We start from the raw sequence: 47,148 nt of genomic DNA, 5'->3' as shown, positions 1-47,148 counted from the left end.
CGAGCGGGTCGCGCGCGCCGCGGGCCACAGCCTCGCCGCCGGGGCCGGGGACCGCACGGACGACCTCGCCGCCCGCGCGGCGCTGAAAGAAACCGACCTGGCCGCCGAGGACGCCCGCAAGGCCGTCGCCCTGGCCGGTCTGGACCTGGAGGCGGCGCTCCGGCGTCCCGCCGATCCGGCGGAGGCCGAGCTGATCCGCGCCGCCGTCGTCAAGCTGGAGACCGCCCCATGAGCCGCGTCCGCCTCGCCCTGGCCTTGCTTCTGCTGATGACCGCAGGGCGGGCCCAGGCCGCCAATCCCTTGATCGAGATGTCGACCGACATCCAGCGCAAGCTGGGTCTGGCCACCCAGCCCCTGGCGGCCGCGCATCACGCCGCGGCCCTGTCCGGTTTCGCGCGGGTCCTCGATCCCGGCCCGCTCGCGATCCTCGATTCCGACATCGCCCAGGCCGCCGCCATGGCCCAGGCCTCCCAGGCGGAGGCCGCGCGGTCGCGGGGCCTGGCCGCCGAGGACGCTACGGTCTCCACCCGCGCCGCGGAGGCCGCCACGGCCCAGGCCCGCGCCGACGCCTCCAAGCTCGCCCTGCTGCGTCGGCGGCTGGGGCTGGAATGGGGGCCGGCCTTCATGTCGCTGAGCGACGCGCGGCGCGGCGACCTGGTCGGCCAACTCGCCGCCGGCGTCGCCGCCCTGGTGCGCGTCGATGCCGGCGCGGGCCTCGGAGGCGCCAAGTCCGTACGGCTCGACCTCGGCGGCGGGCGGAGCGCGGCGGTCCGGGTGCTGGGCCCCGCGCGGGCCGCCGATCCGCGGCTGCTGTCCTCCGGCCTGATCGGCCTGGTGACCGGGCCCCAGGCGAGCGAACTCGGCGTGGGCCTGACCGTGCCGGCCTTGATCGCCACGGGCGGAGGCGGGGAGGGCGTGCTGATCCCGCGCGCTGCTCTGATCCGTTCCGGCGGAGCGACCTTCGCCTATGTCCGCAAGGACGCCACCCATTTCGAACGCCGGACCATCACCGGAACCGCGACTGATCCGGCCGGGCTGTTCGCCGCCGGCGGATTGAAGCCCGGTGAGGCGGTGGTGGTCGCCGGCGCCGCGGCCCTGCATGCGGCCGAGACGCCCCGCGCCGCGGCCGCCGACACTGACGAGGACAAATAGGCCCGTGCTCGCCGCCCTTGTTCGCTGGTCGCTCAATCGTCCCCGCCTGGTCGCAGCCGCGGCCCTGTTGCTGCTGATCTATGGCGGGGTGGTGCTGGCGCACGCCAAGTTCGACGTCTTCCCGGATTTCGTCCCCGCCCAGGCGGAGGTGCAGACCGAGGCGCCGGGCCTCGCCGCCGAACAGGTGGAGCAGCTGGTCACCCGGCCTGTGGAGCAGGCGATCAGCGGCGCGGCCGGGGTCGCCGCCGTCCGTTCCGACTCCATCCAGGGCCTGTCGATCGTCACCGTGGTGTTCAAGGAGGGCTCCGATCCCTACCGCGCCCGCCAGGTGGTGGCCGAGGCGCTCGGCGAGGTGGCGACCAGCCTGCCCACGGGCGTGAAGAGCCCCAAGGTCGCGCCGCTCACCTCCTCGACCATGGACCTGCTCAAGGTCGGCTTCACCTCCGACAAGCTGACCCCCATGCAGCTGCGCGACCTGGTCCAATGGACCGTGCGGCCCAAGCTGCTGTCCGCCGCCGGAGTGGCGCGGGCCACGGTCTATGGGGGCGAGGTGCGCCGCCTGGAGGTCCAGGCCCGGCCCGACGCCCTGGCCGCCCGCGAGATCACGCTCTCCGACCTGCTGGCGGCCGTGCGGGCCTCGACCGGCGTGAGCGGCGGCGGCTTCATCGACACCCCGCAACAGCGGATCCTGATCGAACCGCGTGGCCAGGCCCTGACCGCCGCGGACATCGCCGCGGTCCCCATTGCCGGGACGGGCGCCCCCGTGCGCATCGGCGATGTCGCCCTGGTCCGGGAGGCCGCGGCCCCGGACGTGGGCGACGCCGTGATCATGGGCCGACCCGGCGTGCTGATCAGCCTGTCCAGCCAGTACGGGGCCAATACCCTCGACGCGACCCATGCGGTGGAGGCGGCGCTCGAGGAGCTTCGGCCCGCGATCGAGGCCCAGGGGGTGACGATCACCACCGGCCTGCACCGGCCCGCCAATTTCATCGGCTCGGCCCTGGGCGGCATCGGCGAGGACCTGCTGATCGGCGCGGCCCTGATCGCCCTGGTGCTGTTCCTGTTCATGCGCAACCTGCGCACGGTCGCCATCTCCTTCATCTCGATCCCGCTGTCCTTGCTGACCGCGGTGATCGTGCTCGACCGACTGGGCTCGACCATCAACACCATGACCCTCGGCGGCCTGGCCGTGGCCCTGGGTGTGGTCGTCGATGACGCGGTGATCGACGTGGAGAACATCGTGCGCCGTCTGCGCACCCGCGGGGATACGCCGGCCGCCCAGGTGGTCCTGGCGGCCTCCCTGGAGGTCCGCGCCCCGGTCATCTATGCCACCCTGGTCGTGGCCCTGGTGCTCGTGCCGGTGCTGATGCTGCACGGCCTGCAGGGCGCCTTCTTCGCCCCCCTGGCCGCGGCCTTCATCGTGGCGACCGCGGCGTCCCTGGCCGTGGCCATCCTAATCACCCCGCCTCTGGCCCTGCTGTTGCTGCAGAACGCTCGCCTGGACGAGGAGCCCGGCTTCCTGGTGCGCGCCAAGGCCTGGCACGAGGGGCTGCTGGCCCGCGCCTGCGGCCGGCCACGCGGCGCCGTCATCTCCACGGCGGCGGCGGCCGTCCTGACCGTCGCGGGCCTGACCCTGTTCAACTCCGAGCTGCTGCCCAGTTTCCGCGAAGGCCATTTCGTTCTGGCGGTGGCTGCGCCGCCCGGGACCTCCCTGCCAGTGATGCGCCGCTATGGCGAAGCGATCAGCCATGACCTGCTGGCCATTCCCGGCGTCCAGAGCGCCGAGCAGCAGATCGGCCGCGCCGAGGGCGGCGAGGACACCTGGGGCACGGAGAAGAGCGAGTTCCACGTCGAGCTGAAGCCCGGCCTGTCGGGCGCCGACCAGGACCGGATCCAGGCCCGCATCCACGACGTCCTCGACGCCTATCCCGGCCTCGAGACGGAGGTCCTGACCTTTCTGGGCGACCGGATCGGGGAGTCCTTGACCGGCGAGACCGCCTCCCTGGCGGTCGGGGTCTATGGCGCCGATCTCGACACCCTGGACAAGGTCGCGGCCGATATCGCCGAGACGCTCGGCAAGGTGTCGGGCGCCGTGGACGTCAAGGTCCAGACACCGCCCCAGACGCCGGTGGTGCGGGTCGATCTGCGCTTCGCCGATCTCGCGCGCTATGGCCTGACCCCGGCCGATGCGCTGGAAGCGGTCCAGACCGCCTATCAGGGCGTCGACGCCGCCCAGGTCTATGACGCCAGCCGATCCATCGACATCGCCGTGACCGCCGCCCCGGAGGTGCGCCAGGATCCGGAGGCGGTGGGTGATCTGCTGGTTCGCTCGCCGGGCGGCTCGGCCGTCGCCCTGAAGCAGGTGGCGAAAGTCTATCTCACCGACGGCCGGACCCTCATCTCCCACGAGGGCGGCCGACCGCGTCAGGTGGTGACGACCAATCCGCCGCCGTCACAGGTTCAGAAGGTCACCGCCGCCGCCAAGGCCGCCATCGCCAAATCGGTGAAGCTGCCGCCGGGCGTCTATCTCGACTATTCGGGAACCGCCGAGGGGACGATCGCCGCCCAGCGGGAGCTGCTGTTCAATGTGGCCCTGGCCGGGGCGGCGGTGGTGGCCCTGCTGCTGATCGCCTTCCGGGACGGCCGCGCGGTCAGCCTGATCCTGGCGTCCGCGCCCTTCGCCCTGGTCGGCGGCGTGGCGGCCGTGGCGGTGACGGGCGCGAGCCTGTCCCTGGGCTCTCTGGTCGGCTTCGTGACCCTGTTCGGAGTCGCCGCCCGCAACGCCATCCTGCTGGTCTCACACCTCGATCACCTGATCGCGGAGGAGGGGCGTGACTGGTCCCTGGCGACCCTGGCCCTGGCGACGCGGGAACGGGTGACGCCGATCCTGATGACCGCTTTGGTCACCGCGCTGGGCGTCGCGCCGCTCGCCATCCAGACCGGTCAGGCGGGCCGTGAGATCCAGGGACCGATGGCGATCGTCATCCTCGGCGGGCTGATCACCTCGACGATCGCCAGCCTGGTCCTGCTGCCAGCCCTGATCTGGCGCTTCGGCCGGCCCTCGACCCGCTGATCAGTCCGCGCGGCCATCAATCCGCGCCAGCGGGTTCGGCGTCGGCTGGGCGACGCGGGTCAGGGTGTTCCGGTCGGTGTGGTGGAACGGCTCGTCCTGACCGCGGACCTTCAGCACCGTGTCCTCGAAATAGGACCAGCTGTCGTCCGAGTTGATCGTCACGCTCATCTTGAAGGAATCGGTGCGGAAGGCGGCCTCCAGGAAGGGCGTCGAGCAGATGCCGTTCTCGGTGGAGCCGCGCACCGCCTCGACCTCGAACTTGGTGGCGTCGGCGGCGGCCGAGCCCATGGCCAGCACGACCTGGCCGCGGGGGATGGTCAGGGAATGCATGATCAGGCCGGTCGCCGGCTCCCAGAGCCAATAGCCCACCTGGTCATGGTAGGTCTCGGTCTCGTCCGGCTTCACCACATGCACGTGATAGCGCAGACCATAGAGAGTCTGCGGCCCGTTCGACTGAGGGTCGATGGGCTGAGCCTCAATGCGCTCGATGTAGGCCTGCCGGCGGGGGGTGTCGAAGTACGGATTGACGTCCAATCCCTTAGTCCCCTCCCAGACGCCCGCCAGGCCGCGCAGCGGGCCGAGATTGGCCAGGGTGTCGATGTCCTTGGGGTCCTGTTCGGTGAAGATGTCGGCGGGGATCTCGGACATGGGGGCTCCACAAGCTTAGGCTTGGTACAGGTTCACAGGGTTTGCCGGGGCGGAGCCTGCGCCGTCAAGCGAGACGTCCTTGGTTGACGCCGCCCCCGCCGGGCGCCATGGCCGAGGGCAGAAGTCGGGGGCGGGAACACGCATGTCTGAAGTTCTGGAGCCGCGCTTGCGCGACCGCATGATCGCCTTGCCCGGTCGTGGCGGCGAGATGGCCGCCTATGAGCTGGGCCCGGCCGACCGGCCGATCGACCTGGTCTTCAGCCACGCCAACGGCTTCAACGCCCGCACCTATCACAGCCTGCTCGCGCCGCTCGCCGACCGCTACCGGGTGCTGATGGTCGACATGCGCGGACACGGCCGCTCGCGGCTGCCCGCCGATCCGGAGGGCCGCACCTCCTGGAGCGATCTCGCCGATGATCTCCTGGCCTTGCTGGCGGTCGAGGATCTGACGGGCGTCGTGTTGTCCGGTCACTCCATGGGCGGCTGCGTCAGCCTGCTGGCCGCCGCCGAGGCGCCCGAGCGCGTGCGCAGCCTGGTGCTGTTCGATCCCGTGGTGATGTCCATCGATACGCCCCAGCCGCCCCGCGAGGAGATGGCGCGCTCGCCCCTGGCGCTGGGCGCCCGCAACCGGCGTGCGGTGTTCCCCAGCAAGGCGGCGGTGGTCGAGGCCTATCGCGGTCGCGGGGCCTTCAAGACCTGGCCTGAGGCGGCCCTGGTCGACTATGTGACCGACGGCTTCGTGGCCCGCCCCGACGGCGAGGTCGAACTGGCCTGCGCCGGGGCGTGGGAAGCCTCGAACTTCACCACGGCCGACACGGCCGGCTTCCGGGCCTTCGGCGCCTCGCGCTGTCCGATCCGGGTGCTGCGCGCCGAGCACGGCTCCACCTGCCGGGTGGACGGCCACATAGAGGCCCTGACCGCCGACGGCCGGATCCGCATCGAGACCGTGCCGGGCAGTTCTCACTTCCTGCCGATGGAGCGCCCCGACATCGTCCGGGACGCCCTTGGATCCGCCCTGGCCGACTAGAGCATTTCCGAAAAGTGTGACGCACTTTTCGGATTCGAAATGCTCTATCTCTTTGAATTAGAGCCCTTTTCATCCGATCTGGTTGATTCAACCAGATCGGAAAGGGCTCTACGCCTTGGGCGGCGCTTCGCCTTCGGGCTTGGCGGACTTGGCCGCCTCGTCCAGCGACTGGGCGATGCGCTGGCCGGCCTCCAGATAGGCCTTGGCGCGGGTCGACAGCCAGGCCTGCTCGACGGACAGCATCTCCAGCGGCGACTTGCAGCGGGACAGGTCACGCCAGGCCTGCGCGCCGTCGGCGGACATCTGCTCCAGGAAGCCGCCGGCCTCCTTCTCCCAGGTCTTCACGCCGGTCTCGAACAGGGTGCGGACCTGTTTCATGCCCTCGGCCATGGCGGTGTTCATGGACTCCAGGCCGGCCAGGGTCGCGGCCATGGGGTCAGACTGAAGCGGGGGCGGCGCTTGCTTGGTTCCCATCACGAACCTCCTTCACATCCGCTCTGAATGGCGGACGGCGCTCATTTTCGCCCCTTTGGCGAGCCATGTCTTGCTCTGGATCAACTGGACGGCGTCGGCCGAAGGGGCGCAACTTGACGGGGGTCAAGGCGCTTCGCGCCAGTCCTGCGAAGAGCCGCGCGGGCCTTGGCCCCGAGGAGGCGCGAGATGCGGGCGATGGTCTTGGCGAGGGCGGGGGCGGCCTTGCAACTCATGGATCTGCCCGCCCCCGTCGCGGGGCCCGGCCAGGTGGTTCTGAGCGTGCTCGCCTGCGGGGTCTGCCGCACGGACCTGCATGTGGTCGATGGCGAACTCGCCGAGCCCGTCCTGCCGCTCGTGCCGGGCCATGAGATCGTCGGCGTGGTCGAGGCCCTTGGCGCGGGCGTCGATCATCTGAAGGTCGGCCAGCGTGTCGGCGTCGGCTGGCTGGGCGAGGCCTGCCAGACCTGCCCCTATTGTCGCGCGGCCCGCGAGAACCTCTGCGACGCCCCGGTCTTCACCGGCTACACGCGCCATGGCGGCTACGCGACCCGCACGGTCGCCGACGCCCGCTACGCCTATCCCTTGGCCGATGACGCCGATCCGGCCGAACAGGCGCCGCTGCTCTGCGCCGGTTTGATCGGCTGGCGCTCCCTGGTCATGGCGGGGGAGGGCAAGGCCCTCGGCCTCTATGGGTTCGGCGCCGCGGCCCACCTGGTCGCCCAGGCCGCGCTCTATCAGGGGCGGGACATCTACGCCTTCACCGGCCGGGCGACCTCAAAAGCCAGGCCTTCGCCCGCGAGATCGGGGCGGTCTGGGCGGGCGGTTCGGATGAGACCCCGCCGGTCGCTCTGGACGCGGCGATCCTCTACGCCCCGGTCGGCGCCCTGGTCCCCGCCGCCCTGGCCGCGGTGCGCAAGGGCGGGACGGTGGTCTGCGCCGGGATCCACATGAGCGACATCCCGAGCTTTCCCTACGCCCTGTTGTGGGGGGAGCGGCGGCTGGTCTCGGTGGCCAACCTGACCCGCCAGGACGCGGTCGACTTCCTCGCCGTGGCGGCCCTGGCGGGGATCAAACCCCACGTCACGACCTATCCGCTCACCGAGGCCAACCGGGCGCTCGACGATCTTCGGGCCGGACGGCTCGACGGCGCGGCGGTCCTGATCCCGTGACCGGGCCCGCCGCCCCCTTCTGGACCCAGCCGATCGCGGCGCTCTATGTGCAGCTGGGCGCCCGCGCCGAGGGGCTGACCTCCGCCGAGGCGGCTCAGATCCTGGCGCGCAGCGGCCCCAATCTCGACGCGCCTCCGGCCAGGTTCGGCGGACTGAAGGCCATCCGCCGACGGCTGCTCGAGCCCCTGTCCCTGATCCTGATCGGCGCCGCGATCGTCTCGGCCATGACCGGAGACGCGGCCGGCGCCAGCATCATCCTGACCATCGTGCTGATCTCGGTCGGCCTCGACACGGTGCAGGAGGGCCGCGCGCTCAGGGCGGCCGAGAGCCTGCGCCAGGCCGTGGCCCTGAAGGCCGAGGTGCTGCGGGACGGCGCCTTCAAGGCCATCGACGTCGCCGGCGTCGTGCCGGGCGACGTGGTGCGGGTGCGCACCGGCGACATCGTCCCCGCCGACATCCGGCTGATCTCCAGCTTCGCGCTGTCGACCAGCGAGGCGGCCCTGACCGGCGAACCCTATCCCGTCCCCAAGGCGCCCGGCGACAGCGCGGCGCGCAGCGCGGCCGAGGCCGCCAACGCCCTGTTCCGGGGCTCGGTGGTCCAGGTGGGGGAGGGCTCCGGCCTGGTGGTCGGGACCGGGCGGCAGACGGTGTTCGGCGAGGCCGCCGCCATCCTGACCAGCGCCGAGGCGCCGTCGGCCTTTGAACGCGACCTGCACGGCCTGGGCCTGCTGATCGCGCGGATGACCGTGGCGCTGGCCCTGGTGATCCTCGCGGCCCATGTGCTGGCGGGCCGGCCGCCCTGCAGTCTTTGATGTTCGCCGTGGCCCTGGCGGTCGGGCTGACCCCCGAACTGCTGCCCATGATCACCACGGTCACCCTGTCGCGCGGGGCCATGCGGCTCGCCGCCCGCAAGGTGATCGTCAAGCGCCTGGCCTCGATCCACGACCTGGGGGCGATGACGGTGTTGTGCACCGACAAGACCGGCACCCTGACCGAGGCGCGGATCCAGCTCGACCGGTCCGTCGATCCCGAGGGCGTGGAGGATCGCGGCCCCGCGCGCTTCGCGGCCATCGCGGCCACGCTGGGCGGGGATCGCGGCGGGCTGGACGCCGCCTTGGCCCAGGGCGAACCCACGGCCGCCGAGGGCTGGAGCCTGATCGCCCAGCAGCCCTTCGACTATCAAGCGCGGCTTGGCGCCGTGCGGGTCAAGGGGCCGGACGGCGACCTCACCCTGGTCAAGGGGGCCCCCGAGGCGGTGATGGCCAGGTGCGTCATGGTACGGACCGCGGGCGGCCTCAGGCCGATGGACGCGGCCATGCAGGCCTCGGTGGTCGAGCGCGTGAAGGCCCGCGCCGCCGAGGGCTTGCGCGCCGTGGCGATCGCCTCGGGCGCCACATGGGTCGGGGCGACCGGGGCGGAGACCGATCTCACCCTCGAAGGCTTCTGCCTGGTCTCCGATCCCATGAAGCCCACCGCCAAGGCGGCGGTGGCGCGGCTGGCCGACGCTGGCGTGAAGCTCAAGATTCTGTCCGGCGACGATCCCATCGTCGTGCGGCGTCTGGCGGGGATGGTCGGCCTGCGGGCCGAGCGGGTGCTGTCGGGGCCCGACATCGCCGACATGCCCAATGACGCGCTGGCCGTGCAACTCGACCAGGTCGACGCCTTCGCGCGCCTGTCGCCGGACCAGAAGGCCCGCATCGTGCGGCTGTTCCGCGAGCGGGGCGAGGTGGTGGGCTATCTGGGCGACGGGGTGAACGACGCGCCTGGCCTGAAGACCGCGGATGTCGGCCTGTCGGTCGAAGGCGCGACGGGCGTGGCCCGCGCCGCCGCCGACATGATCCTGCTGGACTCCGACCTAGCGGTGGTGGCCGACGGGGTGGAGGAGGGCCGCCGGACCTTCATCAACATCATGAAATACGTGCGCATGGGGGCCAGTTCGAACATCGGCAACATGCTCTCGATGGGCGCGGCCTCGCTGTTCCTGCCCTTCCTGCCGATGTTGCCGACCCAGATCCTGCTCAACAATCTGCTCTACGACATCTCCGAGATCGGCATTCCGCTGGACCATGTCGCCGACGGCGCGCTCAAGCGGCCTCAGGTCTGGAGCCTGAAGGCCATCGCCCGGTTCTCGGCGGTGATGGGCCCGCTGTCCTCAGTGTTCGACCTCCTGACCTTCGCGGCCCTGCTGATGGTCTTCCACGCCGCCCCGGCCGAGTTCCGCACCGGCTGGTTCCTGGAATCCATGGCCACCCAGATTCTGGTGATCTTCGTGATCCGCACTCGCGGACTGCCGTGGAAGGCCCTGCCGCATCCGGCGCTCACGGCGACATCCCTGGGCGCCCTGGCCGTGGCCCTGGCGCTGCCCTTCACCCCGCTGGGCGGGCTGATGGGCTTCGTGGCGCCCCGCGCGTCGGTCCTGGCGACCATCGCCCTGTTCGTCCTGGTCTATCTGGTCGTGGCCCAGGGGCTGAAGCGCTTCGCCTTTCCGCCCATCGCCAACGGTTGACCTGACGCAAGGCGCTGCGGCGCGCGGCGCGCCAAACAGGGTCCTCATCGAGGAGCCGGCCATGAGCCTGATCGACACGCCGCGACGCCGGGACGGCCTCAGTCTCTTCGGGGTCGAGATCCGCATCAATCTCAGCTGGCTGGTCGCCGCCCTGCTGATCGGCAGCTCGCTCGCCTCGGGGGCCTTCCCGGAGCTCTATGGCGGCCTGCCGGCCAACGACTATCTGTCCATGGCGGTGATCGCCGTCCTGGGGCTCGCGGTCTCGATCCTGCTCCACGAGATGTCCCACACCCTGGTGGGGCGGGCGCTGGGCATGCGCATCGACTGCATCACCCTGTTCTTCTTCGGCGGGGTCGCCGAACTCCGGGAGGAGCCGCACACCGCCTTGAGCGAGCTGGCCATGGCGATCGCCGGCCCGGCCTTCAGCCTGGGGTTCGGCCTGGTCCTGGCGGTGGTCGCCGGGGCCGCCCAGGCCCTGGGCGCCAATGCGGTGTGGGTCAACGCCCTGACCTATCTGGCGGGCCTGAATGTCGTGCTGGCGGTGTTCAACCTCGCCCCGGCTTTTCCGCTGGACGGCGGCCGGGTGCTGCGGGCGCTGCTCTGGCTGGTGCTGCGGCGGGCGGACCGGGCCACGCGCGTCGCCCTGTTCATCAGCGAGGGTTTGGCCATCGCCCTGATGGTCGCGGGCGTGGTGGTGATGTTCCGCGGCGAGCCGGCGGGCGGCCTGTGGTGGATCATCATGGGCTGGTTCCTGAGGGCCTCCGGCCGCGCCGAGCGCGCATCCCTCGACCGCCCTGTCGCCAATGAGGGTTGAGCCCGCCCGCGAGGGTTGATCGGGGTCAAGGCGGTGGTCCGGGCGTTGCGTTCAGATGGGAACACAGAAGGAGCACGCCATGACCTATCGCGACATCCTCGTTCAGATCGATGAGACCCCGACCTCCCGCGGTCGCGCCCGGTTCGCCGCCGGACTGGCCGGCCGGTTCGAGGCCCACCTGACCGGGGTCTTCCTCAAGAGCCAGTTCCTGCATCAGTACATGGCCGCCGAGTCGATGAGCGGCATGTCGCCGGACATGATCGACGCCCTGCTGACCGAGCACCTCAAGGCGGTCGACAAGGCCGGGGAGGCGGCGCGGATGGTGTTCGAGGCCGCCGCCGCCGAGACCGGCGCGACCTCGGAATGGCTGACCATCGAGGGCGACGCGCCCACCGATCTGGTGGACTGCGCCCGCCGGTCCGACCTGACCGTGTTCCCGGTCTCGGCCACGGCCAGCATGGGCCAGAACCGCCATTCCGCCGCCAGCCTGGCGCTCGCCAATGGCGGACCGGTGCTGGTGGCGCCTGCGGATCCGCCGTCGGGATCGGTCGGCCGCAACATCCTGATCGGCTGGAACGGCAGCCGCGAAGCCTCCCGCGCCCTGCATGACGCCTGGCCCTTCATCCGCGAGGCCGACGAGGTGCATGTGCTGATCGTCTCCCACGGCGGGCTGGGCGGACCCGAGGGCCTGCTGCAACGCCACCTGGAACGCCACGGCGTCACCCCCAACATCATCCGCGACTCCAGCGACGACGCCTCGGCCGCCGATGTCCTGCGCCATCAGGTCAAGACGCTCGGCGCCGACTTGGTGGTGATGGGCCTGTTCGGCCGGCCGCGACTCGCCGAACTGATCCTGGGCGGGGTGAGCAACGACCTTCTCGCCGAGCCGCCCTGTCCGCTGTTCCTGTCCCACTGACGGGGGCGTTCCGTCGCACTTGGTCGATTTCGGGCGGCGCGGTCTTGTTTGGAGTTGATTGATCTGCGCCCTTCCGCTTGGAGGGCGTCTGAATGGCGCTTGACCGCGCCGCCCGCAACCAGCCCAGTTAGGCCATGACGACCGAGCCACCCCGCCGCCGGATCCTGACCCTGAAGTCCGGCATCGCGCCGAAGACGGCGGAAGAGCTGTTCGGCAAGAAGCGCACGCCGCCGGTCAAGGCTCCGCCGCCTCCGCCGCCGGCCCCGAGCTTCGGCTGGAAGTGCAAACCCTGCGGCAAGGGGTTCGACCCGCCGGCCGAGGGCCCGGACGACGAGGTGGTCCGCTGCCCGAACTGCAACGCCCGCGTCGGCGTAGCCGGGGACTTCCGCGCCGACCCGCCGCCTGCGCGGCTGCGGGCCCGCTCGGTGAAGAAGCCGGGCTAGGCCGACCGCTTCGGCGGCCAGGGGATGAAGCCCGAGGTCTGGGCCACATAGGCCTCATAGTCCGGACGCCGCTTGGCGATGGTGCCTTCGACGGTCGGCACCCCGCTGCCCTTGGTCAGCAAGAGCGTAATCAGCACCGGGCCCGGCAGGCTGGCGATCCCGAGCCAGCCGGTCTCCGCCGCGATCAGCCACAGGCCCCACCAGACGCAGGCGTCGCCGAAATAGTTCGGATGGCGGGTGTAGCGCCACAGGCCGGTGTTCAGCACCTTGCCCGCATTGGCCGGGTCGGCCTTGAACCGCACCAGCTGGGCGTCGCCGACGGACTCGAACACCAGACCGATCCCGGCCAGGAGGACGCCGGCCCAGGCGACCGCGCCCAGCGGTCCCGGATCGGCGATCTGGCCCAGCTGGACGGGCAGGCAGACCACGAACTGCAGCGGCATTTGCAGGGCGAACACCAGCAGCAGGGAGGCCAGGCCATAGCCCCAGCCGCGTTCAGCCTGGGCTGCGGCCATCATGGTCGCATAGCGGCGGTCGGGGCCGTGCTGGCGCCAGCGCCAGAGCAGATAACCGCCGAGCCTCACGCCCCAGGCGACGCACAGGAGGGTGAGGGCCAGGCGGTGGGCGCCCTGGGCGCCAGTCGCGACGAAGCTGGTCGCCGCCATCACCGCCATGCCGATCCCCCACCAGCCGTCGATGAAGCTGGGGTCGCGGGTGCGCAGATTGATCGCCCAAAGGCCCAGGAACAGGGCTAGGGCGAGGGCGGCGTTGAGGGCGAGCAGGGACAGGACGGCCATGGGAACTCCAAGCGTTCCCTGTCTATACGGGGGCGGCGCCCTCAAGGATGAGGGGCGCCTTGCGCCGGCCGGTCGTCAGGAGGCGGCCTTCAGGGCCGCCGCCAGGTCCGCCTCGCGGGCCGCCTTCAGGTCGCCGCAGTGCCGGATGGTCTCGACCGTGCGCTCGAAGTCCAGGACGGCCTTGTTGGCGGCGCGGATCTTGGGGCCGAGGACCTTGTCGACCTGCGCCGCCCGGTCCGCCGAGCACTGGTAGCGCAGGGCGCTGGTGAGGCGCGAGGAGACGAAGATGCCGTTCCCGCCGCCGGCGAGGCGGTCATAATTGGCGAGGATCCAGGCGCCGGCCATGTCCTTGGTCTCGGCGGTGGAGGCCATGGCCCCTACCAGGCCCAGACGCTCCAGCGGGCGCAGGCGCGGATCCTCGAGACCGAGCAGCCAGGTCCCGACCTCCGGCAGGCCGGAGCCGCCGATCGCGCCCAGGGCGGCGCCGCGGAACACGGCGTCCTCGCTGGTCAGCGCCTTGTCGAGCAGGGCCTGGGCGGCGGGCAGGCCGCCGGCCTTCAGATGGGCGGCGAAGGCGGCGCCCATATAGCCCTGGTCGAGGGCCTTTGCGTCGCCGGCCAGATAGGCCTTGGCGGCGGCGACCAGCTTGGCGCTGGCGGCCGGATCGCGGGCCTCGCTGACCACCAGGGCCACGAGGTCCTGGCGCAGCTTCTGGCGGTCCGGATCCTCGGCGGCATAGGCGCCGACGGCCGGGTCAAGGCCCATGGCGTCGAGCTTGGGGCCATAGAGCCCGTCCATCAGCCGGCTGTAGTCGGCCAGCGCCGGGCCCTCGATCAGGCCGCGCAGCCGCAGGCCCGCCAGCCTCTGGCCGGCGATCAGGCTGGCGTTGGAATCGGGGTGGCCAAGCGCGGCGCGGGCTTCGGCGACCAGGCTGGCGGCCGGCGCCCGCCCGGCCCGGAACGAGGCCCAGAGGCTGTCATCGACCGACAGCGCCTCGCCGGCCGGCAGTGTGGGAAGGGCGGCGATCAGGGCCCGCCAGTCGGCGGCCGGCAGATCGAACCGGTAATAGCCGGCGCCGCCAGCGTTGGGGACGGCGACCGTTCCCGCCGGCGCCCGGAACTTGAGGCTGGCCGCGCCCAGGAGCTGGCAGTCGCGGGCCTGGCCGGCGCGGACGCACATCGGGATCGTCCAGGTCTCGGGCTTGGGCTTGCTGCCCAGGAAGGCGTAGCGCGACTGGCTGGCCACCAGGCTGTCGCCGGCGCGGGCGAAGGTGACGAGCGGCACCCCCGGCTGGTCCACGAAGCTGCGCATGGCCGCCAGGATGCGGGGGTCATGGGCGGAATCGGCGAGCGCGCCGAAGAACTGGTCGGTGGTGGCGTTGCCATACATGTGCCGCGACAGGTGCAGGCGCACCCCGGCCTTGAAGGCGTCGTCGCCCATATAGGCCGCGATCATAGCGACGACCTGGCCGCCCTTGCCATAGGTGATGCTGTCGAAGGCGCTGTCGATCTCGCCATTGGTGAGGATCGGCTGGTGGATCGGGCGGCCGACCTCCAGGGCGTCGGTGTTCATGGCGTTCAGGCCCTCGGCCAGGGCGCCGACGCCGATATTGAGCTCCGGCCGCCATTCCTGGCCGATGCGGTAGCCCATCCAGTTGGCGAAGCTCTCGTTCAGCCAGATGTCGTCCCACCAGGCGGGCGTCACGAGGTCGCCGAACCACTGGTGCGACAGCTCGTGGGCGACGACCATGCCGAATTCCTGCTTCTGGCGGGTCGTGGCCCCGCTATCCAGCACGATGATCTCGTCGGCATAGGTGTCGGCGCCGGCGTTCTCCATGGCGCCCGGCATTTCCGGGGTCGCGATCTGGTCGAGCTTGGGGAACGGGAAGGGCTGGTCGAAATAGCGCTCCAGCAGTTGGACGATGCGCGGGCTCTCGGCCATCACATAGTCAAGCTTGCCGGCCTGGGCCTGGGTGGCGACCGCGCCCAGGGGCAGGGGGGCGGCCCGCTGGGGCGTCGGGGGCACGACCCCGGTCTGGTGCAGGAAGGGCCCGGTGTCGATCGCCACCAGATAGGTGGGCAGGGGCTTGGTGGTCTGGAATCGGTGGACCTCCAACTCGCCGGCCTTTTCCACGGCGATCTCGGGGCTGTTGCTCACCGCCTTGAAGCCGGGGCGCGTGGTGACCGAGATCGTGAAGGGGGTCTTGAACCCCGGCTCATCGAAACCGGGATAGGCGGCCCGAGCGTCGGTCGATTCAAACTGCGTCCAGCTGTACCAGGCGTCCCCGACCTTGATGTGATAGAGGCCCGCCGCCGTGTCGCCGAAGGCGCCGTCATAGTCGAAGGCGAGCGTGGCCGGACCTGCCGGGACCGGTGTCGCGAAGTCCAGGCGGACCACGCCGGTCGGGTCGACCTGGGTCCAGGTCGCGGCCACGGGTTTTCCACCCACTCGGATCTCGGCCTTGCTCACCTTCAGGTCGCGGCCGTGGAGATAGAGGCTGCGCGTCGCGGCCTTCACCTTCACGTCGATCTCGGCGTGGCCGGAGAACCGGGGCTGGTCCGGCAGGATGGTCAGGTCCAGCCGATAGGCGGTGGGGATCGCGGCGTCGGTAAGCTTGCCCTTGGGCGCGGCGGGGTCGCTCTGGGCCATGGCGGCGGTGGCCATGGCGGACAGGCATACGCCCAGGAGAAGTTTGCGCATCGGACGGGGCCCCCGTTATGGAATGGTCGCCCGCCCGAACAGCTCTCAGCCGGGGCGAGCCGGGGCATGATCCCCGGAACGCGCGCGGCCTCAAGTGAATTGCCCGTAATTTCAGGCCTTTGGCGGCGGGGCCTGCAGCAGCTCGATCACATAGCCGTCGAGGTCCTTGCCGAGGCCGACGATCGCGCCGCCCAGGCTGGCGTGCGGGGCCGGCTCCACATGAATCGATCCCCCCGCCGCGCGGATGGCGGCGGCGCTGGCGACCGGATCGGTGACATAGAAGACCAGCTTGATCGGCAGGTTCCGGTAAGTCTGCTCGGAGCCGTCCGTCCAGTGCATCAGGACCACCGCGTTGCGGCCCTCATGGCTCATGACGATCTCGTCCATATAGGGCAGCTTGAAGGTCTGGACCGGCTTCATGCCCAGGGCGGCCTCGTAGAAGGCGGCCGAGGCGGCCAGGTCGCTGACCCCGATGCCGGTGGCGCCGAGATAGTCGGGGGAACGGGGCATGTCGGGACCTTTCCTGAGCGTGTCTGACGGCGATCTATACCGATGTTTCGAAACGCCGCCGCCTCCTTTCCGCAATGAACCGGCAAGGCTGGGCCGTATTTCCGACCGCGCGGCCGGCCAGGGTGCGGAAGGGGGCGATGGAGCACGACATGACCTTTCCGAACCCCCGCCGCGCCGCCCCCCTGGCGCTCGCGCTTGTCCTGACGTCCGGGTTCGCCGGCGTCGCCGCCGCCCAGACCGGCGAGGTCGGCGCCCCGATGGGCTTCGCCATGACCACCGAGCAGGTGCAGAGGATGGTGGTCGACCAGGTGGCCCAGGCCTCCGTCGCCCAGGCGCTGCAGCAATTGCAGGCCGACCTGGCGCTCAATCCGGCCCAGACCCGACGCTGGCGGGATTTCGTCGACGCGGCCATGAGCCCGCCGCCGCCCTCGGTCGCATTGGTCGCGGCGGCCGAGGCGGACGATCCCCTGTCTCGGGCCCAGGCCAGGCTGGACGCCAGCCAGCGGACCTATGAGCGCCAGAAGCATGCGGTGAGGGCGATGCGGGCGCTTTATGACTGCCTGAGCCCCGCGCAGATCGCCCGCCTGAACCAGGGCCTGGACACGGTCTCGTCGCCGATGGTGGTGACCCTCGCGCACTGATGACGGCCGCCGCCGCCAAGATGTGTCGAAATGTCGCACAACCTGTGATCGGGATCGCGTGCGGAGGTCAAGGCGGTCTTAGCAGGATCGGCGCAAGCTTGTTCCATGAGCAGGAACTCCGCCTTCGCGGTCTTCAAGCGGACCATGGCCCTCATCGGATCCGGCGCGGACCTCTCCGGGGTGCTGGACGCGATCGTGCGGGTGGTCGAGGCCGAGGACCCCTCCATCCTGTGCAGCATATTGCTGCTCGACGAGACCGGGCGGCGTCTCGCGCCGGGCGCCGCGCCCAGCCTGCCCGACTTCTACAATGAGGCGATCTACGGCCTGGAGATCGGTCCCGACGTCGGCAGCTGCGGCACGGCGATCCATACCGGACGGCGGGTCGTGGTCGAAGACATCCAGACCGATCCCCTGTGGGCGCCCTACCGCGACCTCGCCGGCCAGGCGGGCCTGGCCGCCTGCTGGTCGGAACCCATCCGCCTGGCCTCGGGCGAGGTGGTCGGCAGCTTCGCCATCTATCATCGCAAGATCAGCGCCCCCTCCAGCGACGACATCGCCTTCATCGAAGCCGCGGCGGAGCTGGGCGCCCTGGCGATCGACCGCGAGCGGGTGAACGCCGCCGCCCGACAGAGCGAACTGCGCGCCCGCGAGGCGGCGTTCCGCGAGGTCGAGGCCGCCCGCGAGCTCTCGACCTTTTTCGACATGTCCGCGGACCTGTTGTGCATCACCGACATGAGGGGCCGCTTCGTGCGGGTGAATCAGGCCTGGGAGCGGGTGCTGGGCCGGCCGTTGGAGACCTTGAAGGGGCGCTCCTACTTCCCGTTGATCCACCCCGACGATCGCGCTGCGACCTCGGGGCGGGGCAATGCCTTCCTCACCGACGAGGAGGTGGTCAATTTCCGCAATCGCTACCAGCACATCGACGGCGAATACCGGGTGCTGGAATGGCAGGCCCGCAAGTCCGGCGATCTGGTCTACGCCGTCGCCCGCGATGTCACCGAGCAGTCCCGGGCCGAGGCCGAGATGGCGGCGGCGCGGGAGGCGGCGGAGCGGGCCAACCAGGCCAAGAGCGACTTCCTGGCCAATATGAGCCACGAGATCCGCACGCCCCTGAACGGGGTGATCGGGGTGGTCGACGCCCTGTCGCGGACCCATCTGACGACCGAACAGCGCGAAATGGTCGACCTGGTGCGCGGCTCCGGCGAGACCCTCGGGCGGCTGGTGTCGGACATCCTGGACCTGTCGAAGATCGAGGCCGGCGGCCTGGAGCTCGAACCGGGCGTGTTCGACCTGGGCGAAACCCTCAGCGGCGGCCTCGCGGTGGCGCGCCTGAACGCCGAGGCCAAGGGCCTGTCCTTCTCGGTCCGCTTCGGCCCCACGGCGCGGGGCATGTTCCACGGCGACAGCGTCCGCCTGCGCCAGGTGGTCGGCAACCTCCTGTCCAATGCGATGAAGTTCACCAGCGCCGGCGAGGTGATGGTCGAGGTCGATCTGACCGAAGGCGACACGGCGCACGCCCCGGCCTTGCTGAGCTGCTCGGTGCGCGACACCGGGGTCGGCTTCGACGCCGATCTGGCCGATCACCTGTTCGAGCGGTTCAATCAGGCCGACAGCACCATGACCCGCCGGTTCGGCGGGTCGGGCCTGGGCCTGGCGATCTGCAAGTCGCTGGTCGAGATGATGGGCGGCTCGATCCACGCCGAGTCCCAGCCCGGCATGGGGAGCACCTTCCATTTCACCGCCCCCCTGACGCGCGAACGGCCGCTCGCCGACTATGACGCCGCCCGGGCCAGGGCCGCGGCGGGAGACCGCAGCCCGGAGGCGCCGGCGCCGGAAACGGCTCAGGGCGGCCGGGCCCTTCACGTGCTGCTGGCGGAGGACAACCCGGCCAATCAGAAGGTCGTGGAGCTGCTGCTCTCGCCCTTCGACATCGTGCTGACCACGGTCGATAACGGCGCCCTGGCGGTCGACGCCCTGCGCGCCGAACCCTTCGACCTGGTGCTGATGGACCTGCAGATGCCGGTGATGGACGGGCTTACGGCGACCCGCGCCATCCGCAGCTGGGAGGCGGAGCAGGCCTGGCCGGCCCATGTGCCGATCGTGGTGCTGAGCGCCAACGCCATGGCGCACCATTGCGCCGAGGCCCTGGAGGCCGGCGCGGACCTACACGTGGCCAAGCCCCTGACCGGCGAGGCCCTGTTGGCCGGAATCGGCAAGGCCCTGGACAGCCGCGCCGCCTGACGGCGCGGCCTCCTGTGCTAGGCTCCGTCCGCGGACGAGTCAGGGGGCGCGGCATGAAGCGATCGGTGGTTTTGAGCGGTGTGGCGGCGAGCCTCGTCCTGGCCGGCTGCGGCAAGCCCGCGCCGCCGCCGACCGACGCGGCCCTGATCTCCGCCTTCGCCAGCCATCGTGGAGAGTTCCAGGCCGCCGTGGAGGTGTTCGAGCATGCGCCGGGCCTGCAGTCCGTCGCCCTGCGCGACCAGGGCGGCAAGGCCGGGGCGCCGAAGATCGAACCCGAGGGGGCCGATCCGGCGGCGGCCGGGCGTCTGGCGGCTATTCTGCGCGCGGTGGGCGCACGCTCGGTCGCGGCGGGCAACACCAGCGCTGATCCCGGCGCGAGCCTGGCCGTGCGCTTCGCCTATCTGGCGCCCCAGCGCTGGGCTCGAAGGCGGTGAAGGGGATTGTCTATGACCGGACGGCCAGCCCCCAGGACCGCGTACCGGACACCGACGCCTTTGCCCGCCGCGGGGAGAAGGCCAAATATCTCTATGTGGAGCGTCAGATCGAAGGCGACTGGTACATCTACCAGTGGCTGGACTAGGCGGTCTCAGGGATAAGCGCCCCTGACCAACCCTTCCAGTGCCGCTTCGATCCGGGTCCAGGTCTCGGGCAGGGTGAGGTCCAGACCGGCGAAGCCGCCGCCGCTGTCCTCGCGCAGGGCCAGATGATGGACGCCGGCCAGCAGGATGGCGTTGACCGCCGGCGCGTCCGTTTCGGCAGGCGCCTGACCCGCCCGCTCGCGGACGCTGACAAACCAGCGGCGGATCGCCTCGGACTTCGCGGCGCCCAGCCTGCGGGTCAGCTCATCGTCCTGGACCAACTCCCAGGCCAGGATGCGTTTGACCAGGAGGTTGGCGCGCAGGGCCCGCAGGTAGTCGAGCAGCACCGCCCCCATGACCGGGCCGTAGCCGGCTGCGGTGTCGAGGGGCGGGGGCGACGGCCGGATCCACAGATCCAGGCGTGCCCCCAAGGCGTCCATCAGCCCCTCAAGGCCGCCGAAATACCGATAGATCAGCACCTTGTCGCAGCCGGCCCGACGGGCCAGAGCATTGACCGTCAGCCCCACAAACCCTTCCTGCGCCAGAAGGTCGGCGGCGGCGTCGAGCAGCCGGGTCGCTGTGGCGTCCCGGTCTCGCGCGGCGGTTTTCACAGTCCTGGCCAAGGCGAATCCCAGTTGAGGCGGCGAGCTTAACCCATGCGCGGCCCGGCGCGTCAGGCGCGCTGCATGAGGCGGACGCCCAGGGCGACCAGCCACGCGGAGAGCAGGACATAGCCCAGCGGTGCGCAGAGGCTGAGCGGGCCAGGATCAAAGGCGATGACGGTGGCGTATCCCTCCGCCGTGCCGGCCAGGATCAGCCCGCCGGCCAGAGCCGCGAGGCCGCCGGTCACCCAGCGCCCGCGGACCAGGCTCGGCAGGCCGATCGCCAGGGCCCAAAGCGCCGTGAACGACTGGCCGAGGTTCTCGCCGATCCCCGCGCCGGCGAACTGATGCAGGGCTTGGAAGACAACCAGAGCTGCGGCCTGATGCGCCGCGCCGGCGTGCGGATCCAGCGCGGTCGCCGCGAGGCCCGGTACGGCGAACACCCAGCGCGAAAGCCCGATGGCCTGGGTCATCGCGGCGGCGCAGGCCAGGGCGGTGGCGGCGTCGTAACGCTCTCCATAGCGGGCCTCCATGGCGTTGCGCAGGGCGAAGGCGAGCGGGAGCATGGCGACACAGACTAGCACATAGAGCTGCCAGGTCAGGATCAGGGGCGCGCCCCCGGCGGCGAACCGGCTGAGGATCTCAAGCGGGGGACGGCGCAGGATGTCCGGATAGTCGAAGCTCGCGCCCAGCAGGGCGAAGGGGACGTTCATGAGCACGGCGAAGCCGATCAGGCCGGCCCCCGTGCGGATCTGGTTGTGGGGCATGGGGGAGCTCTCGCTGCAAAGTCACCAATTAGTGACATTGCAATAAGTCACCGGTCGGTGACAGTCAAGCCCAACGCAAGACGCCCGGCGGTGAGGCCGGGCGTGCGGGTCGAATGAAAGGGGCTTGGCCCCTGAAATCAGGCGGCTTCGGCGACCCGGGGCAGGACGCCGTCGAGGGTCAGCAGGGTGACGATCCCGGCGTCGGTGGTGATGACGCCCTGGACGAATTCTTCCGAGCGATCCGCGCCGACCTGCGGGGCCGGCTGCAGCATGTTCTCGGCGAGCACCACGATGTCGCAGACTTCATCGACCAACAGGCCGACTTGGCGACCGTCGATATGGGCGACGATGACGACGGACGAGGAGGTGCGCGCGCAGCCGGTCAGGCCAAGCCGCGAGCCGAGGTCCACCACCGGCAGAACCGCGCCGCGCAGATTGATCATGCCCAGCACGTAGGACGGCGCATGGGGCAGGGGAGTGGAAGCGGTCCACCCCCGGATTTCGCGGACCATCATGATGTCGATAGCGAACTGTTGGCCGCCGATCGCGACGGTGACCAGTTCAGCGCCGACCGCGGGCAGGCCGCGTTCATCGAGAGCCATCAGAAATCCTTCCGGAGACAGGGTTAGCCGCGATTGGAGGCCATACTCGACGCGAGGAAACTACTGAGCTTCAGTTGGGCCAGCGTTGGTAAATTAACCCCTAATGGTCGCGGGCCATGGCGCCGGTTCCGGGCGCCTGACGGCCACGCGGCCAATAGGTCGCAGGTCAGAAGCTCTCCCAGTCGTCCGGCTCGGCCTCGACCTTGCGGGCGGCCGCCGCGCCGCCGCGGGCGGCGTGGGCGACCGGACGGGCGGACGGGGCGGATCGCCGGGCGGGGGGCAGGCGCGCGCCGCTTCCCCGAAATTGAACTCGCCCATCAGCCGCTCCAGCTCGGCGGCTTCCTTGGCCAGGGCGTGGCTGGCGGCGGTCGACTCCTCGACCATGGCCGCGTTCTGCTGGGTCATCTGGTCCATTTGGGTGACGGCGGTGTTGACCTCGTGCAGGCCGGCGGCCTGTTCCTGGGCGCTGGCCGCGATGCCGGTGATCAGGTCGGTGATCTGGGCGACCTGGCCCACGATCCGGCGCAGGGCCTCGCCGGTCTTGCCGACCAGCTCGACCCCGGTCGCCACCTGCTGGTTCGAGGCGTTGATCAGGCCCTTGATCTCCTTGGCCGCCTCCGCGGACCGCTGGGCGAGCGCGCGCACCTCCGACGCCACGACCGCGAAGCCCTTGCCCGCCTCGCCGGCCCGGGCGGCCTCGACCCCGGCGTTCAGGGCCAGAAGATTGGTTTGGAAGGCGATCTCGTCGATCACCCCGATGATCGAGCCGATCTGGCCCGCGGAGCCCTCGATGGCCCCCATGGCGGTGACGGCGCTTTCGACGACCTTGCCCGAGGCGTCGGCGTCGCTGCGGGCGGAGGTGACGGCGGTCTGGGCCTGGCGGGCGTTCTCGGCGGTCTGGCGGACCGTGGTGGTGATCTCCTCCAGTGCGGCCGCGGTCTGTTCCAGGCTGGCAGCCTGCTGCTCGGTGCGGCGCGACATCTCGTCGGCCGCCTGGCTGATTTCACCGGTGCCATTGCGGATGCCGTCCGCCGCCCCGACGATCGTTCCCATGACGTCTTTCAGGTGGGCGATGGCGTTGTTGAAGTCCGTCTGTAGCTGAACGTACTCGTCCGCCAGGCGCGCGGTGATCTGGTAGGTCAGGTCGCCCGCGGCGAGACGCGACAGACCCTGGGCGACCTCGGTCACGGCCTGGGTCTGGCGGGCTTGGGTCGCCTGCCGCTCCTGCTCGTTGCGGGCGCGCTCGAGCTCGATCGCGGTCACGTCGGTCGCGAACTTGATCACCCGGAAGGGCTTCCCGGCGGCGTCGAACATCGGGTTGTAGGAGGCCTGGATCCAGACCTCGCGCCCGCCCTTGCCGATGCGGCGGAATTTCTCGGCGACATATTCGCCATTGTTCAGGGCGCGCCAGAAGGCCTGGTAGGCGGCGCTGCCGGCCTCCTCGGGCGGTACGAATATGCTGTGCTTGCGGCCCACGACCTCGTCGGCGCGATAGCCCAAGGTGTCGAGGAAGTTCTGGTTGGCCTCCCGGATCGTTCCGTCGAGGTCGAAGGTGATCACGGCCTGGGACCGGTGGATCGCCGCGACGGTCGCCTCCAGCGCAATCTGCTTTTCGGCTTCCGCCTTGCTGGGCTTGGCCCCGAACCAACTCGCCATACTCGTCACCCTTCGTCCTCAAAGCTGAAGGGGCGCGCCTGATGATCCAGGCATAGCCCCGCACGCCAGGGAGCCGCCGCGCGGAGAGGCTCCGCTGCGCCAGACACCTAGATTTTGACCAGTTTAGTGGTGGGTCAGAATGCCGCGCAGGGTTGTGGCGGGAAGGTAAATGAGGCCTTAACGAATTCGGCGGGTCGCACCGTTTTGAGTATAAATGTCCGCCTCGCCCAGGCTTTCACCAGTTCCACATCGTCCCATCTTCAAGTCTCGCAACCGGAAGCTGCCGAGCGTCGTATGGGTACTTGGCGGCGAGCGCCTCATCAATGTCCACGCCATGTCCCGGCGCGTCCCCCGGGAACAGGAGTCCGTCCGCGAAGCTATAGGCGCGCGGGAATACGGCGTCGGTCTCAGGCGTGTGGCGCATGTATTCCTGGACGCCGATGTTGGGGACCCAGGTGTCGAAATGCAGCGCGGCGCCCATGGTCACCGGCGACAGGTCGGTCGCGCCATGGCAGCCGGTGCGCACCTGCCAGAGCGCCGCGAAGTCGGCGATCCGCCGCAGATGGGTGACCCCGCCCGCGCCGACGATCGTGGCCCGGATGTAGTCGATCAGCTGTTCCTGGATCAGGTCCTTGCAATCCCAAATGGTGTTGAACACCTCGCCTACCGCCAGCGGCGTAGTAGTGTGGCGCCGGATCAGGCGGAAGGCCTCTTGGTTCTCGGCCGGGGTCACGTCCTCCAGCCAGAACAGCCGGAAGGGCTCCAGCGACTTGCCGAGCTGGGCGGCCTCCAGCGGGGTCAGGCGGTGATGGGCGTCGTGCAGCAGGTGCGGCTCCATGCCGAACCGCTCGCGCAAGGCCTCGAACAGCTTGGGGGTATGGTCGAGGTATTTCGGGGTCGACCAGACCGTCTCGGTGGGCAGGGCCGCGTCGGCCGGCTCATAGAACATGTCGCCGCGCCCGACGCCGTAGGCCTTGTCGATGCCGGGAATGCCGGACTGGGCGCGGATGGCCTTGTAGCCCATCTCGATATAGCGCCCGACCTCGTCGCAGGTGTGGGCGATGTCGGCGCCGTTGGCGTGGCCATAGACCATGACGCCCTCACGGCTCTTTCCTCCCAGGAGGTCATAGAGCGGCGCGCCGAGCGCCTTGCCCTTGATGTCCCACAGGGCGACGTCCACGGCGGCGATGGCCCGCATGGTGACGGGGCCCCTGCGCCAATAGGCCCCGCGATAGAGATATTGCCAGATGTCCTCGATGCGGCGGGCGTCGCGGCCGATCAGGACCGGGATCACATGGTCCTCGAGATAGGCGACCACCGCCTTTTCCCGCCCGTTGAGGGTCGCGTCGCCGATGCCATAGATCCCCTGGTCGGTGACGATCTTCAGGGTGACGAAGTTGCGTCCAGGGCTGGTGACGATGACGCGGGCGTCGGTGATCTTCATAGGCGGCCTCGGTCGGGACTCGGAGGTCCCGACCGTGCCTGATCACGGGAGTGCTTTGAAGAGGGGCCTCAGGCCGCGTGGCGCAGGGCGCGGATCTGGTCGATCTGGGCGAAGATGCAGGCCATGGCGTCGCTGGGCAGGGTGGCGTCGTCCTCGTAGTCGCCTTCGAGCAGCAGCAGGGCCAGACGGTCGCGGGCGCGGCTGACGCGGCTCTTGATGGTGCCGACGGCGGCGCCGCAGATCTCGGCGGCTTCCTCATAGGAGAGGCCGCCGGCGCCGATCAGGATCAGAGCCTCGCGCTGGTCTTCCGGCAGGCGCAACAGGGCGCGGCGGACTTCGTCCAGCTCCAGCGTGGCGATGGGGTTCGAGGTGGCGACCAGGGTCCGCTCGGCCACTTCCGGATCCAGCGGCTGGCTGCGCCACGAGCGGCGTTTGTCGGAGAAGAACTGGTTGCGGACGATCATGAAGACCCAGGCCTTCAGATTGGTGCCCGGCTCGAAGCTGGAGCGCTTGTCCCAGGCCTTGGCCAGGGCCTCCTGGGCCAGGTCGTCGGCCTGGGCCGCGTCGCCGGTCAGCGAACGGGCAAAGGCTCTCATGTGGGGGATCAGGCCGACCAGGTCGTCGCGAAAGGTGTCTTCGGCGGTCTTGGCTTGCATGGCGGGGAACCCTCTCATAGGCGCATTCACCCTAACGGAGCGAACTGCGGCGCTTTAGGTTCCCGACCCTCGAAGATTTTTCCGGCCTGTCGGCGCCGGATCAACCCCTGAGCCCGACGGGCGTTCCATCCGGCCGGGCGGGGCGGCTTGCGGGGCCCGGGTCGCCGACCTAGGAAGGCGCATGGCTTGGACCCGAACCTATGACGAAGCCGAGCCCCAGCGAATCAATCGTTGGCTGGCCCAGAGCGGCGTGTGCTCGCGGCGCGAGGCCGACGCCCTGATCGCCCAGGGCCTGGTCGCCATCGACGGCGAGACGGTCCTGGACGCCGGCCGCAAGATCCAGACCGGCCAGACCCTCAGTTTGAGCGACAGCGCCCAGGCCAAGATCGAGAGCGGCTTCACCGTGGTGCTGCACAAGCCGACCGGCGTGGTCTCGGCCCAGCCGGAGGGCAAGCAGATCCCGGCGGTCCGGCTGCTGACCCGTTCGGCCCTGGTCGGCGAGAGCCCGACCATTCCTGACCGCGACACGCGGCTCGCCCCCGTCGGCCGCCTCGATCAGGACAGCCGCGGCCTGCTGATCCTGTCCGACGACGGGGTGGTCGCCAAGGCGGTGATCGGTCCCAATTCCGAGCTCGACAAGGAATATGTGGTCAAGGTGTCCGGCGCGATCACCGAGGGCAAGCTGGCCAAGCTGCACCACGGCCTGTCCCTGGACGGCCGCCAGCTGAAGCCCGCCAAGGTCTGGGTCAGCGGCGAGCAGACGATCCGCTTCGTGCTGACCGAGGGGCGCAATCGCCAGATCCGCCGGATGTGCGACCTGGTCGATCTGGGCGTGCTCGACCTGTTCCGGGTGCGGATCGGGCCACTTCGGCTGGGCAATCTGCCCCAGGGCAAGTGGCGGGTGCTGACCGCCCAGGAGAAGGCGGCCCTGATCGCGGCCTCGGTGAGCGCCGCCTAGACCGACTGGCCGGCGCTCCAGCCGCTGGCCCAGGCCCACTGGAAGTTATAGCCGCCCAGCCAGCCGGTGACGTCGACCACCTCGCCGATGAAATAGAGGCCGGGGACCGCCTTGACCTGCAGGGTGCGGCTGTCGAGCGCCGTGGTGTCGACGCCGCCCAGGGTGACCTCGGCCGTGCGATAGCCTTCCGAGCCCACCGGCTTCACCCGCCAGGCGTTCACCGCGTCGGCGAGGGGGCGCAGGACCTTGTCGGAGGCGTCGGCCAGATTGCCGACGAAGCCGGACTGATCGACCAGCAACTGAGCCAGGCGCTTGGGCACATGGCGCGCCAGGGCCGTGACCACGCTCTGGCGGCCGTTCTCGGCCCGGGCGGCGCGCAGCTCGGCGTAGACGTCCGTCCCTGGCGCCATGTCCAGCGCGATCTCGTCGCCCTCGCGCCAGTAGGACGAGATCTGCAGGACGGCGGGGCCGCTCAGCCCCCGGTGGGTGAACAGCATGGCCTCGGAGAAGCGGGTCTTGCCGTGGGCGATCCTGGCGTCCAGCCCGACCCCGGCCAGGGGCTTGAGGCGCTCCAGGAGGCCGATCTCGAAGGTGAGGGGGACGAGGGCCGGACGGGTGGCGATGACCGGCACACCGAACTGGGCGGCGACCTCATAGCCGAAGCCGGTGGCGCCCATCTTAGGGATCGACTTGCCGCCGGTGGCGACGACCAGGCTGGCGCAGCCGATCTGGCGGCCGCCGGCCGAAAGGCTGAAGCCGGTCTCGGTCCGGTCGATGCGGTCGACGGCGGTTTCGAGACGAAGGTCCGCGCCGACCTCGGCCATCTCCTGCAGCAGCATGTCGATGATCTGGCGGGCGCTGTCGTCGCAGAACAGCTGGCCCAGGGTCTTCTCATGCCAGGCGATGTGGTGGCGATCGACCAGGGCGATGAAGTCCCGCGGCCGGAACCGGCGCAGGGCCGAGATCTGGAAGCCCGGATTGGCGGTCAGGAAGTTCTGCGGATTGGTGTTGATGTTGGTGAAGTTGCAGCGCCCGCCGCCGGAGATGCGGATCTTCTCGCCCGCCGCCTTGGCGTGGTCGAGGACCAGCACGCTGCGCCCGCGCTTGCCCGCCTCGATGGCGCACATCATGCCCGCCGCGCCGGCGCCGATGATGATGACGTCGAAGGTTTCCATGCGCGGCCTATGGCATGGGGGAGGGGGCTTTGGGAAATCGCGCCGCGTGTCGCGATGACGATGAGAAAGACCACGGGCATTCTAACCCGAAGGCCCGGAAATCGCCGACCTGAATCGCCCTCGCCGGTTTGACGTCAACATGGACGAGGGGGGTTTGACGGGGTGGGAGGTTAGTGAAGGTATTGATATATATTATAAATTAATTCCTAAAGCGCTCTCCCTCCCTCCGCTCATCCCGGCGAATGCCGGGACCCAGATCCTAAAGCGCTGAGCTTGATCGTTCTGTCCTGTTGAGCCCTAGCCACACACGCTGAGCCATATGATCTGGGTCCCGGCATTCGCCGGGATGAGCGGATTTTGGGGGACTTGCGGGAGGGCTTGATGGGGGCGAGCGAGCGGAACATAATGGCAACATGTTCTATGCCTACATCATGGCGAGCCAGCGAAATGGAACCATCTATGTGGGTTCCACGGACTGTTTGCCCAGGCGCGTGGAGCAGCACCGCACGGGGACCTTTCCGGGGTTCACCAAGACGCACGGCGTGAAGCTGCTGGTGTGGTTCGAAAATTTCGAGACCCGATCCGGCGCTTTTCGGCGGGAACGGCAGATCAAGGAGTGGCGGCGGTCATGGAAGCTGCTGCTGATCGAGGAGGCCAATCCGACCTGGCGGGATCTGGGGGAGGAGCTGAACAATTTGCTGGCGTTTTGAGGGAGGCTGAACCCCCTCAAATACCGCTCATCCCGGCGAAGGCCGGGATCCAGATCCTAAAGCGCTGAGCGTGATCGTTCTGTCGTGTTGAGCCCTGGCCACATACGCTGAGCCATATGATCTGGGTCCCGGCATTCGCCGGGATGAGCGGAGGGGGAGTTGCTTCGCTCGCGTCCTCTCCGCCATATCGGATCACCACCTCACGAGGCCCGCATGAATCTCTATGACCTGCTTGCGTCCCGGTTTCCGGCGGATCGGACCAGGGCCTGTTTCATCCTGAGTGATGGGACGGAGATTTCTTACGGGGCGTTGGAGGCGGGCGTCGGGCGGATCGCGGCGTTGCTGAAGGACAAGGGCGTCGCGGTTGGCGACCGGGTGGCGCTGCAGGCGGCCAAGTCGGCGGAAGGGGTGATGGTCTATCTGGCGGCGCTGAAGATCGGCGCGGTCTTCCTGCCCCTGAACCAGGCCTATACGCCGAGCGAGGTCGACTATTTCCTGAAGGACGCCGAGCCCAAGGTGTTCATCACCGACCCTGTGGCCTTCGCGGCGGAGGCCGCGGAATGGGCGCCGGTCACCGAGACCACGGCGCGGGAGGACGGCGACCTCGCCGCGATCATCTACACCTCGGGGACCACCGGGCGGTCCAAGGGGGCGATGCTCAGCCACGGCAATCTGGCGGCCAATGCTCTGGCCCTGCACCAGGCCTGGGGATTTTCGCCGGACGACGTGCTGCTGCACGCCCTGCCGATCTTCCATGTGCACGGGCTGTTCGTGGCCCTGCACTGCGCCTTCCTGTCGGGCTGTCCCATGGTCTGGCTGGCGAAGTTCGATGACGCCGAGGTTCTGGCCGGGTTGAAGCGATCGAGCGTGATGATGGGGGTGCCGACCTTCTACACGCGCCTCCTGGCCGCGCCGGGCTTCACCCGCGAGGCCGCCGCCCACATGCGCCTGTTCGTCTGCGGCTCGGCGCCCCTGCTGGAATCCACCTTCGCCGAGTTCGAGGCGCGCACGGGTCAGCGCATCCTGGAGCGCTACGGCATGAGCGAGGCGGTGATCATCACCTCAAATCCCCTGGGCGGCGACCGCATCGCCGGCAGCGTCGGCTTCCCCCTGCCGGGCGTCGAGCTGCGGATCAGGGGCGGGGAGGCGACCGGGGTCATCGAGATCCGCGGGCCGTCGGTGTTCGGCGGCTATTGGCGGATGCCGGAAAAGACCGCCGAGGAATTCACCGCCGACGGCTTCTTCATCACCGGAGACGTGGGCCGCCAGGATGCGGACGGACGGGTGTGGATCTCCGGCCGGGCCAAGGACCTGATCATCTCGGGCGGCTACAACGTCTATCCGAAGGAGGTCGAGCTGGTGCTGGACGAGATGGCCGGGGTCACCGAGAGCGCGGTGGTCGGCGTCCCGCATCCGGACTTCGGCGAGGCGGTGGTGGCGGTGGTGATCGGCCAGGGCGACGAGGCGGCGATGATCGCCGCGGCGCGCGAACAGCTGGCGGCGTTCAAGACGCCGAAGCGGGTGTTCTTCGTCGACGACCTGCCGCGCAACGCCATGGGCAAGGTGCAGAAGAACCTGCTGCGGGAGCGGTTTGGCGGGACGTTCGTCTAGCCGCGGATTGCCTTCCCGACACGCATCACGCGGTTTTGGCAGGGTCGGCGCCATTGAGGGTTTAGGTTAGGGCGCGCCCTGCGTTAGAACGCCGCAGATGCTCGAGACCCCGATCCTTCGCGGCGCTCCGCGCGCCCACCCCAAGGCCTCCCAGACGACGCGCCCGCTGCGCATCGCCTTCCTGTCCTATCGCTCGGACCCCCGGGTCGGCGGGCAGGGGGTGTATCTCGCCCAGGCGGCCGAGGCCCTGGCGCGGATGGGCCATAAGGTGACCGTGCTGTCCGGGCCGCCCTATCCGGAGCTCGACGAGAGCGTCGGCCTGGTGAAGATCCCCTCGCTCGATCTCTACAACCAGCCGCACAACGGCCACCGGGCCCTGCGCTGGCGGCACCTGAAGAGCTGGGCGGACACGAGCGAATATTTCGGCCACTGGCTCGGCCGGTTCATGGAGCCGGAGACCTTCGGCCGGCGGGCGGCGAAGTATCTGCGCCGCCATCGCCGCGACTTTGACATCGTGCTCGACAACCAGTCCATCGCCTATGGCCTGCTCGATATCGAGCGGCGCGGCCTGCCGGTGGTCGGCGTGATCCATCATCCGATCCGCCGCGACCTGGAACTGGCGCTCGCGGCCGAACCCCAGTGGGGCATGCGGGCCCTGATCCGCCAGTGGTACGGCTTCCTGAAGATGCAGGAGAAGGTTGCGCCGCGGCTGAAGGACGTGATCGTGGTCTCGGAGGCGGCCGGCAAGGACGTGGCGGCGTGCCTCGCCATCGCGCCCGAGCGCATCACCCCGATCCCGCTGGGCATCGACCAGACCATCTTCCGGGTGCAGCCCGACATTCGCCGCCGACCGGAGCGCCTCTTGACCACGGCCAGCGCCGATGTGCCGCTGAAAGGGCTGAAGCACCTGATCGAGGCCTACGCCATGCTGGTCGACACCCGGCCCGAGCTGGAGCTGGTGGTGATCGGCAAGCTGCGCGAGGGGCCGACGGCGGAGCTGATCGAGGACCTGGGCCTGACCAACAAGATCCGCTTCATCCACGGCCTGACCCGCGACGAGGTGGTGGCGGAATACGCCAAGGCGGCGATCTGCGTGACGCCCTCGCTCTATGAGGGCTTCGGCCTGCCGGCGGCGGAGGCCATGTGCTGCGGCGCGCCGGTGGTGGTGACCGACGGCGGGGCCCTGCCGGAGGTGGTGGGCGACGCGGGCGTGGTGGTGCGCAAGGGCGACAGCCGCGCCCTGGCCCTGGCGCTGGGCCAGCTGCTGGACGATCCGGCGCGGCGGAGCGCCATGAGCGTGGCCGGGCTGAAGCACGCCCGTGAACAGTTCGACTGGGACCGCGCGGCGGTCGCCTATGACGTGGTCCTGCAACGGGCCATGGCCCGCGCGTGCTGACCGTCAAGCTGGAGCGGCTGGGCCTGAAGGCCGGCGACTGGGTGTTGGACCTCGGCTGCGGCGAGGGCCGTCACGTGCATGGCCTGCATGTGATCGGCGGGATCAATGTCGTGGGGCTGGACCTCGACGTGCCGTCGCTGGTCAAGGCGCGGGACGGCCTGTCGATGCTGCCCAAGCCGGACGCCGAGGCCGCCACGGCCTTCCTGGTCGGCGACGCCTATCGGCTGCCGTTCGGCGACGGGGCGTTCGACGCGGTGATCTGCTCGGAGGTGCTGGAGCATCTGGTCGAGTACAGGGACGCCCTGGCCGAGATCCGCCGCGTGCTGAAGCCGGGCGGCGCCTTTGTGCCGACCATTCCGCGGGCCTGGCCGGAGCGGATCTGCTGGGCGCTGGCGCCCGGCGAGAACGGCTATGCCGACCAGCCCGGCGGCCACGTGCGGATCTTCGCGCAAGAGGTTCTGAAGGCTGATGTTTCCGGCCTGGGATTCCGGTTCCTGGGGCAGCACTACGCCCACGGCCTGCACTCGCCCTATTGGTGGCTGAAGTGCGCCTTCTGGGGGCGGGACCATGTGCTGGTCCGGCTCTATCACCGGTTCCTGGTCTGGGACCTGATGCAACGACCCTGGCTGACGCGGGTTCTGGAAGCCCTGGCCAACCCGATCATGGGCAAGAGCGTGGCCTTCTATTTCCGCAAAGGCCTGGCCGCATGACGCTCGCCCTCGACCGCGCCGACGCCGCCCAGGCCTTCGGTGGCCTTCGAGGGGCGACGGACTGGATGCTGGCCGCCCAGACGCCGGATGGTGCGATCCCCTGGTTTGAGGACGGTCCCTGGGACGCCTGGAATCACGCCGAATGCGTCATGGCGCTCGCGGTCATGGGCGAGGCGGAGGCGGCCTCGCGCGGGCTGGAGTTTCTGGCGCGCACCCAGGCGCCGGACGGCTCGTGGCATGGGGAGTACGGCAATGTCCTGCCCATGGCCGACCGGCTGACGCTGGCCCGGACCAAGGCGCCGGCCTTCAAGGATTCCAACTTCATCGCCTATCCGGCGGTGGCGGTCTGGCGGCAGTACCGGTTGGACGGGGATATCCGCACGGCGCGGCGCTACTGGCCCATGGTCCGCGCGGCCATCGATTTCGTGCTCACCCTGCAGCACCCGGAGGGCGACATCTCCTGGTCCGCCGAGGCCCATGGCGGGAGCGAGGACGACTGCGTCCTGGCCGGCGCGGCCTCGATCTATAAGAGCCTGTCCTGCGCGATCCAGCTGGCCGAGGCGGTGGGCGAGCCCAGGCCGCAGTGGTGCGAGGCGCAAGCGCGGCTGAAGCGGGCGATCCTGTGCCGGCCCGAGCGGTTCGACCGCAAGCAGGACCGCTCGGCCTTCGCCATGGACTGGTACTATCCGATCCTCTGCGGGGTCATGCCCTTCGCCGCGGCCCTGGCCCGGCTGGAGACCCGGGCGCACCGGTTCATCGAGCCCGGCCACGGCTGCCGCTGCGTCTCGGACCAGCCCTGGGCGACGGTGGCGGAGAGCTGCGAGCTGGCGCTGACCGCAATAAGCCTGGGCGCCCGCAACCGGGCCCGGACCCTGCTGGAGTGGCAGATGAACTGCCGCGACGAGGACGGAGTGTTCTGGATGGGCTGGCAGTTCGAGGAGAAGATCGTCTGGCCGGCCGAGCGCCCGACCTGGACCCAGGCCGCGGCGATCCTCGCCACCGACGCCCTGCACCGGGCGACGCCCGGGTGGGATGTGCTGGTGAAGGGCTAGGTCTGGTCGGCATTCAAAGGATTGCGGCCGTGAGGCCGCTGAACTTCTGAAACGGGTCGGCGGCTTGATGGCCGTCATTCGAACCACAAAGGGCACGAAGGGCGCGAAGGACACAAAGGGAGCCAAGCTGGAGTGGCGTTCCGTGATCCTTTTGATGGGCGCTTCGCGCCGGAGGGAGGACCTCTTCGTGATCTTCGCGCCCTTCGTGCCCTTTGTGGTTCCCTTGGCGGCGCTCGGTTCAGTCGGGACGGATCAGACAGACCCGCACTCGGCTCGCCGAATGCCAGTGTCGGCGGGGCCTAGATCGCCTCGCGCTTGCCCACGGCCAGCAGGGCCAGGAAGCTCACCAGGGCCGCGCCGCTGAGATAGAGACCGACGGGCTTGAGGCCGCCCTGGTCGGCGAGGGCCTGGGCTATCATGGGGGCGAGGCCGCCGCCCAGAATGCCGCCGACATTGAAGGCGACGGACGCGCCGGTGTAGCGCACGCGGGCCGGGAACAGGCCGGGCAGGAAGGCGCCGAGCGGGCCATAGACCAGACCCATCATGAAAAGGCCCAGCGCCAGGAAGGCCCAGATCAGCACGATGTGGCCCGAGCCCATCATCGGGGCGAGCAGGAACCCTGCCGCGACCGTGGCGACGCAGCCGGCCATCAGCACCCGGCGCGGGCTGGAGGCGTCGGACCAGAACCCCGCCACGATGATGCCCACGGCCATGAAGCCGATGGCGCCCAGCTGAACGCCTAAGAAGGTCTCGCGGCTGTAGCCCAGCTTGGTCGTGCCGTAGCCCAGGGCGAAGGCAGTGGTCAGGTAGAAGATGGCGAAGCAGGCGACGACGGCGAAGGTGCCGGCCAGAGTGGGCGCGAGATGGCGGGCGAAGAGTTCGCCGAGCGGCGCCTTGGCAGGCGGGGCTTCCTTGAGGGCGGCGGCGAAGGCCGGGGTCTCGGTCAGCTTCAGGCGGATCCAGAGGCCCAGGCCCACCAGGACAATGCTGAGCAGGAAGGGGATGCGCCAGCCCCAGGCCTTGAACTGGTCGGGGCTGAGCAGCAGGCCGAGGATCAGGAATAGGCCGTTGGCGGCGATGAAGCCCACGGGGGCGCCGAGCTGGGGGAACATGCCGAAGCGGGCGCGCCAGCCGGGGGGCGCGTTCTCCACCGCCAGCAGGGCCGCGCCGCCCCATTCGCCGCCCAGGCCGAAGCCCTGGCCGAAGCGCAGGACGCAGAGCAGGAAGGGGGCGAGCCAGCCGGCCTGGGCATAGGTCGGCAGGAAGGCGATCAAGAGCGTCGAGCCGCCCATCAGCATCAGCGAGGCGACGAGGGTCGACTTGCGCCCCAGGCGGTCGCCGAAGTGGCCGAACACGCTGGCGCCCAGGGGCCTGGCGAAGAAGGCGAGCGCGAAGGTCGCGTAGGAACTCATCAGCTGGGCCGAGGCCGAGGCCTTGGGGAAGAACAGGGTCCCGAACACCAGGGAGGCGGCGGTCGCATAGATGTAGAAGTCGTAGAACTCCACCGCCGTGCCGATCAGGCTGGCGGCGAGGATCCGGCGGTTCGAAGCTGTCTGGGTGGTCTCGGACATGACGTTCCCCCGCTCTAGCGGATCTTGAGCGCGATCAGCACCAGGAGCGAGGTGATGCCGACATGCAGGATGATGAAGCGGACCAGGACCTGGGCGTTCGACCAGCCCAGGTTCTTGCGGCAATGGTCATGCAGAGGGAAGCGCACATTGGGGAAGATGCGCAGGCCCAGGAAGCGGATCAGGGCGACCTTGATCAGGCCGGTCGCGCCGTTCAGCAGCAGGACCGGGCCGATGATGACGATGAACAGCGGATTGTTGGTGGCCAGCACCAGCATGCCGATCAGCAGGCCCAGAGGCCTTGAGCCGGCGTCGCCCATCAGCAGAGCGCTGGGCGGGGCGTTGTGCCAGAGGTATCCGGCCAGGCAGCCGACCATCAGAAGCGCGTAGATCGACCATTCGGCGCCCTGGGGATTGAAGACCACGTGCAGGTGCTGGGCCACCGTGGCGTTGCCGAGGATGGCGTAGAGCAGGCCGCCCAGCATCATGATCGCGAAGCCCGACAGGCTGCCGGAGACCCCGTCCACCCCGTCCGAGCAGTTGGTGGCGTTGATCGACAGCCAGACCACCGCGGCGCCGACCGGAATGGCGATGAAGGCCGGCACGGTCAGGGCCTCTCGCCAGATGGGCAGCCAGACGGTGGTGGGTCCGAAGCCATAGATGACGCAGGCCGCGCCGATCGCCAGCACGGCGTCCAGCGCGCCCAGGGTGTACTCGTCGAAGCCGCCCTTCTTGTCGTCCAGGAAGCCGATGACGGTGGCGGCCAGCATGAAGGGGATGGTGCGCAGGGGCGCGGAGGCCAGCGGCAGGAACAGGATCGCCATGACGCAGAACAGCGAGACGAAGAACACGCCGGCGCCGACCGGCTTGCCGACGCTCTGCTCGGCGTTGATCGCGAAGGCGCGGCCGCCGTCGCGGGGCAGCCAGCGGGTGACCCAGGGCAGCAGGAGGAAGGTCATGGCCGCGCAGACCACGAAGCCGAGCGAGGCCATGAAGAAGTAGGACCCGAACAGCCGCGAGGGGCCGAACAGCGGGGCGGCGACGGAGGCGAGCCAGCTAAGCACCGGGGCTCCTGAGATCTGGCGCCGGCGGGCGCGTGTGGCGGACGCGGGTGTCTTAGACGAGTTCGCCGGGGCGGGCGAGACGGCGCGCCCCTGGGGCGACTGATCAGAGTTTCCTGAGGATCCTCAGGCTCTTCACCGCCGCGAGTTCCTCATACTGGTCCGAGGCCAGCGCCCGCTGATAGATCTCGAAGGGCGGGCGGCCGCCGTCGGCGGGGTCGGGGAAGACGTCGTGGATGGCCAGCGTCCCGCCCTGGATCAGGTGGGGCGTCCAGCCGCGATAGTCGCCCAGCGCCGCCTCCATGGTGTGGCCGCCGTCGATGAAGACGAAGCTGAGGGGGGTGGCCCAGGCGCGCGCGATGGGGATGGAGCGGCCGACCACCGGGACCACGGTGTCCTCCAGGTCCGCCCGGCGAAGCGTGGTGCGGAAATGGGGCAGGGTGTCCAGCGAACCGGCCTGCGCGTCCCAGAGGCTCTCGTCGAAATAGTCCCAGCCGGGCTGGTTCTCTTCCGAGCCGCGGTGGTGGTCGAGGGCGAAGAGGATCTGGCCCGCCGCCTTGAAGGCGGTCCCCAGATAGACGGCCGACTTGCCGCAATAGGAGCCGATCTCCAGGCCGGGACCGCGGCCGGCGACCGCCAGGGCGGCGTCGTGCAGGGCGCGGCCCTCGGCGGGGTCGAGGAAGCCTTTGACGGTGTCGATATCCAGGGGGAGTTGCATGGGGCGAGGGGTATGCGATTGCGCCGTCTGGCGCTACCCATCGCCCAGCGGAGAGCGGAGGGGCGCATGATCCTGATCGACCAAGCCGAGGTGCGGGCGCGCCTGACCTATGAGCTCTGCATTCCGACGGTGGCGCAGGCCATGAAGGCGCTGTCGGCCGGGGATACGCGGCAGCTGCTGCGGGGGATCATTCCGCTGGCCGAGGGGCGGATGTTCGGGGTGATGCCCGGGGCGATGGGCGAGCGCGAGGCCTTCGGCGCGAAGCTGATCAGCGTGTTCCCGGAGAACTTCGCCAAGGGGATCCAGTCGCATCAGGGGGTGGTGGTGCTGTTCGATCCCGACACCGGGGCGGTGGCCTGCGTCGCCCATGCGGGCGAGGTGACGGCGATCCGCACCGCCGCGGCCAGCGCCGTGGCGACCGACGCCCTTGCGCGGCCGCAGGCCAGCCGGCTGGCGATCCTGGGCTATGGGGAACAGGCCGAGACCCATCTGAGGGCGATCCGCCATGTGCGGCCGATCGCAACGGTCACGGTCTGGGGGCGGTCGCCGGAGCGGGCGGAGCGGTTCGCCGATCACATGAGCGCGGAGACGGGGCTGGAGGTGCGCGCCGCGCCGGACGCCCGGGCCGCGATCGCGGGGGCGGACATCATCTGCACCGTGACCAGCGCCGCCGAGCCGGTGCTGTTCGGCGACTGGATCGCGCCGGGGACCCACATCAATCTGGTCGGCTCCAGCCATGCGGGGCCGACCGAGGTCGACCATGAGCTGGTGGTCCGCTCGCGCTTCATCGCCGACAGCCGCGCCTCGGTGCTGGCGGCGGGGGCGGAGTTCCTGAAGGCCAAGGCCGCCGGCCTGATCGACGACGACCATATCGCCGGCGAGATCGGCGAGGTGCTGCTGGGGCGCGTGGCCGGCCGGCGGTCGGCCGACGAGATCACGGTCTACAAGTCGCTCGGCCACATCGTGCAGGACCTGGCGAGCGTGCGGGCGTTGATGGCCCTTACGGCCGCGTGACCTCGTCGACCGCCTCCAGCCAGTGGCGGACGGGGGCGCCGTCGCCGGAGGCCAGGTGGGTCCAGCAGCCGATATTGGCGGTGTAGACGGCCGCCGGCCGGGAGGCGTTGAGGGCGGCGAGCTTGTTGGCTTTCAGCTGGTTCGACAGCTCCGGCTGCAGCAGGGAATAGGCGCCGGCCGAGCCGCAGCAGAGGTGGTTGTCGGCCACGGGCTGCGGGTCATAGCCCAGATTGCGCAGCAGGCTGGCGATCTGGCCGGTGAGCTTCAGGCCGTGCTGCAGGGTGCAGGGCTCGTGGACGGCGATGCGGGGTTCGGCCGGCGCGCGGCGGGCGGTGAGCTCGGCGCGGGCCAGGATCTCGACGGGATCGCGGACCAGGGCGGCGAGGCGCGCGGCCTGGGGTCCATAGACCGGATCGTCGCGCAGCAGGTCCGGATAGTCTTTCAGGAAGGCGGCGCAACCGCTTGAATTGACGAGGATCGCCTCGGCGCCGGCGTCGAGGACGGGCGCCCAGGCGTCGAGGTTGGCGCGGGCGGCGGCCTGGGCGGCCTCGGTCGCGTCGAGGTGCAGGTGCAGGGCGCCGCAGCAGCCGGCCTTGGGCGCCTCGACCAGGCTGATCCCCACGCGGTCGAGGATGCGGGCCATGGCGGCGTTGAAGTGGGTCGCCGTCGCGGCCTGGACGCAGCCGCCGAGCATCAGCATGCGCCGGGCGTGGACGGGCGCGGGCGTCGGGCCGGGGGCGACCCGGGGCGGCAGCTTGGACTTTAGGCTCGCGGGCAGGGCGAAGCGGACGAGGCGGCCGGCCGCGACGGCCAGGCGGAACAGGGCGGGTGTTCCCGCCAACGTTCGGATCGCCCAGCGCTGCAGGCGCTCGCGCAGGGTGCGCCCCACCGTCTCGGCGATCTCGGCATGGGCCACGTCATAGAGCCGGTGATACTGGACGCCGGAGGGGCATGTGGTCTCGCAGGCGCGGCAGCTCAGGCAGCGGTCCAGGTGGTCGAGGGTGAGGCGGCTGGGGGCCGCGCCCTCCAGGGCCTGCTTCATCAGATAGATGCGGCCGCGCGGGCCGTCGCGCTCGTCGCCGGTCAGCTGGTAGGTCGGGCAGGTGGCGTTGCACATGCCGCAGTGGACGCAGGCCTTCAGCGCCTGCTCGGCGATGGCGCCGCCGGTGGTCCCGGCGATGCGGCCTTCGAGCACGGTCCTCATTCAGAGCCCCTCATACATGCGGCCGGGATTGAACACCGAGGCCGGGTCGAGGGCGGCCTTGATCCTCTGGTGCAACTTGAGGATGGGTGAGGCAAGGGGTTGGAACACCTGGCCTTTCGCGCCACGAAACAGGGTCGCGTGGCCGTCCATGCGGGCGGCCCAGGTCCAGACCTGGGGATCGATCTCGTCGGCCGCCAGCCAGGCGACGCCGCCGGCCCAGTCCCAGGCCAGCCGGCCGTCGAATTCCGGCAGGGGCGCGGTCTGGGGCAGGGCGATCCGCCAGAGCACGGGCGAACCCTGGAAGGCCGGATGGGTGAGGTCGCGGACCTGGGGCCAGAGATCGAGGGCCTCGTCCTCGCCGCCGAACTCCGCCGCCGCGCTGGCCACCGCCGCCTCGCCGCCGGAGAGGCGGACATGCAGACGATGGCCGTCATGGAAGGCGCCCGACAGTGGCAGGGGGCGGCGCATCTGCTCGATGATCCAGTCGCGGCCGGCGTCGCGGGACAGATCGAAGGCCAGGGACCGCTCGACCCGCGGACGGGGGAAGACCCGCAAGGAGACGTCGAGCAAGACGCCCAGCGACCCTTGCGCCCCGGCCATCAGTCGGAAGGCGTCGAAGCCGGCGACGTTCTTGAACACCGTGCCGCCGAACCGCAGGGCCTCGCCCTGGCCGTCCAAGACCCGGACGCCCAACACATAGTCACGCAGGGCGCCGGTGAACGGGCGGCGGGGACCTGACAGACCGGTGGCGACCGCGCCGCCGAGGGTTCCGGCGGCGCCGAAGCTGGGGGGCTCGAAGCAGAGCATCTGGTGGTGTTCGGCCAGCAGGGTCTCGATCTCGGCCATGGGCGTGCCGGCGCGGGCGGTGATGACCAGTTCGCTGGGGTCGTAGTCAATGACGCCCTTGTGGTCGGCGAGCTTCAGCGGCTGGCCGTCGACGGGGCGGCCGTACCAGGCGCGGGTTCCGCCGCCCTCGATGCGCAGGGGCGTGGCGGCGGCGGTCGCGGCGCGGACCTGGTCGGCGAGCTGGGCGGTCAGGTCGGTCATATTGCGCCGCCTCGCAGCTGAGCCCTCGCCCCCTCGGGGGGAGAGGGTAGGGTGAGGGGGACTGCTGAGCCGGCGGCGGTCATGAGGCCGCAAGACGCGTCGCTGCGCGTCGCGCCCCTCACCCCACCCTCTCCCCATGAATGGGGAGAGGGCTTTGAGGCGAAGCTCAGCATCAGAACCGCTCCAGATGGGGGTGCGAGACCTGGCCGGCGTGGACGTGCATGTGGCCGTATTCGGCGCAGCGGGCGAGGGTCGGGATGGTCTTGCCGGGGTTGAGCAGGCCCTTGGGATCGAAGGCGCGCTTGAGGGCGAAGAAGGCCTCGCGCTCGGCGTCGGAGAATTGCGAGCACATCTGGTTGATCTTCTCGCGCCCGACTCCGTGCTCGCCGGTGATGGCGCCGCCGACCTCGACGCAGAGCTCAAGGATGGCGCCGCCCAGGGCCTCGGCCGCCTCCATGTCACCGGGCTTGCCGGCGTCATAGAGGATCAGGGGGTGCAGATTGCCGTCGCCGGCGTGGAAGACATTGGCGACGCCGAGGCCGTGGCTTTCGGCCAGGCGGCCGATCTCGGTCAGCACCTTGGGCAGGGACCGGCGCGGGATGGTGCCGTCGATGCAGTAATAGTCCGGGGCGATGCGGCCCACCGCCGGGAAGGCGCCCTTGCGGCCGGCCCAGAAGCGCTTGCGTTCGTCCTCGTCGCGGGCGAGCCGCACCTCCGACGCGCCCGACGTGGTCAGGAGGGCGGTGACCCGGGCGATCTCCTCCTCGACGTCGTGGGCGGCGCCGTCGAGTTCGCACAGCAGGATGGCGGCGGCGGACTTCGGATAGCCGGCATGGGCGAAATCCTCCGCCGCGCGCAGGGCCGGGCCGTCCATCATCTCCAGGCCGGCGGGCACGACCCCGGCGGCATGATGGTCGCCACCGCGCCGGCCGCGACCTCGACGTCGTCGAAGCAGGCCAACAGCACGCGGGCCACTTCCGGAAGAGGGGTGAGCTTGACCATAACCTCGGTGACGATCCCCAACAGGCCCTCGGAGCCGGTCATCAGGGCCATCAGGTCGAAGCCCGCGGAATCAAGGGCTTCGGAGCCTATGGTCATCAGCTCTCCGTCGATGGTGACGACCTCGAGCTTGAGGATGTTGTGCACGGTCAGGCCGTACTTCAGGCAGTGCACCCCGCCGGCGTTCTCGGCGACATTGCCGCCGATCGAGCAGGCGATCTGGGACGAGGGGTCCGGGGCGTAGAACAGGCCCATGGCCGCCACGGCCTCGGAGATCGCCAGGTTGCGGACGCCGGGCTGGACGCGGGCGATGCGGGCGCGGGGATCGATCTCCAGAATCTTGTTGAACTTAGCCATGGAGAGCAGGACCGAGCCGGGGAAGGGCAGGGCCCCGCCGGACAGGCCGGTGCCGGCGCCGCGGGCCACGACCGGCACGCCCAGTTCGGAGCAGGCGGCGAGCACGGCGCGCACCTCATCGACCGTCTCCGGCAGCACGACGCAGGCCGGCAGGGATCGGTAGGCGGCCAGGCCGTCGCTCTCGAAGGCGCGCAGGGATTCGACATCGGCCACGAAGCCGCCCTTGGGCAACAGGGGGCTCAGGACCGCGCGCAGGCGCTCCGGCGGCAGGGCCGCGAAGTCGGCGTCGAGGCGGGCGTCGAACTGGTCGAGCATGGAGAAATCCGGGCAAGCTTACGAACAGGTGTTTAGCGCGGCTGGCGGCTCGCGCTAGAAAGGTTTCCAACAACATCCATACGAACCGGGAGACGACGCCATGGACCTTCACCTCAAGGGCAAGACCGCCATCGTCACGGGCGCGACTCGGGGCATCGGCCGGGCGATCGCCGACCTGTTCGCCGAGGAAGGCGCCAATGTCGCCATCTGCGCCCGCAAGGCCGACGAGGTGGGCGCCGCCGTCGCCGCGCTCGAGGCCAAGGGCGTGAAGGCCTATGGCGAAGTGGTCGACATCGCTGACGGCGAGGCGCTGAAGGCCTTCGTCAACAACGCCGGTCTGGCGCTGAGCGGCATCGACGTCGTGGTCTCCAACGCCAGCGCGCTGGTCCAGGGCGTCGCGCCCGGCGACTGGAAGGCGATGTTCGACATCGACATCATGGGCGCCGTGAACTGCTACGAGGCGGCCAAGCCGTTCCTGGAGAAGGCCGGCGCCGAGAAGGGCGATGCGGCCTTCCTGATCACGGCCTCGGTCTCGGCGGCCGAGACCACCAACGCCTCGTCCTATGGGGCGATGAAGGCGGCCCTGATCCACTACGCCAAGGGCCTGGCCCGCGAGGGCGCGCCCAAGCATGTGCGCTGCAACGTCATCTCGCCCGGCACGGTCTATTTCGACGACGGCGTCTGGGGCCGGGTGAAGGTCGGCATGCCGGCCTTCTTCGACCAGATGATCAAGCGCAATCCGACCGGTCGCATGGCGACGCCTGAGGAGGTGGCCGCGGCCACGGTGTTCCTGGCCAGCCCGCGCTCGTCCTTCACCACCGGCATCAACATGCTGGTCGACGGGGCGATCTCGTCCCGCGTGAACTACTAGGGCCGTGGATTACCGCTACTTCCAGCTGGAGCTGGGCCGTGAGCGCACGGCCCAGCGTAGTCTGGCCGATCATCTGGCGGCCGGGGCCTCGCCGCCGCTGGCGGTGTTCGCGCCCCTGCTGGGCTTCGCCTCCAACACCGCGCTTGTGCTGCTGAAGCCGGGTGATCGCACCGACGTGCTGGGCGCGCCGGGCGTGGTTTCGGGGGAGGCGCACAGGCTCAGCCCGACCTTGCGTCCGGCCGCGGTCGGGCCGCCGATGTCCGGCGGGATCTATGTCCACAACTGGTTCACGATCGACGGCGGAGCGGTCGACGAGTTCGTCCGCCTGTCCGGCGAGGCCTGGCCCGATTTCGAGGCGCGGTTCGAGACGAAGATCTACGGCCTGTTTCTGGCCGCCGAGAGCGAGGCCGATCGGGCGGCCGGCGCGCGACGCCTGCTGCTCATGACCCGCTACCGCGACCTCGGCGAATGGCAGACCAGCCGCGATCCCACCTCCGACGCCATGGCGGTGTTCCTGCGCCGCCGCGACCTGACCCGCGTGTCGCTCGCGCGGGCCTGCCTGCTCATGCCCTGACCCGGCTCCAGACACTCCGACGAGGCGCACCATGATCGAACACCAGGTCGAGATCACCACCAAGGACGGCGCGACGACCACCTTCATCGTCCATCCCGAGCGGGACGGGCCGCACCCGGTGATCCTGTTCTACATGGACGCTCCGGCGATCCGGGAGGAGCTGCGCGACATGGCCCGGCGGTTCGCCAGCGCCGGCTATTATGTGATGCTGCCCAACCTCTATTACCGCGCGGGCGTCATGGAGCTGGGGCCGCTGTCGCCGGACCCGAACGATCCCAGCCGGCAGAAGATGATGGACCTGATGTACGGCCTGACCATCGCCATGGTCATGGACGACACCGATTCCCTGGTCGCCTACGCCGAGCTGGACCCCGCCGCCGACGCCAAGCGCATCGGTACGGTCGGCTATTGCATGAGCGGCCAGCATTCGATCAACGCCGCCGCGCGCCATGCGGGCCGGGTGAAGGCCGCCGCCTCGATCTACGGCACCTATCTGGTCACCGACAAGGCCGACAGCCCCCACCTGGCGGCGCGGAAGTCCAAGGCCGAGCTCTATTTCGCCTGCGCCGAGATCGACCGTTGGGCGCCGCTGGAGATGGTGGAGGAGCTGACCCAGTCGCTGGAGTCCGACACAAAGGTCCGGGCCGAGGTCGAGCTCTATCCCGGCGTCGAGCACGGCTTCGCCTTCCCGCAGCGTGCGGCCTACGACAAGACGGCGGCCGAGCGGCACTGGGAGCGGCTGAACGCGCTGTTCCGGCGGAATTTGGGTTAGGTCTGCGCGGCTTTCGAATGGCTGCGGCTGTGAGGCCGAAGGGATTCTGAAGCCGCGTTGGCGGCTGATTAGCCGGCCTTTTGAACCACGAAGGGCACGAAGGGCGCGAAGGACACAACGGGCGCCAGGCTGGAGAGGCGGTCTCGGACTCTTTGATGGGCGCTTCGCGCCGGAAGGCGGATCATCTTCGTGATCTTCGCGCCCTTCGCGCCCTTCGTGCCCTTTGTGGTTCAAGCGGGCGCTTCCGGTTCCTTTGACCTCGGTCGGATGGGCGCCTGCGCGAATGCGAATGCCGATGGCCCCTAGGCCCTCCGCCGACCGATCCGGTTGGACCAGCGGTTGATGGCCAGGCGGGCGGGGTCTTCGATCCAGCGGTAGGTGAGGCGTGAACTGACCACCACTACGGCTAGGCAGGCGAGCGCCAAGGCGTCCATCGCCCAGGGGCCGCCGAGGATCAGGAGGTCGCGGCCGTCTGCGTCGAGGAGCCAGGGACGGTGCAGGGCGAGACCTGCCTGCTTGACCAGGTGGAAGGCGGCCAGAGTGTAGAGCGAGTGGGTCAGGTAGATGGAATAGGAGCTGGTCCCGAGCGCCTGGGGGATCGGGCGGCGCAGGACGCTTGAGATCGGGCCGGTCTCGAAGGCGAAGATCATCACGACCGCGAAGAAGGCGACGCCCACCAGCAGGTTGTTGACCAGCGGGGCGAAGGCGAAGACCGCCAGGCTGAGGGCCAGGGCCGGGACCTCGAGCCAGGCCGGGGCGCACCAGCCGGTGTCGGCCAGGCGGCGATAGAGGGTGCAGCCGACGACGCCCAGGAAGAAGTCGCGCACGCAGATGAAGGCCGGGACCAGACGGTCGATCTGGACCTGCTGCAGGGGCAGGGGCGGGGGATGGATCAAGGCCAGGGTGAGGGCCGCGGCGATCAGGGCCGAGACCCAGGGCAGCCGGCGGCGGACGAGCAGGGCCACGGCCGCGAAGGCCATGTTGCTCCACAGCTCGACGCTGATGCTCCAGGCCGGTTCGTTCCAGGTGAGCTGATAGGCGCCGAAGCCGTGCAGCAGGAAGAGGTCCATCCAGAAGGCCGGCCAGCTCCGCGGGCCGGTGAAGCCGGCGGCGGGATGGCCCAGGGCGTGGTGGACCTCGAGCAGCAGATAGACGGCCAGCACGGCCACATGCAGGGGGAAGAGGCGGCCCAGGCGGCGGACGGCGTAGCGGGTCGCCTGGGCTATCGTGTCGATCCGGCCCTGATAGGCGCTGGCGATCACGAAGCCGGACAGGACGAAGAAGAAGTCGACGGCAACATAGCCGTTGTTCAGCCAGCGGTGGCCGTGGGTCCCGGCGTTCAGGTGGAACAGCACCACTGACAGGGCGCAGACCCCGCGCCAGGCGTCGAGCGCCTCGAAGCGGCCGGAGGGGCGGGGCGTGGGGGCAGTCGTCTCGGGGGCGGCCATGGCGATCCTTCTGCCCGGCCGACCCCCGATGGCGCCGGCGGCTAGAGCCGGGAGGGGATGACCACCTTCATGCTCTCATAGCCCTTCACGAAGGACGAGTAGACGCGCTTGGGTTCTTCCACCACCTGGATGTTGGGGAAGCGCTTGAGGATCTCTTCCCAGATGATCCGCAGCTGCAGCTCGGCCAGGCGATTGCCCACGCAGCGGTGGATGCCGAAGCCGAAGGAGACGTGGGTGCGGGGACGCTCGCGGTCGATGATGTAGGCGTTGGGGTTCTCGATCACCTCGTCGTCGCGGTTGCCCGAGACGTACCACATGACGACCTTGTCGCCCTTCTTGATGGTCTTGCCGCCGATCTCGAAATCCTGGGTGGCGATGCGGCGCATGTGGGCCAGCGGCGTCTGCCAGCGGATGGTCTCGGAGACCATGGAGGGGATCAGGTCCGGATTGGCGCGCAGCTTGGCGTACTGGTCGGGGTTCTGGTTCAGGGCGTAGACGGAGCCCGAAATGGTGTTGCGGGTGGTGTCGTTGCCGCCGACGGTCAGCAGCACGACGTTGCCGAAATACTCGCGCGGCGTCATGTCCTTGGTGGCTTCGCCGTGCGCCAGCATGGAGATCAGGTCGCCCTTGGGCGGCGCGTTGACCCGCTCATTCCACAGGTTGGTGAAATAGGCGTGGTACTGGACGAAGATCTCCATCTTCTGCTCGATGGTGTCGATCAGGCCCTGGCCCGGCGCCGCGGTCACCACGTCCGACCAGTAGGTCAGCTTGCGGCGGTCTTCCTGGGGCATGTCGAGCAGGGTGGCGAGGGTCATCGCCGTCAGTTCCATCGACACCTTGTCGACCCAGTCGAACTCCTCGCCGATCGGCAGGCTGTCCAGGATCATGGCCGCGCGCTCGCGGATCAGGGGCTCGAGCAGGGCCAGATTGTGCGGCGAGACCGCCGGGCTGACGGTCTTGCGCTGGACGTCGTGCTTGGGCGGGTCCATCGCGATGAACATCGGCAGGGGGCCTTCGCCCGCGTCCTGATTGGCGATGGTGATGCCGCCCTCGGACGAGAACACCTGGTGGTTCGTGTCCACCGTCATGATGTCGTTGTACTTGGTGATCGACCAGTAGGGGCCGAACTCGTGCTCGGCCGTGTAGTGGACCGGGTCCTCGGCGCGCAGGCGCTCGAAATAGGCCCAGTGGGCGTCGGCCTTGAACAGCTCCGGCTGGGCCGGATTGATGTCGGCGAGCGGCATCGAATAGGCCTTGGCCCGATGCTCGTTCTTCAGGTCGATATTGCCGTCGCTCATGTGGGCCTCCCAGTCCTCTTGCGTCACGCCTAGGGAAACCTGACGCCTGCGTCAACTTAATCGGCGACGCAGCGGCCACAACCGATCTGGGGCTGCGATCACATTTTCTGGCTTTTAAAATCTATAGAAATGATAGGAATTGAATCGGTCGCCCTTTTCGCCGGAGCCGGTTCCATGTCCCCACGCCCCACGGTCGCCATTGTCGGCGCGGGTTTCAGCGGCTTGCTGACCGCCATCCATCTGGCGTCGGACCCGGACGGGCCGCAGGTGCGGCTGATCGAGCGGGCGAGGGCGTTCGGGCGCGGCACGGCCTATTCGACCGCCAATCCCGATCATCTGCTGAATGTGCGGGTGGCCAATATGAGCGCCTTTCCCGACCAGCCCGACCACTTCACCCAATGGCTGGCCGGGCGCAGCGGCTGGAGCGCCCATGGCGGCTTCGTCACCCGCGGGCTCTATGGCGACTATCTGCAGGACCTGCTGCGGGATGCGCTGGAGCGGGTGGGCGCCGACCGGCTGCTGCTGGAGCAGGACGAGGCGGTGGACATCGCGCCCCTGGGCGACGGGCGCTGGCGGGTGAGGCTGGCGCTGGGTCGCGAGATCGTCGCGGACGCGGTGGTGCTGGCGTCCGGCGTGCTGAAGCCGGCGGCCCCCGCCGGCGCCGACCCGGCCCTGTTCGCCTCGCCGCGCTATTTCGCCGACCCCTGGACCTGCGCCGAGCGGATCGGGCCGGACGCCGGCGACATCCTGCTGCTGGGCACGGCCATGACCATGGTCGACGCGGCGCTCACCCTGTCGCGGCAGGGGCGGCGGATCTGGGCGATCTCGCGCCGCGGCCTGCTGCCCCGCGCCCACGCCCCCGTGCCGGCGCGGC

General features: G+C 69.8%; 47 protein-coding genes. 26 read left to right on the top strand and 21 right to left on the bottom strand.

Annotated features, from left to right (window positions below):
- From MQH10_RS21920 to MQH10_RS21910, 3 genes are all read left to right on the top strand, one after another.
- Nucleotides 1-232: hypothetical protein (locus tag MQH10_RS21920; RefSeq protein WP_242566109.1), on the top strand; the 232-nt coding region annotated here is incomplete at its 5' end.
- Entirely contained in the window at nt 229-1,152 is a 924-nt protein-coding gene (locus tag MQH10_RS21915; protein ID WP_242566108.1) for an efflux RND transporter periplasmic adaptor subunit, read from the top strand. The genes MQH10_RS21920 and MQH10_RS21915, both read left to right, overlap by 4 nt.
- A gap of 4 nt (nt 1,153-1,156) precedes the next feature.
- Nucleotides 1,157-4,225: an efflux RND transporter permease subunit gene (locus MQH10_RS21910; protein ID WP_242566107.1), complete on the top strand. Its 3,069-nt coding sequence runs from the start codon at nt 1,157-1,159 to the stop codon at nt 4,223-4,225.
- Here the strand turns inward: MQH10_RS21910 and MQH10_RS21905 are convergent, their stop codons facing one another.
- Nucleotides 4,226-4,873 (bottom strand): FABP family protein, encoded by a 648-nt coding sequence (locus tag MQH10_RS21905; protein ID WP_242566106.1) that lies wholly within the window; start codon nt 4,871-4,873, stop codon nt 4,226-4,228.
- Nucleotides 4,874-5,015: 142 nt separating this feature from the next.
- Between MQH10_RS21905 and MQH10_RS21900 the strand changes: the two genes are divergently transcribed.
- Nucleotides 5,016-5,900 carry an alpha/beta fold hydrolase gene (locus tag MQH10_RS21900; RefSeq protein WP_242566105.1) on the top strand — a complete coding sequence of 295 codons (885 nt, stop codon included), beginning with the start codon at nt 5,016-5,018 and terminating at the stop codon, nt 5,898-5,900.
- A gap of 108 nt (nt 5,901-6,008) precedes the next feature.
- Here the strand turns inward: MQH10_RS21900 and MQH10_RS21895 are convergent, their stop codons facing one another.
- Nucleotides 6,009-6,374 (bottom strand): phasin family protein, encoded by a 366-nt coding sequence (locus MQH10_RS21895; RefSeq protein ID WP_242566104.1) that lies wholly within the window; start codon nt 6,372-6,374, stop codon nt 6,009-6,011.
- A gap of 231 nt (nt 6,375-6,605) precedes the next feature.
- Here MQH10_RS21895 and MQH10_RS21890 point away from each other — a divergent pair, with 231 nt between their 5' ends.
- The 7 genes from MQH10_RS21890 to MQH10_RS21860 all read left to right on the top strand — a co-directional run bounded on the left by MQH10_RS21890 (nt 6,606) and on the right by MQH10_RS21860 (nt 12,222).
- Nucleotides 6,606-7,325 (top strand): alcohol dehydrogenase catalytic domain-containing protein, encoded by a 720-nt coding sequence (locus MQH10_RS21890; RefSeq protein WP_242566110.1) that lies wholly within the window; start codon nt 6,606-6,608, stop codon nt 7,323-7,325.
- The gene (locus MQH10_RS21885; RefSeq protein ID WP_242566103.1) at nt 7,322-7,543 is read left to right on the top strand and encodes an MDR/zinc-dependent alcohol dehydrogenase-like family protein; all 222 of its coding nucleotides are present in this window, start codon (nt 7,322-7,324) and stop codon (nt 7,541-7,543) included. The genes MQH10_RS21890 and MQH10_RS21885 overlap by 4 nt, the downstream gene beginning before the upstream one ends.
- The gene (locus MQH10_RS21880) at nt 7,540-8,355 is read left to right on the top strand and encodes a P-type ATPase actuator domain-containing protein (RefSeq protein WP_242566102.1); all 816 of its coding nucleotides are present in this window, start codon (nt 7,540-7,542) and stop codon (nt 8,353-8,355) included. The genes MQH10_RS21885 and MQH10_RS21880 overlap by 4 nt, the downstream gene beginning before the upstream one ends.
- Nucleotides 8,355-10,049 carry an HAD-IC family P-type ATPase gene (locus tag MQH10_RS21875; protein WP_242566101.1) on the top strand — a complete coding sequence of 565 codons (1,695 nt, stop codon included), beginning with the start codon at nt 8,355-8,357 and terminating at the stop codon, nt 10,047-10,049. The genes MQH10_RS21880 and MQH10_RS21875 overlap by 1 nt, the downstream gene beginning before the upstream one ends.
- Nucleotides 10,050-10,110: 61 nt before the next feature.
- Nucleotides 10,111-10,863 (top strand): site-2 protease family protein, encoded by a 753-nt coding sequence (locus MQH10_RS21870; protein WP_242566100.1) that lies wholly within the window; start codon nt 10,111-10,113, stop codon nt 10,861-10,863.
- Between the two features lie 79 nt (nt 10,864-10,942).
- Complete coding sequence (locus MQH10_RS21865; protein ID WP_242566099.1) at nt 10,943-11,779, top strand: universal stress protein; 837 nt, start codon at nt 10,943-10,945, stop codon at nt 11,777-11,779.
- Between the two features lie 134 nt (nt 11,780-11,913).
- Nucleotides 11,914-12,222, top strand: a complete 309-nt coding sequence (locus MQH10_RS21860) for a hypothetical protein (RefSeq protein WP_242566098.1) — start codon at nt 11,914-11,916, stop codon at nt 12,220-12,222.
- Here the strand turns inward: MQH10_RS21860 and MQH10_RS21855 are convergent.
- The 3 genes from MQH10_RS21855 to MQH10_RS21845 all read right to left on the bottom strand — a co-directional run bounded on the left by MQH10_RS21855 (nt 12,219) and on the right by MQH10_RS21845 (nt 16,229).
- Entirely contained in the window at nt 12,219-13,019 is an 801-nt protein-coding gene (locus MQH10_RS21855; RefSeq protein ID WP_242566097.1) for a DUF1295 domain-containing protein, read from the bottom strand. The genes MQH10_RS21860 and MQH10_RS21855 overlap by 4 nt on opposite strands.
- Before the next feature lie 75 nt (nt 13,020-13,094).
- Entirely contained in the window at nt 13,095-15,719 is a 2,625-nt protein-coding gene (locus tag MQH10_RS21850; RefSeq protein ID WP_242566096.1) for a M1 family metallopeptidase, read from the bottom strand.
- Nucleotides 15,720-15,830: 111 nt separating this feature from the next.
- Nucleotides 15,831-16,229: a VOC family protein gene (locus MQH10_RS21845; RefSeq protein ID WP_242566095.1), complete on the bottom strand. Its 399-nt coding sequence runs from the start codon at nt 16,227-16,229 to the stop codon at nt 15,831-15,833.
- 149 nt (nt 16,230-16,378) lie between these two features.
- Here MQH10_RS21845 and MQH10_RS21840 point away from each other — a divergent pair, with 149 nt between their 5' ends.
- From MQH10_RS21840 to MQH10_RS21825, 4 genes are all read left to right on the top strand, one after another.
- Nucleotides 16,379-16,870 carry a Spy/CpxP family protein refolding chaperone gene (locus tag MQH10_RS21840; RefSeq protein ID WP_242566094.1) on the top strand — a complete coding sequence of 164 codons (492 nt, stop codon included), beginning with the start codon at nt 16,379-16,381 and terminating at the stop codon, nt 16,868-16,870.
- A 105-nt stretch (nt 16,871-16,975) separates the two neighbouring features.
- Nucleotides 16,976-19,111 carry an ATP-binding protein gene (locus MQH10_RS21835; protein ID WP_242566093.1) on the top strand — a complete coding sequence of 712 codons (2,136 nt, stop codon included), beginning with the start codon at nt 16,976-16,978 and terminating at the stop codon, nt 19,109-19,111.
- A 53-nt stretch (nt 19,112-19,164) separates the two neighbouring features.
- Nucleotides 19,165-19,545, top strand: a complete 381-nt coding sequence (locus MQH10_RS21830) for a hypothetical protein (RefSeq protein WP_242566092.1) — start codon at nt 19,165-19,167, stop codon at nt 19,543-19,545.
- Nucleotides 19,542-19,691, top strand: a complete 150-nt coding sequence (locus tag MQH10_RS21825; RefSeq protein ID WP_242566091.1) for a hypothetical protein — start codon at nt 19,542-19,544, stop codon at nt 19,689-19,691. Before MQH10_RS21830 ends, MQH10_RS21825 begins: the two co-directional genes overlap by 4 nt.
- A 6-nt stretch (nt 19,692-19,697) precedes the next feature.
- Here the strand turns inward: MQH10_RS21825 and MQH10_RS21820 are convergent, their stop codons facing one another.
- From MQH10_RS21820 to MQH10_RS21795, 6 genes are all read right to left on the bottom strand, one after another.
- Nucleotides 19,698-20,300 (bottom strand): TetR/AcrR family transcriptional regulator, encoded by a 603-nt coding sequence (locus MQH10_RS21820; protein WP_242566090.1) that lies wholly within the window; start codon nt 20,298-20,300, stop codon nt 19,698-19,700.
- A gap of 62 nt (nt 20,301-20,362) precedes the next feature.
- The gene (locus MQH10_RS21815; protein ID WP_242566089.1) at nt 20,363-21,058 is read right to left on the bottom strand and encodes a DUF4386 family protein; all 696 of its coding nucleotides are present in this window, start codon (nt 21,056-21,058) and stop codon (nt 20,363-20,365) included.
- Nucleotides 21,059-21,195: 137 nt separating this feature from the next.
- Nucleotides 21,196-21,660: a chemotaxis protein CheW gene (locus MQH10_RS21810; RefSeq protein WP_242566088.1), complete on the bottom strand. Its 465-nt coding sequence runs from the start codon at nt 21,658-21,660 to the stop codon at nt 21,196-21,198.
- 93 nt (nt 21,661-21,753) lie between these two features.
- A complete protein-coding gene (locus MQH10_RS21805; RefSeq protein WP_242566087.1) occupies nt 21,754-23,316 on the bottom strand; it encodes a methyl-accepting chemotaxis protein in 1,563 nt (520 codons plus the stop codon).
- Between the two features lie 235 nt (nt 23,317-23,551).
- Nucleotides 23,552-24,760, bottom strand: coding sequence for a D-mannonate dehydratase ManD (manD, locus tag MQH10_RS21800; protein WP_242566086.1), 1,209 nt, complete (start codon nt 24,758-24,760; stop codon nt 23,552-23,554).
- A 68-nt stretch (nt 24,761-24,828) separates the two neighbouring features.
- Entirely contained in the window at nt 24,829-25,416 is a 588-nt protein-coding gene (locus tag MQH10_RS21795; protein WP_242566085.1) for a sigma-70 family RNA polymerase sigma factor, read from the bottom strand.
- 181 nt (nt 25,417-25,597) lie between these two features.
- On the opposite strand from MQH10_RS21795, the gene MQH10_RS21790 reads away from it, so the two are divergent.
- Nucleotides 25,598-26,374, top strand: a complete 777-nt coding sequence (locus tag MQH10_RS21790; protein WP_242566084.1) for a pseudouridine synthase — start codon at nt 25,598-25,600, stop codon at nt 26,372-26,374.
- On the opposite strand, the gene MQH10_RS21785 is transcribed toward MQH10_RS21790, so the two are convergent.
- On the bottom strand, nt 26,371-27,549 hold the full coding sequence (locus tag MQH10_RS21785) for a BaiN/RdsA family NAD(P)/FAD-dependent oxidoreductase (RefSeq protein WP_242566083.1): 1,179 nt from the start codon (nt 27,547-27,549) through the stop codon (nt 26,371-26,373). The genes MQH10_RS21790 and MQH10_RS21785 overlap by 4 nt on opposite strands.
- A 413-nt stretch (nt 27,550-27,962) precedes the next feature.
- Between MQH10_RS21785 and MQH10_RS21780 the strand changes: the two genes are divergently transcribed.
- From MQH10_RS21780 to MQH10_RS21760, 5 genes are all read left to right on the top strand, one after another.
- Nucleotides 27,963-28,259: a GIY-YIG nuclease family protein gene (locus tag MQH10_RS21780; protein ID WP_242566082.1), complete on the top strand. Its 297-nt coding sequence runs from the start codon at nt 27,963-27,965 to the stop codon at nt 28,257-28,259.
- Between the two features lie 213 nt (nt 28,260-28,472).
- A complete protein-coding gene (locus MQH10_RS21775) occupies nt 28,473-29,870 on the top strand; it encodes an AMP-binding protein (RefSeq protein ID WP_242566081.1) in 1,398 nt (465 codons plus the stop codon).
- Nucleotides 29,871-29,967: 97 nt separating this feature from the next.
- The gene (locus MQH10_RS21770) at nt 29,968-31,266 is read left to right on the top strand and encodes a glycosyltransferase family 4 protein (RefSeq protein ID WP_242566080.1); all 1,299 of its coding nucleotides are present in this window, start codon (nt 29,968-29,970) and stop codon (nt 31,264-31,266) included.
- On the top strand, nt 31,260-31,976 hold the full coding sequence (locus tag MQH10_RS21765; RefSeq protein WP_242566079.1) for a class I SAM-dependent methyltransferase: 717 nt from the start codon (nt 31,260-31,262) through the stop codon (nt 31,974-31,976). Before MQH10_RS21770 ends, MQH10_RS21765 begins: the two co-directional genes overlap by 7 nt.
- On the top strand, nt 31,973-33,028 hold the full coding sequence (locus MQH10_RS21760; protein ID WP_242566078.1) for a prenyltransferase/squalene oxidase repeat-containing protein: 1,056 nt from the start codon (nt 31,973-31,975) through the stop codon (nt 33,026-33,028). The genes MQH10_RS21765 and MQH10_RS21760 overlap by 4 nt, the downstream gene beginning before the upstream one ends.
- A 299-nt stretch (nt 33,029-33,327) precedes the next feature.
- On the opposite strand, the gene MQH10_RS21755 is transcribed toward MQH10_RS21760, so the two are convergent.
- The 3 genes from MQH10_RS21755 to MQH10_RS21745 all read right to left on the bottom strand — a co-directional run bounded on the left by MQH10_RS21755 (nt 33,328) and on the right by MQH10_RS21745 (nt 36,375).
- On the bottom strand, nt 33,328-34,599 hold the full coding sequence (locus MQH10_RS21755) for an MFS transporter (protein WP_242566077.1): 1,272 nt from the start codon (nt 34,597-34,599) through the stop codon (nt 33,328-33,330).
- 14 nt (nt 34,600-34,613) lie between these two features.
- Entirely contained in the window at nt 34,614-35,660 is a 1,047-nt protein-coding gene (locus MQH10_RS21750; protein WP_242566076.1) for an MraY family glycosyltransferase, read from the bottom strand.
- Between the two features lie 103 nt (nt 35,661-35,763).
- Nucleotides 35,764-36,375, bottom strand: coding sequence for a class I SAM-dependent methyltransferase (locus tag MQH10_RS21745; protein ID WP_242566075.1), 612 nt, complete (start codon nt 36,373-36,375; stop codon nt 35,764-35,766).
- 66 nt (nt 36,376-36,441) lie between these two features.
- On the opposite strand from MQH10_RS21745, the gene MQH10_RS21740 reads away from it, so the two are divergent.
- Nucleotides 36,442-37,389, top strand: coding sequence for an ornithine cyclodeaminase family protein (locus MQH10_RS21740; RefSeq protein ID WP_242566074.1), 948 nt, complete (start codon nt 36,442-36,444; stop codon nt 37,387-37,389).
- Here the strand turns inward: MQH10_RS21740 and glcF are convergent.
- The 4 genes from glcF to MQH10_RS21720 form a co-directional block, all read right to left on the bottom strand.
- On the bottom strand, nt 37,376-38,593 hold the full coding sequence (gene glcF, locus MQH10_RS21735; protein WP_242566073.1) for a glycolate oxidase subunit GlcF: 1,218 nt from the start codon (nt 38,591-38,593) through the stop codon (nt 37,376-37,378). The genes MQH10_RS21740 and glcF overlap by 14 nt on opposite strands.
- Nucleotides 38,594-39,640 carry a glycolate oxidase subunit GlcE gene (glcE, locus tag MQH10_RS21730; protein ID WP_242566072.1) on the bottom strand — a complete coding sequence of 349 codons (1,047 nt, stop codon included), beginning with the start codon at nt 39,638-39,640 and terminating at the stop codon, nt 38,594-38,596.
- A gap of 172 nt (nt 39,641-39,812) precedes the next feature.
- Nucleotides 39,813-40,535 (bottom strand): FAD-linked oxidase C-terminal domain-containing protein, encoded by a 723-nt coding sequence (locus tag MQH10_RS21725; RefSeq protein ID WP_242566071.1) that lies wholly within the window; start codon nt 40,533-40,535, stop codon nt 39,813-39,815.
- Entirely contained in the window at nt 40,514-41,311 is a 798-nt protein-coding gene (locus MQH10_RS21720; RefSeq protein ID WP_242566070.1) for an FAD-binding protein, read from the bottom strand. The genes MQH10_RS21725 and MQH10_RS21720 overlap by 22 nt, the downstream gene beginning before the upstream one ends.
- A 100-nt stretch (nt 41,312-41,411) precedes the next feature.
- Here MQH10_RS21720 and MQH10_RS21715 point away from each other — a divergent pair, with 100 nt between their 5' ends.
- Genes MQH10_RS21715 through MQH10_RS21705 form a run of 3 tightly spaced genes read left to right on the top strand, consistent with a single transcriptional unit; the run spans nt 41,412 to nt 43,528 of the window.
- Nucleotides 41,412-42,182, top strand: coding sequence for an SDR family NAD(P)-dependent oxidoreductase (locus tag MQH10_RS21715; RefSeq protein ID WP_242566069.1), 771 nt, complete (start codon nt 41,412-41,414; stop codon nt 42,180-42,182).
- Between the two features lie 4 nt (nt 42,183-42,186).
- Nucleotides 42,187-42,756 (top strand): hypothetical protein, encoded by a 570-nt coding sequence (locus MQH10_RS21710; protein ID WP_242566068.1) that lies wholly within the window; start codon nt 42,187-42,189, stop codon nt 42,754-42,756.
- A 31-nt stretch (nt 42,757-42,787) separates the two neighbouring features.
- Entirely contained in the window at nt 42,788-43,528 is a 741-nt protein-coding gene (locus MQH10_RS21705) for a dienelactone hydrolase family protein (RefSeq protein WP_242566067.1), read from the top strand.
- A gap of 302 nt (nt 43,529-43,830) precedes the next feature.
- Here the strand turns inward: MQH10_RS21705 and MQH10_RS21700 are convergent, their stop codons facing one another.
- Together MQH10_RS21700 and MQH10_RS21695 are read right to left on the bottom strand one after the other, a co-directional pair.
- Nucleotides 43,831-44,976, bottom strand: a complete 1,146-nt coding sequence (locus MQH10_RS21700; protein WP_242566066.1) for an acyltransferase family protein — start codon at nt 44,974-44,976, stop codon at nt 43,831-43,833.
- Nucleotides 44,977-45,017: 41 nt separating this feature from the next.
- Nucleotides 45,018-46,274: a cytochrome P450 gene (locus MQH10_RS21695; RefSeq protein WP_242566065.1), complete on the bottom strand. Its 1,257-nt coding sequence runs from the start codon at nt 46,272-46,274 to the stop codon at nt 45,018-45,020.
- A gap of 174 nt (nt 46,275-46,448) precedes the next feature.
- On the opposite strand from MQH10_RS21695, the gene MQH10_RS21690 reads away from it, so the two are divergent.
- Nucleotides 46,449-47,148 (top strand): FAD/NAD(P)-binding protein (locus MQH10_RS21690; protein WP_242566064.1); only part of this gene is annotated, 700 nt, incomplete at its 3' end.

The organism is Phenylobacterium aquaticum (genome assembly GCF_022695515.1).
Taxonomy (GTDB): Bacteria; Pseudomonadota; Alphaproteobacteria; order Caulobacterales; family Caulobacteraceae; genus Phenylobacterium; species Phenylobacterium aquaticum.
Note: the sequence above shows the minus strand (reverse complement) of the source record. Positions and strands in the feature narration are given on the sequence as shown.

What these genes read in the sequence shown, in the direction of transcription:
- MQH10_RS21810 (WP_242566088.1), bottom strand. Translation starts at nt 21,660, where the DNA reads ATGGCTCTCGATGAACGCGGCCTGCCCGCGGTCGGCGCTGAACTGGTC.
- MQH10_RS21900 (WP_242566105.1), top strand. Translation starts at nt 5,016, where the DNA reads ATGTCTGAAGTTCTGGAGCCGCGCTTGCGCGACCGCATGATCGCCTTG.
- MQH10_RS21845 (WP_242566095.1), bottom strand. Translation starts at nt 16,229, where the DNA reads ATGCCCCGTTCCCCCGACTATCTCGGCGCCACCGGCATCGGGGTCAGC.
- MQH10_RS21855 (WP_242566097.1), bottom strand. Translation starts at nt 13,019, where the DNA reads ATGGCCGTCCTGTCCCTGCTCGCCCTCAACGCCGCCCTCGCCCTAGCC.
- MQH10_RS21700 (WP_242566066.1), bottom strand. Translation starts at nt 44,976, where the DNA reads ATGGCCGCCCCCGAGACGACTGCCCCCACGCCCCGCCCCTCCGGCCGC.
- glcE (WP_242566072.1), bottom strand. Translation starts at nt 39,640, where the DNA reads ATGACCGACCTGACCGCCCAGCTCGCCGACCAGGTCCGCGCCGCGACC.
- MQH10_RS21775 (WP_242566081.1), top strand. Translation starts at nt 28,473, where the DNA reads ATGAATCTCTATGACCTGCTTGCGTCCCGGTTTCCGGCGGATCGGACC.
- MQH10_RS21850 (WP_242566096.1), bottom strand. Translation starts at nt 15,719, where the DNA reads ATGCGCAAACTTCTCCTGGGCGTATGCCTGTCCGCCATGGCCACCGCC.
- MQH10_RS21705 (WP_242566067.1), top strand. Translation starts at nt 42,788, where the DNA reads ATGATCGAACACCAGGTCGAGATCACCACCAAGGACGGCGCGACGACC.
- MQH10_RS21745 (WP_242566075.1), bottom strand. Translation starts at nt 36,375, where the DNA reads ATGCAACTCCCCCTGGATATCGACACCGTCAAAGGCTTCCTCGACCCC.
- MQH10_RS21840 (WP_242566094.1), top strand. Translation starts at nt 16,379, where the DNA reads ATGACCTTTCCGAACCCCCGCCGCGCCGCCCCCCTGGCGCTCGCGCTT.
- MQH10_RS21770 (WP_242566080.1), top strand. Translation starts at nt 29,968, where the DNA reads ATGCTCGAGACCCCGATCCTTCGCGGCGCTCCGCGCGCCCACCCCAAG.
- glcF (WP_242566073.1), bottom strand. Translation starts at nt 38,593, where the DNA reads ATGAGGACCGTGCTCGAAGGCCGCATCGCCGGGACCACCGGCGGCGCC.
- MQH10_RS21760 (WP_242566078.1), top strand. Translation starts at nt 31,973, where the DNA reads ATGACGCTCGCCCTCGACCGCGCCGACGCCGCCCAGGCCTTCGGTGGC.
- MQH10_RS21805 (WP_242566087.1), bottom strand. Translation starts at nt 23,316, where the DNA reads ATGGCGAGTTGGTTCGGGGCCAAGCCCAGCAAGGCGGAAGCCGAAAAG.
- MQH10_RS21875 (WP_242566101.1), top strand. Translation starts at nt 8,355, where the DNA reads ATGTTCGCCGTGGCCCTGGCGGTCGGGCTGACCCCCGAACTGCTGCCC.
- MQH10_RS21870 (WP_242566100.1), top strand. Translation starts at nt 10,111, where the DNA reads ATGAGCCTGATCGACACGCCGCGACGCCGGGACGGCCTCAGTCTCTTC.
- MQH10_RS21865 (WP_242566099.1), top strand. Translation starts at nt 10,943, where the DNA reads ATGACCTATCGCGACATCCTCGTTCAGATCGATGAGACCCCGACCTCC.
- MQH10_RS21815 (WP_242566089.1), bottom strand. Translation starts at nt 21,058, where the DNA reads ATGCCCCACAACCAGATCCGCACGGGGGCCGGCCTGATCGGCTTCGCC.
- MQH10_RS21720 (WP_242566070.1), bottom strand. Translation starts at nt 41,311, where the DNA reads ATGCTCGACCAGTTCGACGCCCGCCTCGACGCCGACTTCGCGGCCCTG.
- MQH10_RS21890 (WP_242566110.1), top strand. Translation starts at nt 6,606, where the DNA reads ATGGATCTGCCCGCCCCCGTCGCGGGGCCCGGCCAGGTGGTTCTGAGC.
- MQH10_RS21780 (WP_242566082.1), top strand. Translation starts at nt 27,963, where the DNA reads ATGTTCTATGCCTACATCATGGCGAGCCAGCGAAATGGAACCATCTAT.
- MQH10_RS21715 (WP_242566069.1), top strand. Translation starts at nt 41,412, where the DNA reads ATGGACCTTCACCTCAAGGGCAAGACCGCCATCGTCACGGGCGCGACT.
- MQH10_RS21785 (WP_242566083.1), bottom strand. Translation starts at nt 27,549, where the DNA reads ATGGAAACCTTCGACGTCATCATCATCGGCGCCGGCGCGGCGGGCATG.
- MQH10_RS21795 (WP_242566085.1), bottom strand. Translation starts at nt 25,416, where the DNA reads ATGCAAGCCAAGACCGCCGAAGACACCTTTCGCGACGACCTGGTCGGC.
- MQH10_RS21790 (WP_242566084.1), top strand. Translation starts at nt 25,598, where the DNA reads ATGGCTTGGACCCGAACCTATGACGAAGCCGAGCCCCAGCGAATCAAT.
- MQH10_RS21740 (WP_242566074.1), top strand. Translation starts at nt 36,442, where the DNA reads ATGATCCTGATCGACCAAGCCGAGGTGCGGGCGCGCCTGACCTATGAG.
- MQH10_RS21755 (WP_242566077.1), bottom strand. Translation starts at nt 34,599, where the DNA reads ATGTCCGAGACCACCCAGACAGCTTCGAACCGCCGGATCCTCGCCGCC.
- manD (WP_242566086.1), bottom strand. Translation starts at nt 24,760, where the DNA reads ATGAAGATCACCGACGCCCGCGTCATCGTCACCAGCCCTGGACGCAAC.
- MQH10_RS21835 (WP_242566093.1), top strand. Translation starts at nt 16,976, where the DNA reads ATGAGCAGGAACTCCGCCTTCGCGGTCTTCAAGCGGACCATGGCCCTC.
- MQH10_RS21885 (WP_242566103.1), top strand. Translation starts at nt 7,322, where the DNA reads ATGAGCGACATCCCGAGCTTTCCCTACGCCCTGTTGTGGGGGGAGCGG.
- MQH10_RS21860 (WP_242566098.1), top strand. Translation starts at nt 11,914, where the DNA reads ATGACGACCGAGCCACCCCGCCGCCGGATCCTGACCCTGAAGTCCGGC.
- MQH10_RS21895 (WP_242566104.1), bottom strand. Translation starts at nt 6,374, where the DNA reads ATGGGAACCAAGCAAGCGCCGCCCCCGCTTCAGTCTGACCCCATGGCC.
- MQH10_RS21695 (WP_242566065.1), bottom strand. Translation starts at nt 46,274, where the DNA reads ATGAGCGACGGCAATATCGACCTGAAGAACGAGCATCGGGCCAAGGCC.
- MQH10_RS21915 (WP_242566108.1), top strand. Translation starts at nt 229, where the DNA reads ATGAGCCGCGTCCGCCTCGCCCTGGCCTTGCTTCTGCTGATGACCGCA.
- MQH10_RS21905 (WP_242566106.1), bottom strand. Translation starts at nt 4,873, where the DNA reads ATGTCCGAGATCCCCGCCGACATCTTCACCGAACAGGACCCCAAGGAC.
- MQH10_RS21830 (WP_242566092.1), top strand. Translation starts at nt 19,165, where the DNA reads ATGAAGCGATCGGTGGTTTTGAGCGGTGTGGCGGCGAGCCTCGTCCTG.